The organism is Flavobacterium sp. CG_9.1 (genome assembly GCF_015751645.1).
Classification (GTDB): Bacteria; Bacteroidota; Bacteroidia; order Flavobacteriales; family Flavobacteriaceae; genus Flavobacterium; species Flavobacterium xanthum.
The window spans coordinates 57672-115342 of record NZ_JADOVC010000005.1 but is presented as its reverse complement, the minus strand read 5'-3'; the positions used below and the strand labels follow the sequence as shown (position 1 = coordinate 115342).

The 57671-nt window shown below is 34.1% G+C and carries 50 protein-coding genes (2 of these 50 cut by a window edge); 27 read left to right on the top strand and 23 right to left on the bottom strand.

Annotated elements, in window-relative coordinates; all coding sequences use genetic code 11:
• Positions 1-778 carry the 3' portion of a glycoside hydrolase family 130 protein gene (locus tag IWX83_RS04455; RefSeq protein ID WP_196827931.1) on the top strand. Its footprint begins 689 nt before the window's first position, so 778 of the gene's 1467 nt are visible here — the last part of the coding sequence; the start codon falls outside the window, past its left edge; its stop codon occupies positions 776-778.
• Positions 779-858: 80 nt separating this feature from the next.
• On the opposite strand, the gene IWX83_RS04450 is transcribed toward IWX83_RS04455, so the two are convergent.
• Complete coding sequence (locus IWX83_RS04450) at positions 859-1035, bottom strand: hypothetical protein (protein ID WP_196827929.1); 177 nt, start codon at positions 1033-1035, stop codon at positions 859-861.
• 243 nt (positions 1036-1278) lie between these two features.
• On the opposite strand from IWX83_RS04450, the gene IWX83_RS04445 reads away from it, so the two are divergent.
• Positions 1279-1986: a DUF4197 domain-containing protein gene (locus IWX83_RS04445; RefSeq protein WP_196827927.1), complete on the top strand. Its 708-nt coding sequence runs from the start codon at positions 1279-1281 to the stop codon at positions 1984-1986.
• Positions 1987-2212: 226 nt separating this feature from the next.
• Complete coding sequence (gene purU / locus IWX83_RS04440; RefSeq protein ID WP_073355361.1) at positions 2213-3067, top strand: formyltetrahydrofolate deformylase; 855 nt, start codon at positions 2213-2215, stop codon at positions 3065-3067.
• A 248-nt stretch (positions 3068-3315) separates the two neighbouring features.
• Here purU and IWX83_RS04435 read toward each other — a convergent pair whose 3' ends face one another.
• On the bottom strand, positions 3316-4101 hold the full coding sequence (locus IWX83_RS04435; protein WP_073355339.1) for an alpha/beta fold hydrolase: 786 nt from the start codon (positions 4099-4101) through the stop codon (positions 3316-3318).
• 107 nt (positions 4102-4208) lie between these two features.
• Between IWX83_RS04435 and IWX83_RS04430 the strand changes: the two genes are divergently transcribed.
• Positions 4209-4358 carry a hypothetical protein gene (locus IWX83_RS04430; RefSeq protein ID WP_196827925.1) on the top strand — a complete coding sequence of 50 codons (150 nt, stop codon included), beginning with the start codon at positions 4209-4211 and terminating at the stop codon, positions 4356-4358.
• Here the strand turns inward: IWX83_RS04430 and IWX83_RS04425 are convergent.
• Both IWX83_RS04425 and pyrF read right to left on the bottom strand, forming a co-directional pair.
• Positions 4353-5153, bottom strand: a complete 801-nt coding sequence (locus IWX83_RS04425) for an ABC transporter substrate-binding protein (protein WP_196827923.1) — start codon at positions 5151-5153, stop codon at positions 4353-4355. The two genes, IWX83_RS04430 and IWX83_RS04425, sit on opposite strands and share 6 nt — an antisense overlap.
• Positions 5154-5415: 262 nt before the next feature.
• Entirely contained in the window at positions 5416-6258 is an 843-nt protein-coding gene (pyrF, locus tag IWX83_RS04420; protein WP_196827921.1) for an orotidine-5'-phosphate decarboxylase, read from the bottom strand.
• Positions 6259-6787: 529 nt separating this feature from the next.
• Between pyrF and IWX83_RS04415 the strand changes: the two genes are divergently transcribed.
• From IWX83_RS04415 to IWX83_RS04405, 3 genes are read left to right on the top strand one after another with little or no spacing between them, the layout of a single operon-like run.
• Positions 6788-7351 (top strand): AraC family transcriptional regulator, encoded by a 564-nt coding sequence (locus tag IWX83_RS04415; RefSeq protein WP_073353954.1) that lies wholly within the window; start codon positions 6788-6790, stop codon positions 7349-7351.
• Positions 7352-7363: 12 nt separating this feature from the next.
• A complete protein-coding gene (locus tag IWX83_RS04410; protein WP_196827919.1) occupies positions 7364-7810 on the top strand; it encodes a response regulator in 447 nt (148 codons plus the stop codon).
• Between the two features lies 1 nt (position 7811).
• The gene (locus IWX83_RS04405) at positions 7812-9596 is read left to right on the top strand and encodes a CHASE3 domain-containing protein (RefSeq protein ID WP_196827917.1); all 1785 of its coding nucleotides are present in this window, start codon (positions 7812-7814) and stop codon (positions 9594-9596) included.
• Between the two features lie 19 nt (positions 9597-9615).
• Here the strand turns inward: IWX83_RS04405 and IWX83_RS04400 are convergent, their stop codons facing one another.
• Positions 9616-9771: a hypothetical protein gene (locus tag IWX83_RS04400; RefSeq protein WP_175547746.1), complete on the bottom strand. Its 156-nt coding sequence runs from the start codon at positions 9769-9771 to the stop codon at positions 9616-9618.
• Between the two features lie 441 nt (positions 9772-10212).
• Here IWX83_RS04400 and IWX83_RS04395 point away from each other — a divergent pair, with 441 nt between their 5' ends.
• The 3 genes from IWX83_RS04395 (at position 10213) to IWX83_RS17150 (ending at position 11089) form a co-directional block, all read left to right on the top strand.
• Positions 10213-10356: a lmo0937 family membrane protein gene (locus IWX83_RS04395; RefSeq protein ID WP_196827915.1), complete on the top strand. Its 144-nt coding sequence runs from the start codon at positions 10213-10215 to the stop codon at positions 10354-10356.
• Positions 10357-10385: 29 nt separating this feature from the next.
• Complete coding sequence (locus tag IWX83_RS04390) at positions 10386-10688, top strand: YtxH domain-containing protein (protein WP_196827913.1); 303 nt, start codon at positions 10386-10388, stop codon at positions 10686-10688.
• 125 nt (positions 10689-10813) lie between these two features.
• The gene (locus IWX83_RS17150; RefSeq protein ID WP_231379804.1) at positions 10814-11089 is read left to right on the top strand and encodes a hypothetical protein; all 276 of its coding nucleotides are present in this window, start codon (positions 10814-10816) and stop codon (positions 11087-11089) included.
• Here IWX83_RS17150 and IWX83_RS17370 read toward each other — a convergent pair.
• Positions 11080-11211, bottom strand: coding sequence for a hypothetical protein (locus IWX83_RS17370; protein ID WP_255546178.1), 132 nt, complete (start codon positions 11209-11211; stop codon positions 11080-11082). The two genes, IWX83_RS17150 and IWX83_RS17370, sit on opposite strands and share 10 nt — an antisense overlap.
• A 100-nt stretch (positions 11212-11311) precedes the next feature.
• On the opposite strand from IWX83_RS17370, the gene IWX83_RS04380 reads away from it, so the two are divergent.
• Positions 11312-11647 carry a hypothetical protein gene (locus IWX83_RS04380; protein ID WP_196827911.1) on the top strand — a complete coding sequence of 112 codons (336 nt, stop codon included), beginning with the start codon at positions 11312-11314 and terminating at the stop codon, positions 11645-11647.
• Between the two features lie 94 nt (positions 11648-11741).
• Here IWX83_RS04380 and prfA read toward each other — a convergent pair whose 3' ends face one another.
• Entirely contained in the window at positions 11742-12818 is a 1077-nt protein-coding gene (prfA, locus tag IWX83_RS04375; RefSeq protein ID WP_066082500.1) for a peptide chain release factor 1, read from the bottom strand.
• Positions 12819-13230: 412 nt separating this feature from the next.
• On the opposite strand from prfA, the gene IWX83_RS04370 reads away from it, so the two are divergent.
• The 3 genes from IWX83_RS04370 (at position 13231) to IWX83_RS04360 (ending at position 16647) form a co-directional block, all read left to right on the top strand.
• Entirely contained in the window at positions 13231-13896 is a 666-nt protein-coding gene (locus IWX83_RS04370; protein ID WP_196827909.1) for a hypothetical protein, read from the top strand.
• A 231-nt stretch (positions 13897-14127) separates the two neighbouring features.
• Complete coding sequence (locus IWX83_RS04365; RefSeq protein WP_196827907.1) at positions 14128-15351, top strand: tRNA modification GTPase; 1224 nt, start codon at positions 14128-14130, stop codon at positions 15349-15351.
• Between the two features lie 225 nt (positions 15352-15576).
• Positions 15577-16647 (top strand): type I restriction endonuclease, encoded by a 1071-nt coding sequence (locus tag IWX83_RS04360; protein ID WP_196827904.1) that lies wholly within the window; start codon positions 15577-15579, stop codon positions 16645-16647.
• Between the two features lie 538 nt (positions 16648-17185).
• On the opposite strand, the gene IWX83_RS04355 is transcribed toward IWX83_RS04360, so the two are convergent.
• Together IWX83_RS04355 and IWX83_RS04350 are read right to left on the bottom strand one after the other, a co-directional pair.
• Complete coding sequence (locus IWX83_RS04355; RefSeq protein WP_073353942.1) at positions 17186-17704, bottom strand: SRPBCC family protein; 519 nt, start codon at positions 17702-17704, stop codon at positions 17186-17188.
• A 693-nt stretch (positions 17705-18397) separates the two neighbouring features.
• On the bottom strand, positions 18398-19138 hold the full coding sequence (locus IWX83_RS04350; RefSeq protein ID WP_073353940.1) for a DUF3891 family protein: 741 nt from the start codon (positions 19136-19138) through the stop codon (positions 18398-18400).
• Positions 19139-19597: 459 nt separating this feature from the next.
• Between IWX83_RS04350 and IWX83_RS04345 the strand changes: the two genes are divergently transcribed.
• From IWX83_RS04345 to IWX83_RS04325, 5 genes are all read left to right on the top strand, one after another.
• Positions 19598-19840, top strand: a complete 243-nt coding sequence (locus IWX83_RS04345) for a hypothetical protein (protein WP_196827903.1) — start codon at positions 19598-19600, stop codon at positions 19838-19840.
• Between the two features lie 626 nt (positions 19841-20466).
• A complete protein-coding gene (locus tag IWX83_RS04340; protein WP_196827902.1) occupies positions 20467-21312 on the top strand; it encodes a formate/nitrite transporter family protein in 846 nt (281 codons plus the stop codon).
• 745 nt (positions 21313-22057) lie between these two features.
• Positions 22058-22537 carry a DUF6265 family protein gene (locus IWX83_RS04335; protein ID WP_196827901.1) on the top strand — a complete coding sequence of 160 codons (480 nt, stop codon included), beginning with the start codon at positions 22058-22060 and terminating at the stop codon, positions 22535-22537.
• Between the two features lie 196 nt (positions 22538-22733).
• Complete coding sequence (locus tag IWX83_RS04330) at positions 22734-24941, top strand: TonB-dependent siderophore receptor (RefSeq protein ID WP_196827899.1); 2208 nt, start codon at positions 22734-22736, stop codon at positions 24939-24941.
• A 58-nt stretch (positions 24942-24999) separates the two neighbouring features.
• Positions 25000-25548, top strand: coding sequence for a PepSY-associated TM helix domain-containing protein (locus tag IWX83_RS04325; protein ID WP_196827897.1), 549 nt, complete (start codon positions 25000-25002; stop codon positions 25546-25548).
• Between the two features lie 65 nt (positions 25549-25613).
• On the opposite strand, the gene IWX83_RS04320 is transcribed toward IWX83_RS04325, so the two are convergent.
• Complete coding sequence (locus IWX83_RS04320) at positions 25614-28247, bottom strand: valine--tRNA ligase (RefSeq protein ID WP_196827895.1); 2634 nt, start codon at positions 28245-28247, stop codon at positions 25614-25616.
• A gap of 211 nt (positions 28248-28458) precedes the next feature.
• Between IWX83_RS04320 and IWX83_RS04315 the strand changes: the two genes are divergently transcribed.
• Positions 28459-28845 (top strand): DUF1573 domain-containing protein, encoded by a 387-nt coding sequence (locus IWX83_RS04315; protein WP_073353959.1) that lies wholly within the window; start codon positions 28459-28461, stop codon positions 28843-28845.
• Positions 28846-28899: 54 nt separating this feature from the next.
• On the opposite strand, the gene IWX83_RS04310 is transcribed toward IWX83_RS04315, so the two are convergent.
• A complete protein-coding gene (locus IWX83_RS04310) occupies positions 28900-30228 on the bottom strand; it encodes a PDZ domain-containing protein (RefSeq protein ID WP_196827893.1) in 1329 nt (442 codons plus the stop codon).
• 126 nt (positions 30229-30354) lie between these two features.
• Between IWX83_RS04310 and IWX83_RS04305 the strand changes: the two genes are divergently transcribed.
• From IWX83_RS04305 to lgt, 5 genes are all read left to right on the top strand, one after another.
• On the top strand, positions 30355-31560 hold the full coding sequence (locus IWX83_RS04305; protein WP_073353928.1) for a pyridoxal phosphate-dependent aminotransferase: 1206 nt from the start codon (positions 30355-30357) through the stop codon (positions 31558-31560).
• Positions 31561-31784: 224 nt separating this feature from the next.
• Positions 31785-32456, top strand: coding sequence for a GTP cyclohydrolase I FolE (gene folE / locus IWX83_RS04300; RefSeq protein ID WP_073353927.1), 672 nt, complete (start codon positions 31785-31787; stop codon positions 32454-32456).
• 175 nt (positions 32457-32631) lie between these two features.
• Positions 32632-34110 (top strand): cysteine--tRNA ligase, encoded by a 1479-nt coding sequence (cysS, locus tag IWX83_RS04295; RefSeq protein WP_073353925.1) that lies wholly within the window; start codon positions 32632-32634, stop codon positions 34108-34110.
• Between the two features lie 95 nt (positions 34111-34205).
• Complete coding sequence (gene yidD, locus IWX83_RS04290) at positions 34206-34445, top strand: membrane protein insertion efficiency factor YidD (RefSeq protein WP_073353924.1); 240 nt, start codon at positions 34206-34208, stop codon at positions 34443-34445.
• A gap of 63 nt (positions 34446-34508) precedes the next feature.
• A complete protein-coding gene (gene lgt, locus IWX83_RS04285; RefSeq protein ID WP_196827891.1) occupies positions 34509-35462 on the top strand; it encodes a prolipoprotein diacylglyceryl transferase in 954 nt (317 codons plus the stop codon).
• Between the two features lie 59 nt (positions 35463-35521).
• Here lgt and IWX83_RS04280 read toward each other — a convergent pair whose 3' ends face one another.
• The 11 genes from IWX83_RS04280 to IWX83_RS04230 form a co-directional block, all read right to left on the bottom strand.
• Positions 35522-36136, bottom strand: a complete 615-nt coding sequence (locus IWX83_RS04280; RefSeq protein WP_196827889.1) for an acyloxyacyl hydrolase — start codon at positions 36134-36136, stop codon at positions 35522-35524.
• 136 nt (positions 36137-36272) lie between these two features.
• Positions 36273-39245, bottom strand: coding sequence for a protein translocase subunit SecDF (gene secDF, locus IWX83_RS04275; RefSeq protein WP_196827887.1), 2973 nt, complete (start codon positions 39243-39245; stop codon positions 36273-36275).
• Between the two features lie 226 nt (positions 39246-39471).
• Positions 39472-40407: a malate dehydrogenase gene (mdh, locus tag IWX83_RS04270; protein ID WP_196827884.1), complete on the bottom strand. Its 936-nt coding sequence runs from the start codon at positions 40405-40407 to the stop codon at positions 39472-39474.
• Positions 40408-40493: 86 nt separating this feature from the next.
• Positions 40494-42437 (bottom strand): DNA topoisomerase (ATP-hydrolyzing) subunit B, encoded by a 1944-nt coding sequence (gene gyrB / locus IWX83_RS04265; RefSeq protein ID WP_073353917.1) that lies wholly within the window; start codon positions 42435-42437, stop codon positions 40494-40496.
• A gap of 182 nt (positions 42438-42619) precedes the next feature.
• Positions 42620-44236 carry an asparagine synthase B gene (asnB, locus tag IWX83_RS04260; protein WP_196827883.1) on the bottom strand — a complete coding sequence of 539 codons (1617 nt, stop codon included), beginning with the start codon at positions 44234-44236 and terminating at the stop codon, positions 42620-42622.
• A gap of 442 nt (positions 44237-44678) precedes the next feature.
• The gene (locus tag IWX83_RS04255) at positions 44679-46304 is read right to left on the bottom strand and encodes an amidohydrolase (RefSeq protein WP_196827881.1); all 1626 of its coding nucleotides are present in this window, start codon (positions 46302-46304) and stop codon (positions 44679-44681) included.
• Positions 46305-46477: 173 nt separating this feature from the next.
• Complete coding sequence (gene asnB, locus IWX83_RS04250) at positions 46478-48154, bottom strand: asparagine synthase B (RefSeq protein ID WP_196827879.1); 1677 nt, start codon at positions 48152-48154, stop codon at positions 46478-46480.
• Positions 48155-48375: 221 nt separating this feature from the next.
• Positions 48376-48825 (bottom strand): hypothetical protein, encoded by a 450-nt coding sequence (locus tag IWX83_RS04245; protein WP_196827877.1) that lies wholly within the window; start codon positions 48823-48825, stop codon positions 48376-48378.
• Between the two features lie 162 nt (positions 48826-48987).
• Positions 48988-50724, bottom strand: a complete 1737-nt coding sequence (locus IWX83_RS04240; RefSeq protein ID WP_196827989.1) for a TonB-dependent receptor — start codon at positions 50722-50724, stop codon at positions 48988-48990.
• Positions 50725-50839: 115 nt separating this feature from the next.
• Positions 50840-51703: a PhzF family phenazine biosynthesis protein gene (locus IWX83_RS04235; RefSeq protein ID WP_196827875.1), complete on the bottom strand. Its 864-nt coding sequence runs from the start codon at positions 51701-51703 to the stop codon at positions 50840-50842.
• An 81-nt stretch (positions 51704-51784) separates the two neighbouring features.
• Positions 51785-54799: a tetratricopeptide repeat protein gene (locus tag IWX83_RS04230; protein WP_196827873.1), complete on the bottom strand. Its 3015-nt coding sequence runs from the start codon at positions 54797-54799 to the stop codon at positions 51785-51787.
• A gap of 246 nt (positions 54800-55045) precedes the next feature.
• On the opposite strand from IWX83_RS04230, the gene IWX83_RS04225 reads away from it, so the two are divergent.
• Entirely contained in the window at positions 55046-55732 is a 687-nt protein-coding gene (locus IWX83_RS04225; RefSeq protein WP_073353907.1) for a cell division ATP-binding protein FtsE, read from the top strand.
• Positions 55732-56622, top strand: coding sequence for a glycosyltransferase (locus IWX83_RS04220; RefSeq protein WP_073353906.1), 891 nt, complete (start codon positions 55732-55734; stop codon positions 56620-56622). Before IWX83_RS04225 ends, IWX83_RS04220 begins: the two co-directional genes overlap by 1 nt.
• Here the strand turns inward: IWX83_RS04220 and IWX83_RS04215 are convergent.
• Positions 56619-57671 carry the 3' portion of a glycosyltransferase family 4 protein gene (locus IWX83_RS04215; protein ID WP_196827871.1) on the bottom strand. Its footprint extends 48 nt past the window's final position, so the window shows 1053 of its 1101 coding nt (coding positions 49-1101); its start codon lies off the right edge, out of view; it ends in the stop codon at positions 56619-56621. The two genes, IWX83_RS04220 and IWX83_RS04215, sit on opposite strands and share 4 nt — an antisense overlap.

Below are 57671 nucleotides of genomic sequence, written 5' to 3'. Positions count from 1 at the left end.
CCGAGAAAGAAGAACTGCGCTTGAAGAAGTACTATGGCTGGCGGATTCATTTTACGATTTACAATTCAAACACGATTCTGATATTACAGAACGTGTTATATTTCCAATATCAGATTCTGAAAGTCGAGGTATTGAAGATGCCCGTTTTGTGCGCTTCCTCGATGACGATGGATCAGATAGAATAATTGCCACTTACACCGCTTACAACGGTCATGCAATATTGCCAAAACTTATTTCTACTAAAGACTTTTACAACTTTCGCGTCGTCCCTCTGTATGGAGCCGGTGCTCAAAATAAAAATCTAGCACTGTTTCCAAGAAAAATTAAGGGAAAGTATGCTATGCTTTCCCGGATTGATGGCGTTAATAATTACATCATGTATTCAGATCGCCGGACACAATGGGACAATCCAATTATTCTTCAAGAACCTCGTTTTTCCTGGGAATTTACCCAAATTGGTAATTGCGGATCACCACTTTGGACTAAAGAGGGCTGGTTAGTAATTACGCACGGCGTAGGTGCTATGAGACGGTATTGCTTAGGTGCTTCGCTGCTTGATCTTGATGACCCTTCCAAGGAAATTGGAAGATTAAAAGAGCCCTTATTAGCACCACTCGAAGGGGAACGGGAAGGATATGTACCCAATGTCGTCTATTCTTGTGGTTCGATTATTCACAATAACAGTCTTATACTTCCCTATGCAGTATCCGATTATTCGTCTACTTATGGTGTGGTAGACTTAGAAGAATTATTAGATGCTTTGAAGAAAAGCAAATAATATAAATCCACTTTTTTGAAAATTACTTGTTTTAAAAATTTGGATACCATCTACTTATAATAATGAGTAGTTTGTTTTTACTATTTTTTAAACTCTTTATCAATTAAATCTCCTATTATTCTTGAATAGCAATAAAATGGTTGCTGCAAACAATAGCGCGCAATGCCTTCTGTTTTTGCTCCGATCTTTTGACAGCGTAAAAAAATCACTACTGAAATACTTTTACTTAAAATTGGTTGTAGCGCTGCTATTTCCATCTTGCTTATCCTCATCCAAGCCTTACTTTTATATCTTTATTTAAAAAATAGAGAGTGAAAACGGGATAGCTTTACAATAGAAATCAGAAACTAGTAGGAATTCCTTTTTGTACTCAAAAGGAGGCCCTTTGAGCTCCTTTGAGTCTTTTAAAAAAAGGCCTACTATTTTCTTTCGGAATATTTTTACTACTAAAAGGCATAGTGTTTGCTTATCTTTGAAAAAACGAATTAAATACTAGACTTATGAAAAAAATTGTACTGCTTTTAACTGCCTTTTCCTTATTTGGATGTGCCGAAATGCAACAAGTTTTAAATCAATTTCCACAGACGCCAGGAATTGGTGGAATTGATATTGCTGGCGGACTGAAAGAAGCACTGAATAATGGAATTTCAAAACAAGTAACAAAATTGACCGCTACTGATGGTTTTTATAGAAATGAAGCTGTAAAAATTTTGCTGCCGGAAGAATTGAGAAAAGTAGACGCTGGATTGCGAAGAATTGGACTAAGTTCGTTAGCTGACGAAGGATTGAAAGTATTGAATCGTGCCGCGGAAGACGCAGTTAAAGAAGCGACACCAATATTTGTTGATGCGGTTCGTAACATGACTTTTTACGATGCCAAAACAATTTTGATGGGTAATGAAAGTTCTGCTACTTCTTATTTACAAAACAGTACGTCGACTGCTTTGTACGGAAAATTTAGTCCTGTGATTAAAAATTCGTTTACAAAAGTGGGGGCCGATAAAGTTTGGACAAACATCATTACGAAATACAACAGTATTCCATTAGTGAATAAAGTGAATCCTGACTTAACTGATTACGTTACCAATCAAGCATTGAATGGTGTATTTAAAATGGTTGCCGTGGAAGAAAAAAACATCAGAACGACTTTGAGCGCGAGAACCTCTATCTTATTGCAAAAAGTTTTTGCTTTGCAGGATAAAAACTAGCTAGAAAGCATTTCTATTTTTAGAACATTAAACCGTTAAATTCAATTTTTTTATCAAAAATATAAGGTTATTTTTGATAAATAGTATTGATAAACGCAAGGCCCTAGCTCTGATAGAAGCGATATCCTTTCCTTATCTCGTTTTTTGGAACGAGACAAGGAAAGATTTAGCGTATAGCAGGAAACAGCTCCTGAAATACGTCAGGATAAAAACAAAAAATAGTAAAATGCAAAAAATTACAATTCTAATTCATTGCCAAGATCAAAAAGCAATTATTGCCTCTGTTACCAATTACATTGCTTCGATTGAAGGAAATATTATTTATTTAGACCAACATGTAGATGCAGACGAGAATGTTTTTTTTATGCGTTTAGAATGCGAGTTCAGCGCCCAAAACTGGGATATGGACACCATAAAAAAGGACTTTCAGACTCATTTAGCTGCGCCGTTTAAAATGTCTTGGGAAATTTACACGCAGGAATACAAACCTAAAATGGCTTTATTTGTTTCTAAATACGACCATTGTTTGTATGATATTTTAGGACGCTACAGCGCTGGCGAATTACAACTTGAAATCCCACTTATAATTAGTAATCACGAAGATTTAAGAGCCGTGGCGGAACGTTTTTCGATTCCATTTCATTATGTTCCTTTTAGCAAAGAAATTAAGACGGAAGGCGAACGGAAACAAATGGATTTACTAAAAGAATACAATGTTGATTTTATTGTTTTGGCGCGTTACATGCAAATTATAACTCCCGGACTAATTGCTCTTTATAAAAACAAAATCATCAACATTCATCATTCTTTTCTTCCTGCCTTTCCAGGAGCAAAACCGTATCATTCCGCTTTTAAACGGGGTGTAAAAATAATTGGTGCCACAAGTCATTACGTGACCGAAGGATTAGATGAAGGTCCAATTATCGAACAGGATATTTCGAGAGTTTCGCACAGTCATTCTATAGAAGATTTTATTATAAAAGGAAGAGATCTAGAACGCATGGTTTTGGCTAGAGCAATAAAGTTGCATGCAGAACGAAAAACAATGGTATACAACAATAAAACGGTCGTGTTTTCATAGGCAATAGAAACGCTTTGTGCTGCATTCAGATTTTGCACCACAGTTTTCTCTACAGAAGTTATTTATGCAAGTAATTAAATTCGATCCTGACGATTAAAAGTTAACTTATGTCCAACAAAGTAATAACAAAATCTTAACAGCACAAGGTCAGCTTAAGTGTGATCTTTGCAGAGTAATAAACTGGTTATTTATTATTTTGGTTTTGGTTAGTTAAAGAATTGCCCTCATGTATAATGCGGGCATTTTTTTTATTTGGCTGTTTTTATAAAGGAAAGAACAGCATCATTGAAAGCAATAGGTTGCTCTACATTAACAACATGTCCACAATTTTCTATTACAAAGAGTTTTGAAGATTTATAATGATTCTCCACTACTGTCCTAACGGATGGTAAAAACATATAATCTTCTTCACCCATCACGTACAGCGTAGGGATATTCAATTCAACTTGTCGGAACCACTTTAAGATGGGATTTATTTCAGCGGTTAGTTTAAACCATTTAATAAATTCTTTTTGGTATAATTTCTTAGCCTCATTGATAAAAAGTACGCGAGATTGCTTGTGACTTTTTTTGGGCATAATTACAAAAGCAAAAAACTTATATAAAACCAAATACGGCAAAACGTATTTAAACATATTCCCCAACCGCATTAATACTTGAGAGCGGAAATTCATTTTTAAAATTGCTCCACCTAGAATCATACTTTGAACCCGTTCTGGATACATTTCAGCCAGCTGTCGAATCAGAATTGTTCCTAATGAAATGCCTACAAAATGCGATTTTTTAATTTTTAGAAAGTCCAAAACTTCCAGAATGTCATTGGCCAAAGCCGAAAAAGTATATTTCTGTTTGAATGCTGCTTTTAAAGTAGGTTTTGATTCCCCGTGACCTCGCAAATCCAATAACAATACATTGTATTGTTTTTTAAAATCACGAATTTGTTTGAACCAAATAGAAGAACTTCCACCGGCACCATGAACAAAAGTCACCCATTGATCGCTGTTTTTATTTTCGTAAATGGTATAATTGATCACTTGCTTTTTTTTGTAAAAATAGGGCTTTAATTTTAAATCCCAATCTTAACAAAAAATAATGCTCTATTTATAATTGTATGCCGTAAATTTGCAAAAAATTTGCACCCATGAAAGGAATATTGAAAGAGAAAAGTGAAATAGAAAAGCTTAAAAAAGAATACCAAATGTTCTCTGAGTTGAATTTCAACTCCGAAAAAGACACTGAGCAGTCAAGCATGACAAAAGAAGAATTGATTTTAGAAGAATGCGAATTATAATTTTTCGTGCATTTTTTTAAAATAATCAAACGCTTTTAGCAGCCTACTTCCATACCAAGAAAACATCTCGCCATCAACAAATACTGTTTTGGCGTGATGCGTGTGTCTTCCAATCTCAAAGGCATCTTCTTCTGCAAAAGGATAAGGCTCTGAGGAAAGAAAAACCAAATCTGGATCACCTTCTAAACGCATTTTTTTGAGTTCGATTTCAGGGTACCGTCCTTTGTTTTGGTATATATTTTCAAAATGATTTAGTTTCAATAACTCATTAATAAAATTATCCGAACCAGCTACCATAAAAGGTTTTTTCCAAATGAAATAGGCTACTTTCTTAATTTCTTTGTCTTTGATATAATTTTTAAAATCGCTCCAGGCAAAAGCCAATTTATCATTCCATTTTTGCGCTTCGGTTCTACAATTGAACAACTGACCAAAGTCGGTTATCATCTGAAAATTATCTTCAATAGTTACAATATTTGTCACCCAAACTGGACAAATTTTCCGCAACTGCTCCACCATTTCCAATGTGTTTTCTTCTTTATTACAAATGATAATATCCGGCTGTAGCAATCTGATTTTCTCAAAATGTACTTTCTTGGTTCCACCAACGCTTTTCTTAGTGGATTTAAAATGATACGGATGCACACAGAATTTAGTAATTCCGATGATTTTATCTTCAAGACCTAAATCATATAATAATTCCGTTTGTGAGGGAACAAGTGAAATGATTCGGCTAGGCGAAGTTTCAAAAGTATGTGTTGTTCCGATTTGATCGATAAGTGTTTTTTGTTTCAAGTTGAAAGTTTAAAGTGTTAAAGCGTCAATTGACCGCTTTTTTACCATTAAGAAAAATTGAGTTTTAACAAATAAGAGCATTAGGAAGAATAACTTGTTAAACATATAAGTCATTTAAGTTTTTAACTTACAATGAATTTATCCAGTCAAATAGTTCATTTTAGAAAGCTATAGCTTTATAAAGAACGCTTTTAACTTAAATGACGTTTAAGTTTCATAATTAAAGGCTGTATGTTTTATGTTTTGGTTACGACCTGAAACGTTAAACAATAAACTTCAAATTCATTATTTCTTCCATTTCCTGTTGTATTTTCAACGCTTCGACTCTTGCTTTTTGAGCAAAATCAGTTCCATTTGAAGCATAAATAATTGCTCTGGAGGAATTTACAAGCAAACCTACATTTGCATTCATACCATATTTACAAACTTCAGACAAGCTTCCGCCTTGAGCGCCCACACCGGGAACCAGCAAGAAACTATCTGGAACAATTTTGCGGATTTCACTAAAATATTCCGCTTTGGTAGCGCCCACAACGTACATCAAGTTTTCACTGTTTTTCCAAGATTTAGACGTTTCCAAAACTTGTTTGTACAATTCTTTTCCTCCCGAAATTTCTGGATTCGTGATTAACGTCTGAAAATCAAAAGCACCTTCGTTTGAAGTCAAAGCCAGCATAATGGTATGTTTATTTTCGAATGCTAAAAAGGGTTCCACCGAATCTTTTCCCATATAAGGCGCAACGGTAACGCTATCAAAATTCAAATCTTCAAAAAAAGCTTTGGCGTACATCGAAGATGTATTTCCTATATCCCCTCTTTTTGCATCAGCAATCGTGAAAATTTCAGGATAATTTTCGTTAAGGTATTGAATTGTTTTTTGTAATGACATCCAGCCTTTTATACCATAAGCTTCATAAAAAGCAGTGTTTGGCTTATAAGCCACTGCGAAGTCATGAGTCGCATCAATTATGGCTTTGTTGAATTCAAAAATAGGATCTTCAAATGCTAATAAATGGTGTGGGATTTTTTCTAAATCAACATCTAGCCCTATAGTTAGAAATGATTTCTTGATTTTGATTTGGTCAATTAATTGTTGTGTTGTCATTTTTATGTAGTTGTGCGGCAAAATTACAAACATACAATTGATAACAGTTATGATATTGCAATAAAATTTGAATATTTATAGCATGAAATCGAACTGTAAATATCCAGTATTATATTTCTGTAAAGAAACAGCAGTATTCTTCCGGCTACTAATATACCCCGCCAAGAAAAAGCTAAACTGAAAAATTAAAATTTGGTTCTATCTCAAATGAACAGCGCCTTCGAAATTTTCGCATCCTATTGGGCTCCAAAGAAGAAGTTAAAAACCGCTGTGGTGTTAAAATAAATATAAAATTAACGATTGTAGAACGTGTAAAACAGGTGCTAATCAACTAAATTTTAAAAATATGAATGTTAAAAAAAACTCTTATAAACTTAAAAATCAGAAGATATCATGCTGGAACGACTTGAAAACAAAATAAAAGTTCTTAGCTTTACTTCGTAAATCAATAAAAATATTTTTTCGTAAAACTAATTGCAGTGCATTTAAAAGTTACATTTTTATATCTTTACTATTAAACAAAAGGCTTATGAAGGTGTATTTAAAGTTTGATTATACTCAACTGACAAAAAAAATTGTCGAGGAAAAGCTATCCGAATTAGGATATAAATATAGTAGTATCGGGTTTGGTGAATTCAATTTTTTAGAAAAAGTACCTTCTGGAAAAATAAATGAACTAACTGGTATTTTTAGAGAATACGGCATTGAAATAGTTGAAAATCAGAAAAGTGTTTTAGTTCAGAAAATAAAAGATGCTATTGTTGAAATGGTCAATAACGATGCTCCTTTAAACATAAAAAGTTCTGTTTTTATTGCCGAAAAATTGAACTTGAGTTATGCGTATTTGTCTAATGTTTTCTCAGAAGTGACTTACACGTCTATAGAAAATTTCATTATTATTCAAAAAATTGAATTAGCCAAACAATTGATGATCAACACGCCTCTCAATTTAACCGAAATTTCTATTCAATTGAATTATTCGAGCGTCGCACATTTAAGCACACAATTCAAACATACAACAGGAATGACACCTTCCTCATTCCAAAAAATAATACAAAAGAGAAGAGCGTTATCTAATAAAAACAAACCTTAAAACCATACTAATATGACTGCTGATTATATAAACATTTGCCTTGCAGACGATGACGAAGACGACAGGTTGTTTTTTACAGATGCCTTTGATGAATTAAAAATAAACACGAGAGTGAGTACTTTTAACGATGGCGTTGAACTAATGGATTATTTAAATCATTCGGATTCCGTTTTGCCTAACGTTTTATTTTTAGATTTAAATATGCCAAAAAAGAATGGCGTTGAATGTTTATTAGAAATAAAAAAAAATGAAAGACTCAACGATATAGCAATTGCCATTTACTCAACCTCATCGTCCGAGGAACATATTGAAGAGACCTTCATAAACGGCGCCAATATCTATATTAAAAAACCTAGCGATTTTGAGAATTTAAAAAAAATACTTTCGGAAATAGTAACCATAAATTGGCAATACCACACTTCCGGTTTAAACAAAGATAATTTTTTAATGAGATTGTAAAATGAAATACATTCCACTTCATAAATCGCCGTTATTTTTAAAAATAATTTTTATAGTTTCAGTAGCAATTATATTTTTTATTGGCGGTATTACTTTCAAGCACATTACGGTTTTAAAAAAATCGTCAGCTTGGGTAAGTAACAGTTATGAGGTAAATATTGAACTTGAATGCCTGATTTCATATATAAAAGATGCCGAAACGGGACAAAGAGGTTATTTACTAAGTAAAGATGAAAGTTTTCTTACGCCATACAATAATTCAAAGAAGTTGGTAAAACAATCCTTTAAAAGAGTTTCTATACTAACGGCAAATAGCAGAACACAACAAAGCAATTTAAAAAAGCTGCTGTATTTTATCAATAAAAAACAAAACTATCTTTCTAAAACACTGTATCTTCATGAACTGGGGATGTATGACGAAAAAACATTTAAAAATAATTTAATTATTGAAAAAAAAACAATGGACTCTATTCGACTTAAAATAGAAGACATGATTAGTACGCAGAAAACGTTATTACAAAACAGACAACAGGATTATGAAGCAACGATGAATTATACGCCTTTGCTCATCTACTTAACACTTATAGTTACCTTAATTTTAATTACGATTGCTTTTATTAAAATGAATCGGGATTTAGTACTCCTGAGAAAAACAATTAATACGCTCTCTGTCGCAAATGAAGCCAATAATCTTGCTGAAATAGTTGGTGGTTTTGGAAGTTGGCACTTAAATTTAGAAACAAACCAATATACATTCTCTGATAACGAATACCGATTAATAGGTTGTGATCCTCAATCTTTTGAGGCTACTAGAGCGACCTTTTTGAAATTTGTACATCCTGATGATTTAGAATTTGTAAAACAAAACACCAGTAACATACTAAATGACAATGACCTTCCTCCTTTTACGTATCGAATTATCAGAAAAGACAATGAGATTCGCTATTTTAGAAGTTTAGGACGCATTGTTAATATTGCTTCAGGAAACAAGACCTTTATAGGGACTACAAGTGATGTAACCGAAGAAGTTTATGCTAAAAACCTTGTCGAAGAGCGGAACCGAGAATTAGAAAGCAGCAATAAAGAACTAACGGCTTTCAATTACATTGCGAGTCATGACTTACAAGAACCTTTGCGTAAAATTGAAATTTTCATGTCGAGATTAGTGAGTAAAGATTACGCCAATTTATCCCCAGCGGGGCAACAATACGTTGCGAGTATTCAATCCTCTGCAAACCGAATGCGGGTTCTTATTAAAGATTTACTGCATTTTTCAAGAATAAATAAAGCAGAAAAGATTTTTGAAGAAGCCGATTTAAATTATCTGCTTGAGACTGCAAAACACGAACTAGCGCCTACCATTGAAGAAAAGAAAGCACTTATTGAAAGCAATGAATTACCAACTTTAAACGTAATTCCATTCCAAATTCAGCAATTATTCATCAATTTAATTAGTAACTCATTAAAATACAGTAAAGAAAATAGCAGTCCAACTATTAAAATTAACTGCGAAATGATTGATGCTCATGAAGCAGAAATACTGCCTGACAACAATATCAAATACTACAAGATTACGTTTAAAGACAATGGAATTGGTTTTGAGCAAGAATATGCCGCCAAGATTTTTATACTCTTTAATAGACTCCACAACAAAAATGAGTACCAAGGAACTGGAATTGGCTTGGCTATTTGCCAAAAAATCGTAGAAAATCACAAGGGATTCATCGTCGCAAAAGGAGAGCTTAATGTAGGTTCAACATTTACCGTTTACCTCCCGGCTGAATAAAAATACCCGTATTTTAAGATCAAATTTCTGATCCGCTACTTCCTTCTATTTTAAACACCGAATCTTCAGATGCGGTTTTACCGCAGGCATTATACAACAATGAAAGGATTTCCTTTTGTTTCCAGTCACACCGTAATTGCAAATTACCATCGACACTCCAAAAAATGATGCCCATCTTTAAATTCTGTAATATAATTCGAAATTGATGTAACAGAAAACCACTACGAGCTTTGCACCTTTGTCAAATAAGAAAAAAGAGTACAACATTGTAAAAATGAAACGCAAAAGATATAGTAGTACCATTCCGTTTTAAAGTTCGCCATCAAAAATTTACAGCACAAAATGCTTTTTGGAATTCTACTCCTCTATATTTTCAGAATTACAAGCATGTAAACGTCCAACAAACGATAGGGAATCTAATTTCACGAAAAATAATTCGGAACACCGCTATTACAGAAAAAGACCAATTACAATATGGTTTGATTCCAATGCCAGCGCAACTGAAACGTGTACTTTGCTCTTCATTTTGGATGGAGTACGTTTCACTAACGAACTAAGAAATTATATATAAAACTCAAAATTATTTTTTCAAATTTAAAGAAAACACAAATAAATCATGCACAATTTACTGTACATAATGGCTGCGGTCTTAGTACTACTCTGGACAATAGGCTATTTTTATTATAACGTGGGCAGCAGCATTCATTTTTTATTGGTGCTAGCCGTACTGGTCATTTTAGTGTCAGTAATAAAAGAATAAAACAGTAAATAAACTAAAAAAAAACAACAATGAAAGAGAGCAATTTGGCAATAACAATACTGGGTAGCATAGCAATAGGAGCAATTTTAGGAGTACTTTTCGCGCCAGCAAAAGGTTGTGAAACGAGAAGAGTAATCGGTGATAAAAGCACTATTATTAAAAATACTCTTCTGAATTCATCCAAAAAAATAGCGAATGTCATTTCTCCAATTATAAGCGACCTCAAAAATGAATCCCGAAAAATTATTGGAAATAGCAAAGGGATCAACAAGGATGCGAAAACAAATTTAAATAATTTAAGAGACATTAATAAAGCTACGATTTTTGAATAAAACCGCTTTAAAAATTTCCCTTTTAATACGATACAATACCTCAATTTATTCTAAGCATCAATCCAACCAAAAATGATATAAAAAATACTTTCAACATCAAAGCAATACGTACAATAGCAGCCGTAGTGTTAGGGATTACAACGACCAGCGCACAAGAAGTGAAAAATTATGATCAAGGATTTCGTCTTGGATTTGGTATAAACGGAGGACTTCCGCTTGACAATCCTTATGACTACAATTTACATACTGATGCCAGAATCCAATATGATTCATCCAAAAAATATTCCGTAACACGTACCAGAGTATTCAGTACTATGTTTGTGTCTGGTAAAGACAATAATCTCGGTTACATCCCTGTAAAAGTTGGTTTCAAAGCTTTTGTTCTAAAAGACTACTTGTAATAATTGGGAGAAGCTGGCGCGGCTTTTGATATGACAAACGGATAGAACAAAACCTCCTTATTATTGAGTCCGCCATTGGGTATGCCGCTAATGAAATTGACATTAGCTTGAAATGCGAACATTTCAATGACTTTTCAGTACTAAAAAACGAAGTAATATAAGACGGGGTTGGCCAAATAGCCTTGCGACTGGCGTACAGGTTAAAATTATAATGCAACCAATATGAAAAACTTCATACACTTAGTAGGAATTCTTATTATCGCCAATGCGCTTCACTCTTGTGAAAGCAATGAAGAAAAAAAAGCCGAAATAGTAACAAATAACTACATTCGTTTTATTGATTCCGTAACAACCAGCGGCACAAATGATGCGCTGACTAATTGGAATACCATTCAGAAATGTTATGAGAAAAAATCAAATGACCTCAATCTCCAAATTGACTTGCTAGAAGACAATACAATCTTTGATGAAAAAATTAATGCTGCCACCTCAAAATATGAGACTTTCAGAAACCTAATTGTGGAAAAAAAATTAAAACAAGAGGCAGGAAGTTTTTAACCACAAAAGAGATTGCTTCTTAGAATTATAAAAAAAACCAGCGGAAAATTATTTTCGCTGGTTTTTTTATATTTATTAAATTCTAAATTACTTTTTAGAATACTTCACTTGCTTCTTTCAATTTCTCCATATTGTTTACTAACGCAAGTTCATCAACAATTTTCTGAATGTCACCATTCATAATATTTCCTAGATCATACAATGTCAATCCCACACGGTGATCCGTAACACGACCTTGTGCATAATTGTAGGTCCGAATTTTAGCGGAACGGTCACCAGAACTCACTTGAGACGTACGCTTGGTAGCGTCTTCAGCTTGTTTTTTAGCTAATTCCTGCTCGTATAAACGGGAGCGCAACACACCAAAAGCCTTATCTTTATTCTTGTGCTGTGATTTCTGATCCTGACATTGAGCCACCAATCCTGTAGGAATGTGCGTCAAACGAACCGCAGATTTAGTCGTATTTACGGATTGTCCTCCAGGTCCTGACGAACAAAAGAAATCCACACGCACATCATTCATATCAATCTGCACATCGAATTCCTCTGCTTCTGGAAGCACCATTACTGTTGCTGCTGATGTATGGACACGGCCTTGTGTTTCTGTTTGAGGTACCCGTTGTACCCGGTGTACACCTGCTTCAAACTTCAAGGTTCCGTAAACATCCTCACCCGTAACTTCAAAAATCACCTCTTTGAAACCACCTGATGTTCCTTCATTCATATCCACCACAGACGTTCTCCAACCTCTGTTTTCACAATATTTGGTGTACATACGGAACAAATCCCCTGCAAAAATACTCGCTTCATCCCCACCCGTTCCGGCACGAATTTCCACCATAACATTCTTAGCATCTTCGGGATCTTTAGGAATCAACATAAATTTGATTTCGTCCTCTAATTCTGGCAATCTTTCCTTGGCTTCATCCAGTTGCATCTTGGCCATTTCGGTCATATCAGCATCACTGTTATCGGATATAATTTCGTTTGCTTCTTCGATATTCGCCATCAAAATTACGTATTCATCGCGTTTTTCAGCCAACGCTTTTAAACTTTTGTACTCTTGATTCAATTGCACATAACGCTTTTGATCCGAGATTACATCGGGCTGAATGATCAAATCCGAAATCTCATCAAAACGCTGTTTTACTATTTGCAGTCTATCTAACATATTCTAATCCTTTATTTGGAGTGCAAAATTACGAAATTTTTGTTTACCGTAGTATGTTTCAAGTTGAGATTGTAGTTGTGAGTTTTTAGGAGCTGTTTCCTGCTATTCGTTGCAATCTTTTTAATAATTTAGGCTGGAAGCCTTCGAAAGGCTTCCAGCCTAAATTATTAAAAAGGATTTTCACTGCTATCAGGGCTAGGAAATTTGTACTAAAAAAAGAACATTTACGGTTTACCGTAAGTTTGTTACAATAAAAGGAATTAGTTTTGTTTGATAATTTTTTATCAGTATTTTCGGAATTAAATTATATATTTGTGAAGCACTGCTAACCTTTATATTTCTTAAACTAAAGGTGATACTTTAAATGGTGTGATAAAAACTATAAGACTTTTACTAAAATACAGACTAATTTATGAAACTATTGACTTATCTATTTTGTCTTTTCGCATTCCATACCATGTATTCCCAACACGTGTATCAATTTGATTGTGAAGTTCGATACCAATTTCAATCTAAATTGAAAAACGTAAGTGATACAAGAAGTTATCTAATCAATTCTAAAGACAATAGCTATTATGCTTTAAAAATCCCAATACGCAAAAATAAATATAAACTGATACTTATGGATTATGACGGTTTAATAGCACGACAAATTTTCAAAATAGAAGAATTGGAAAAATCAGGTGTAACCATAGCACTTTTTAATGCAAACTCTTACAGTAATCCCTACAAATACCAGATCAATACCTATGATTTTGAAAAACATAATGACACTTTAATTGATGGAAAACGATTAAACACTATCTCCTTAGTGAGTACAAATGACCAATTAAAGAAAAATAAAAACATAGGTCATAATAAATATTTAGTTGACCCAAGTTTCGATTTTTTACCTATGCTAGAGTTTGCAACTGCCTATGAAATTTGGAAAGCACGCAAAAATTATCCGAATGGACTCCTTGCACAATTTTACATGTTTAATGCAAAAAATGAGATTGAATCTTCACTACTATTTAAAGAAATAATATATCGAGACTTCAAAATTTCATATTACAATTATGTACCCAAAAAAATATAAAAAACAATTTAAAACGTCGGCTAATTAGGCTGATTGGTTTTTCCAAAAAATTGAGAAAGACCAGCAATAAAATAAACTATATCCCAATCGCGCAGTTATACAAAAATGCATTTTTTAAAAAATTTTGACTCCAGCTTAAATTGTATATATTTACTCATCACATAACACGCTCCTATAATTAGCTTAATAAGGTTATTAGGCATTTTATGCTAACAAAAATTAGAATTGATTATGAAAAAAAAATTACTATTACTTTTAATTATAATCTTAAGTTTTAATGCGTCGGCACAAATTTCCTTTGAAAAAGGATACTTTATTACAAATGCTGGAGAAAAAATTGATTGTCTCATCAAAAATATCGATTGGAGAAACAACCCCATGGATTTTGAATATCAGCTTGTACAAAACGGTACATTGATGAATGAAAATATCAAATCCGTAAAAGAATTTGGAATTTACAATAACTCAAAATACATTAGAAGTACCGTTAGAATAGATAAATCTGGAAATAATATTAACAATTTTAGCGATGAAAAAAATCCAATATTTGTTGAAGAACAACTTTTTTTAAAAGTATTAATTGAAGGTAAATCTAATTTATACCAATATGAAAAAGGAAACTTACAACGATTCTTCTACAATAAAGATAATGGGAATATTGAACAGCTAGTTTTTAAAAATTTTAAAAATTATGAAAACAAAACAGGGGAGAACAATCAATTTAGACAGCAATTATGGAACGATTTAAAATGTCCTAGCTTTACACTTAATAAAATGACAAATTTAAAGTACCAAAAAAATAGTCTCATCGCTTATTTTACGGAGTACAATAAATGCAACAATTCAGAATTCATAAACTATGAAAGCAAAGTTAAAAAAGATTTATTTAATTTATCCATTAGACCGCGTTTGAACAACTCCTCTTTCTTTGTAGAGGATCTTGTTTCTAACTCTCCTGATATAGATTTTGGAAATAAATTAGGATTTAGCTTTGGTGTTGAAGCGGAATTTATATTACCCTTCAATAGGAATAAATGGGCTTTAACCATTGAACCAATTTATCAGAATTACAAATCCGAAAAAGCAGTTAATGGAAGCTTCTTTTCTGGTCGAGAACAAATTGCAACTGCTAATTACAATTACATTGAGATTCCAATAAGTGTAAGACATTACTTTTTTCTCGATAACAATGGTAAAGTTTTTATCAATGCTTCATACATAATCGCTATCAGTTCAAATTCATCACTTGAATTTACAAGTCCTCCCAATATCTTTTCCAAATCTGTAGAACTTGTAACTCGACGCAATTTTGGTTTCGGTGTAGGATATAAATTTAAGAACAAATACAGCTTGGAGATGCGTTTACAAACTAGCACAAACATTGTGGCAGATTATGGTTATTGGGATTCAAATTATAAAACATCATCGTTAATATTTGGATATACGCTATTTTAAAAATTACCAGATCGCTCACATAGACATAATCGTGAGGCAGTTTTGCAAACGGTGCCTAGAACAATGAGCAAATAAACAACAGCTTCTCCAGCTATTGCGAGCATAGCAAAACACGAACGCTAGTGCGAGCGATTCACTCTAGCAGGGGACGATATACAAGTTAGCTGTAACCATACCCAAAAATTGCAGAAAATAACTACATTCACAAAATAAAACATCATATACATGGAAGATTTAAAATTAAAATTGCAACAATTACATCAAAGAGTTGACTCTTTAAAAGACCAAATAAATACAGAGGAAGCTACAAAAAATGCTTTTGTTATGCCTTTTATTCAAATTCTTGGGTACGATATTTTTAATCCAACAGAAGTAATTCCTGAATTTGTTTGTGATATAGGAACTAAAAAAGGAGAGAAAATAGATTACGTTATTAAACGAGATGGTGAACCAATTTTAATTATTGAATGTAAAAATTGGAAAGAAAATGTTGATGTTCATAATTCTCAACTTCATAGATATTACCATGTCTCAAAATCACGTTTTGGTGTTTTAACAAACGGACATATTTATAACTTTTATGCAGATTTGGAGAAACCGAATATAATGGATGAAAAACCATTTTTTACTTTAGATATATCAGACTTAAAAGATACAAGTTTAAAGATTTTAGAGAATTTTTCTAAAAACGGTTATAATCTTGAAGAAATTTTAGATTCAGCAGAAGGATTAAAATATATAAAAGCAATTAGAAACGAATTTGAAAAAGAAATTCAAGAACCTTCTGATGAAATTGTTCGTCTATTAGTTAACCGATTTTTTAATAAACCTTTAACAGCTCCAAGATTAGCTGCATTCAAAGAATATACTAAAAAAGCTTTTTCTAATTCTATAAATGAATCTATAAATTTCCGCTTAAAAAATGCTTTAAATATTTCTGAAGCCGTTCCTTCAAAAGCAACTGAACAAATCAGAACAATCGATGAAAATGTAGAAATTCCAAAATTTATTACAACAGAGGAAGAAATCGAAGGTTCACAAATCGTTAAAGCAATTTTAAGAGAAGTGCTTCCAGCTTCAAGAATTGCGTTTAGAGATACACAATCCTACTTTGGTGTTTTATTGGACGATAATAATAGAAAACCTATTTGCCGTTTGCATTTTAATTCTACTAATAAATACATTGAGCTTTTCAACAACGGAAAAGATAACGGAGAAAAAAAACTAATAACTTCATTAGATGAAATTTACAATTACAAAACTGAATTATTAGCAACAATAAAAAACTTCGTGTAGTATTCTGTATACCTTCTAGCTCGGATTTGCAATCCGTGACCTCAACAATGAACAAATAACTAAACCCAAAAATTGTCATCCCGACGAGCGAGGAATTTTCGCTACTTGCTCACTTGCTGAGATTCCTCCTTCGTCGGAAAGACAAAATAAACTCGAAAATCACCACCTATTTCTTTACCTTACTGATATTGCGTGTAAGCTGGGGATTTAATCAACATCAGTTAAGTAAAAGCAATTTGATGTTTTTGTTATTTTAGTTGTATCGCGCCATAAGACACTTATATTTCTTGTACTTGATTATTCTGAAAAAAAAATTTATGAAAACCACACGAACTTTACAGCTCTTATGACCCCGTCCCGAAGCTCCGGGCTCGCAACAGAGGAGGAATTTGATTATTAATAAACATTAATAGTCAAAAGCATTTCTTAGCAGGCTGTTGAAGGATAATTAGTCAACTGGCTTTGACAGTTTTAGTTTTTGATAAAAATAAAAAAAATAAAATTATTCCGTTTAGCTTAAGTACTTCTTGTAAAAAAATTATCGTTCCAGATTCTCTTTCAACGTTACTAAACTAGTAGCAATGTCGGTACCTATTAATTTTTCGAGATTTAAAAAATAAATGATAACATTCAGTGGGAAATTATAATGACTACTAAAAGTCCAAGTAACTTTTGTCTCGTTTTCATTAATTGCTGTTAGTGCGATCGAAGCAAAGGACTTTAGAGGTACAGGTTTTGTAAATTGGATATTACAGCAAATTTCATCGCCTTCTATTATTTTTGAAATGGTTTGCGTTCCCGTACCAATACTATTTATTTTGCTACTCCATGAATAGGTAAAACCAACTTCGCCATCAGTTCCAGAATAAGACTTTACAGTATTTGGGTCTTTTCTATTGTAATAACTATACTCGTTTTGATTTCTAAGTAATTTGATATAACTAAAAATTTGTTGTTTTGGCCTTTCGACATTTATTTCTCTAACAATTAAATAATCATTCTTTAAATAAGATCCTAAAACAATTATTGCTACGGCTATTAATACTATTACAATCATACTTTTTTTATAAATTTAATCAATTGATTTTAATTTTGAATCAATATCTTGAATATAAAACTTACGCAATAATTCACTTAGGCTTAAAATAATTATAAAAGCGTACCCTAAAATATACTAAAATTAGTTTTTACACTACCCACTATTGCGGATTTGCAATCCGTGCCCACACCAATGAGCAAATAACTAAACTTCACCGTTGTCATTAAACCCAGCGAGGAAATTTTGTTACTTGCTCACTTGCTGAGATTCCTCCTTATCGGAGTGTCAAAATAAACTCGACAATTCTTAACTATTACCTTGCCTTCATGACATTGCACGCGAGCTTGAGATTAAATCGAGATTAGTCAAGTAAAGGCAATTTGAGGTTTTTGTTATTTCAGTAGTATAGTGCCAATAGACACATATTTTAATTGTACTAGATTATTCTGCAAAAGTTCTTATAAAAACCATACGAAGTGTGTAGCCCTGATGGTAGCGGCATCCTCGCAGCGCAGCGGAGAGATACAGCGCACAGCAGGAGTATTCGTCCTTTAAAAAAATCATATCGACTGCTCCTAAAAAACAGTAAACACATGCCGTTCGTAAGTCGCTCTCCGAAGTGTTTCTTGCGTAAAGTTGCAATTGCTCTGTAGTTTATCAAGACCTTTTTTTGCTTTCGAGCAGACCTAGTCGAACGCTGTAACCTTTACATTATTTTGTAAACAGAAATTCTTCTCTCTGTACGGGAGTCCTTTCACAGATTTCATTAAAATCTTGGATGGAATTAAAGTGTAATTGCTCGATTATTTTATATTCATAGAACACCTTAAATGAATCCTTCTTAAACACCCATGGTGTTACCGTAATTTCATTTTTGGCTTTATAAAAAGTTTGGCTCATAACACCATCGGGGCTTTTGGCTATTTCCATCTTTCTGCCTTCGAGTTGTATTTTATCCATGCATATCAGAAGCGAAAAAGCATCGCACCACTGCACAAAGCGATACAAACGCTCTGCATATTTTTTATCGATGTCTAAATGTTTTAGAATATCTTTACGGTTTTTTTCTTGCCCTTTTAAAAAGGCGTCTAATTTTTTGTCCTCACTATCGCTTGTATCACCAAAAATAAAATTGATATGCAAAGAAGTGAGCAAGGCATTCAACTGACACTTTGAAGTGGCCATTTCCATCACATTTAGGTATTGCTTTAAATCTGTTTTTTTAGAATCATCATGTACCCTAAAATGTCGAGGTGCACCTGCTTCCGTAAGATTTTTAATTGCTAATGTTTCGGCAACACCATCATCATGCTCGGCAATGGTAATGAGGGTAGGTACCATTATCTCATTAGGCAAATCAATATCATATTGGTAAGCCAACATAGCTGCTAGCAGGCCGTGGGATCGCTGGTTGATAATTTTCCAACCTTTTTGATGGGATTCAACAATCATAATTTAAAATGTGTTGGTCATAATTATTTTCATAAACTAGACCGGATTCCAATCTATAAATCAGGGTCCAAATCAAATATAGTGAAAATTCTTTAAAATCCTCGGTAGTGGTGCGTTCTTTAAATCGTAAATTTAAGCTGGATCTGATGTTGGTTGGAAATATAAAATAATTGATTTCTAATTGATTGCAGTAGGCTTAGCTACTGAAAATATTTTTGAGGATAGTGAAAATACTTTTATTAAATGGTTATCTTTCCATCAAATTTATGATTCATAGTGCAACTGCTACAAGTTTGAGGATTTACTAGCATTAGCTCTCTGAACTATTCCTTCTTTTTAAGTAACGATGGTTCTAAAAAGTCTCCCGACTCAGTCTATGAAAGTTCTTTCCACTTAAAATTCGCGCTTGTTGTATGACTTAATCCAACTTTTAAAAAACATTACGCTAAAAATAATTTTATGAAGTCAATCTACACCATTCTAATTTTAATGTTCACTTCAACAGCATCTTCTCAATCGGATACTGTGGTTGGTGCTTATGCGCTTACACTTGCGACTAAGGAAATTGATGTATTTGAATATAAATTGACTTTATCCCAAGATGGCACCTTTTACTTTCACTATTATTCCAATATTAAAAGAGGCATTCCACCGGAAAACACACATACGGAAAAGGGACTTGGAGCGAGCAAAACAATGTGATTTCTTTTCGTACCGATAAGAAATCTGATTTGGATGAAAAACACACCTTCGATTTTACAAACTCTAAGGCTAGATTTATAATTAAATCCCCAAGAAACAAAACGGATAGCGTAATTAAAACAAGACTTACATTCGTAGAATCTGATATTTTTTGGATGAAAAATATTGCTATGATTAAACTAGATTAAAACGTTTTATAGATTAACCAATCTAATTATCAGGCACTACTTTTTAAAAGTTACTATCGCTGCATGAGCCGTCCCACTTTTATGTTCTCTCATAAAAACTACGAGTACTACGAACAATTGATTGCTTTGGTCCCCAATCTAAAATGAAACAACAAAAGGAACTTTTAACTTTTGATAAAAAATACTATCTTTATTCTACTAAAGTGTCTCACATAGATTTAAATAAGACAAAAGAGATCTAAAAATTAAAGCCTATTTTATATTTTTCACGTGACTAAATAGCAAAAAAAAGGGAAGAAAAGATATAGAATTAGGCAAAAAGGGACGATACAGCAGCACTAATTTCGACCCTGTTGTCTGTACAAAATCTTGGCTTATTTTATTTATTCGCAACTTTCTTTACACATCGAATTGTGAAATGGCCAAACAAAAAACACTATGAAAACTGAAACTAAGAAGCAAGAAAAATTCCAAAAGGATTTAGAAAAAAAATCAAAGGAAATTGACGGTGTCAGTGAATATCGTGATATCCTAAGTCGCGTAATTCATGAGGGTGAAGATATCTTCAAGATCAATAGCAAAGCTTTGACTCTAAGTGCTGTTATTGCAGGACTTGAAATAGGATTTAGCTATTTTCTTCTTTGCACTTTGTACTATTTGTTATCAGGAAAAGTAGAAGAGACAACTATTTTTAAATTACTTAGTGTGGTCTATCCAGTAGGATTTATAATGGTTATTCTCGGAAAGTCGGCTCTTTTTACGGAACAAACTTCCGTTTTGACCTTACCGGTATTAAATGGTCAAAGAACGATCTGGGAATTACTTCGGATTTGGGGATTCGTTGTTTTAGGGAATGTCGTTGGAGGAATTATATTCACCTTGTTTATTGGCTTTCTTGCCCCACATTTAAGTTTATTTACGCATGAAACCATGGTAAGCATAGGAAGTCACGTAATTCACTATGATGCCTGGGTCCTCTTTTTAAGTGCCATTGTTGCTGGCTGGTTAATGGGTTTATTGAACTGGTTATTGAACAGTACCTTAAATTCACTCACACGCATTTTCCTTATTTTTATGATCACCGGTGTCATCGGTTTTGGAGGCTTTCACCATAGTATTGTAGGTAACATTGAAGTGTTTGGAGCCTTTTTACATTCAGAAACGATTACGTTTTTAGACTACTTATGGTTTTTAGTTCTCGCTTTATTAGGCAATGCGATTGGCGGTGCTATTGTTGTGGGACTTTTCAAATACAGAATTTTCGAATCAAACTATGCCAGCTGAAAATAACACAGGATGCGCTAAAGTAGGTCTAATTTAAAGTGGCAATTCTATTGCGTTAAATCATTATGTCTGTAAAATTCAACTATCTCCCACTGCGTTAGGCACCGCTGAAATATGCTACCTCTTTTTTAAAAAGCTAATTGCAGCATTTACAGCACGGATCATTAAAACGAAATAACTTATCAGGACTTGCTATTTAGGAAAATTAACGATACAAAAATAGAATTACATCCCTTCCGAAGTACTACCTCGTATAAATAGCGATTGCTGTGCGAAATCCTAATTCAAAAAAGCATTTTATCTTGGAAATTGCACTTGGAGAGGGTATTTTACCAACTTAGTACCTCATTAAAGAAACTGTAAATCAGGATCAATAATACTCAATAAAACAGCCTTTCAGGAAACAAAAAGCAACACAAAGCCCCTGAAAAATACAGAATCAAAATTTAATTTGACTAAACTATAAAAGCAAATAGTAACAGTTACCGCGTTAAAAGATATCGCTATACTTCTTGTACATACTATTTTACTTTCGAAAAAGAGAAAACAAAAAAGAAGGATTATGATTTTTTAAGCCATCCTACTAAGCATCGAAGGCTGCTACTTACTCTGATTTTTGTAGTTGAATTTAATTGCCTATTTAAAACCACATTCCCCATAAAAGGTTACCGATAATATATTCATTACTTTCGATCTTTTTTATAAATTTGTGCTGTTGTCCCGACGCACTTTAAAAGAAACTATTATGAAAAATATATTGAGCTTAAGCTGTTTAATTTTGGTACTAGCTTCCTGCAAAGAAGATAAATCACGAACATACGAAAAGATCAATGCCGCAAATTGGCTCCTGGGTAATTGGGAAAATAAGTCTGTTGAAGGAAACCTAACCGAATCTTGGAAAAAAGCAAACGACAGCACTTTTCAAGCAACTTCCTACTTCATAAAAGAAAAAGACACGTTACATTTTGAAACAATTATTTTGGAACAAAAAGGCGAAAATGCAACATATTATGCTGCTGTGCAGGGACAAAATGACGGCAAACCGATTGCCTTTAAATTAAAGGCAGCATCCGAGAAAGAATTACTATTCGAAAATCTACAACACGATTACCCGCAAAAAATCAATTATACTCCAATTACTGCAGACAGTTTAGTTGTGAAAATTTCTGGAATGCAACAGGGAAAACCTAGCTCAGAACAGTTTTCGATGAAAAGAATCAAGTAAAAAAACTAATTTTTCGACTTCAAATACAGCCTTACTCCAGAAAAGTAAGGTTTTTTTATGCTCTTAAAATACTGTTTTTCAAAATACTAAATAAAAACTTCAAAGTACTATTCATAATTAATCTAAATAAGTTTTGTTTAATCAAAATCAGAATCTATATTTGCATCGTTATTTTTATTCAATCTAAATAAACAAAATGAAATACAGTTTAGCAGTCCCATTTGCATTATTACTTTGTCTTTCTGGGCAAGCCCAAGAATCAGCGAACGCCTCAGAAGACCCAACTACTTTAGAAACATTTGATTCTGTTTCCGATACCGTTAGAAATAAAAAAGGAGGTATTCTTAAAGAAGTTATAATCACACCAAATCAACACAAAAAACCAGTCTCTGCGATTCGATCCGGCTTGAAACCAATGGACGTTCCACAAAGCATTCAAATCATAGGAAGCGAGATAATTGAACAACAACAAGCCATTCGCTTAAGTGAGGTTGTAAAAAACATTAATGGTGTTTATGTAGGATCTGCTCGCGGTGGTGCTCAGGAATCCTTTTTTTCACGAGGCTACGATATGTCAGCCAACAATATGTTTAAAAATGGATTTCGTTTTAGCGGTGGTTCGATTCCCGAAGTCTCTTCCTTAGAAAAAGTTGAAGTGCTCAAAGGAAGTACCGCTCTACTCTACGGAAATGTTGCTCCCGGAGGAATATTAAACATGGTTACGAAAACTCCTTCGTTCAAAAAAGGCGGCGAAATAGCCATGCAAATGGGTGGCTATTCTTTTTACAAACCATCTATTGATATTTATGGTCCATTGAATGCTATTATCGCTTACCGCTTCACGGGTTCCTATGAAAATTCTAAAAGTTTTAGAGATAATGTATCCAAAGAACGATATTATATAAACCCTTCTTTTCTTTTTAAAGTAAGTAATAAAACTGAAATTATACTGCAAGGAGATTACCTAAAGGACGATTGGACACCCGATTTTGGATCAGGAATCATCGGAAAAGAAATCCTGGCGCTACCTAGAAGCACGTATTTAGGGGCTACTTGGTCTACTGGAGAAACCAAACAAGCTACTGTTTCAGGATTAGTAAACCATAATTTCAATAAAGACTGGACATTAAACTTTAATACTTCTTTTCAAAATTTTGATCGAACATCAAAAGGAACAGAACGAATTCAACCCGCAAACAATGGAGATTGGAAAAGACCATTGGGACAAAATAAAAACCAAGAACAAATTATTGCTGAGCAGTTAAGTATTCAAGGAACGTTCAAAACAGGGCAAGTAAAACATCAATTATTTACAGGTGTTGATTTGGAAAACTCCTTTACAGAAGCCAATACTTTTACCTTTAGCCCTACAACATACGGTAGTGGAAACGTTTTTGATTTCGAGAATTTCGATCAAGGTGGCGCTATACCAAACGCAACAAATACCCGAATTGTAAAAACAGATACGAATCGTTTTGGTATTTATGCCCAAGATTTAATTTCGCTTACCGAAAAATTTAAAGTTTTGACAGGAATTCGTTGGTCATGGCAAGAAGCTCTGGTAGAAACAACGGACTTAGTTAAAAATACAATTACAGAAGGTCAGAAACGTAAAGACCAAGCTTTCACTCCAAAATTGGGACTCGTCTATCAACCGACAAAAGACATGTCCTTGTTTGCCAGCTACGCTAACTCGTTTACACCAAACACCGGAACAACGTTGGATTTAAAGGCGATTAAACCTTCCATTATAGACCAGTACGAAGTGGGAATAAAAAAAGATTTTTGGAGAGGAATACTAAGTACAAATGTTACGGTATACCAAATTACCAATAGCAACTTAGCACAAACAGCCGAATTTAAAGCAGATGGATCAAGCAATACAGATACTTCTCTAAAAGTTCTAAGCGGAGAAACCACTAGTAAAGGCGTAGAATTTGACATTGTTGCAAAACCTATAGAAGGTTTAAATATTATTGCTGGATACAGCTACAATGATATGCGCTACACAAAAACTTCTGGTTTAAAAGGAAGCTTTATAGAAGGAGATCGTTTGGCAAGAACTCCAGCAAACACTGCTAATTTAAGCTTTTTCTACACCTTGCCATCCGGGGTGTTAAAAGGAGTTTCCGTAGGAGCTTTAGGAAATTACATCGGTAAAAGAGTAGGTGGATGGAACAATCAAATAGATGCCTCACTACCTAACGGAATATATGACCGAGAAATTCCTTTGGAAGGTTACACTACAATAGATTTGTCAGCAGGTTACAATTGGAAACAATTCTCCATTTTATGCAGAGTTTCAAATATTGCAAACGTTTTAAATTATACTGTACATGAAAACTACAGTGTAAACCCAATTGCACCGCGTCAAGTAATGACAAGTTTAAAATACAAATTCTAATTAAACCTTTTACCAAATAAATCATCTGATTTATAATTCATTTCACAAAATTCCAACCATGAAAAAAATCAAAGCAAGAAACTTACACCGCGATTTAGGGTACTTTTATATTGGGCTAATCGTTTCTTTTGCCATTTCTGGGCTGATGATGAACCATAGAGATTTTTGGCATCCTGAAAAATACACTACGGAGACAAAAAATATTAAGGTACAATTGCCTTCTGCTAGTGAAATAAACGAAAAATTTGCTGAAGATTTTGGAAAGAAATTAGGGATCGACGACAAGTTCAGACGCCATAATGTGAAAAAAGACGTTTTTAAAATATCTTTCGAAAAACACGATGTTGAAATTGACATGAAAACTGGAAAAGGCGAAATTGTTACCTTCTCTAAAACACCAATCATTAGCCAAACAATGAAATTGCATAAAAGCACATCGAATTTCTGGATTTACTATTCTGATATTTTTGCGATAAGTTTAATCCTCATTGCTCTAACGGGAACCATGATGATCAAAGCTAGAAAATTCAGCTGGAAAAACAGAGGCTGGAAATTGGCTTTAGCCGGAGTTCTATTTCCCTTAATCTTCCTTTTTCTATTGGCTTAAAAAAAATAAGACATAAAAAAATCCCGAATATTTCGGGATTTTCTATTTTCTAAACAAATTTGATTTTATTTCAAACCCGCCAAACTGTGCTCGATAGTTTCAATTTTTGCCAAAGCATCGGCTTCCTTTTGTCTTTCGTTTGCCAATACTTTCTCTGGTGCGCCAGCCACAAATTTCTCATTTGCCAGTTTGTTTTGAACAGACTTTAAGAAACCTTGCGTGTAAATTAGCTCCGCAGTCAATTTAGCAATCTCTGCTTCCACGTCAATATTTCCAGTAATTGGAATAAAATATTCATTCGATTTTACACGGAACGACAGTGCTCCATCTACTTTATCCGAAACATATTCTAACGTAGTGATATTCCCTAATTTGGTTATAACCGAATCAAAATAAGTAGAAGCTTTATCATTGTTTACCACTTTCAACTCGATGGCATCTTTGAACGGAATATTCTTATTTTTACGAATCGTTCTAATTCCAGAAATCACTTCAATTGTATTTTCAAAATCTGTAATTAATCCCGCATTATAAGGTTTTATTTCTGGCCAAGTCGAAACAATTAAGGCTTCCTCTGTTGTTCTTTCTGCCAAAATCTGCCAAATTTCCTCTGTTAAAAAAGGCATGAATGGATGCAATAATTTCATGTTATTTTCGAGCATTTCTATAGCTTTCGCCAAAGTAACGCTGTCAATTGGCTGCTGATAAGCCGGTTTTATCATTTCGAGAAACCAGGAACAGAAATCGTCCCAAACCAATTTGTAGATTGCCATTAAGGCATCAGAAATTCTATATTTTTCGAAATTGTCTTCGATTTCTAGAAGTGTTTGTTGCAATTTGGCTTCGTACCATTCAATCGCCACTTTTGATGCTTCCGGTTGTGAAATAGCATCTGAAACTTCCCAACCTTTTATTAGTTTAAACGCATTCCATATTTTATTAGTAAACGCTTTTCCTTGGTTGCACAACTCTTCATCAAACATAATATCGTTCCCTGCAGAAGCGCTCAAAAGCAATCCCACACGAACTCCATCGGCACCAAATTTTTCAATTAAATCTAAAGGATCCGGAGAATTTCCTAATGATTTAGACATTTTACGTCTTTGTTTATCCCGAACCAATCCAGTCAAATACACATTTGTAAATGGTTTTTTTCCGGTGTATTCATATCCTGCAATTATCATTCTGGCTACCCAAAAGAATAAAATATCTGGACCGGTAACTAAATCATTCGTAGGATAATAGTATTTAAAATCTTCACTCTCTGGATCCATAATTCCCCCAAAAACAGACATTGGCCACAGCCAAGAAGAAAACCAAGTATCTAAGGCATCAACATCCTGTCTAAGGTCTGAAGCGAGAAGTGAAAAGTTAGACGTTTTTTCCTTGGCTAAAGCCAAAGCTTCTTCAATATTTTCAGCAACCACAAAGTCTTCTTTTCCATCTCCGTAGAAATACGCAGGAATTTGTTGTCCCCACCACAATTGGCGGGAAATATTCCAGTCGCGAATGTTATTCAACCAGTGGGCATAGGTATTATTAAAACGAGCAGGATGCAATTTGATTTCACCATCTTCTAATACCGATTTAATTGCCGGTTTTACCAAATCTTCCATTTTCAAGAACCATTGGTCAGACAAACGTGGCTCGATAACCGCTTTGGTTCTTTCCGAAGTTCCCACTTTGTTCAGGTGAATTTCTGTTTTTGCTAAAGCTCCAATCGTTTCTAATTCTTTGGCAATTGCCTCCCGAACTACAAAACGATCTTTTCCTTGATAATGCAATCCAAAACTATTTAAAGTAGCGTCCTCATTAAAAATATCAATAATCTCCAAATTGTGCTTTTCTCCCAATGCTTTGTCATTGATATCGTGCGCCGGAGTTACTTTCAAACATCCTGTTCCAAATTCAATATCAACATATTCATCTTCGATAATTGGAATTACTCTTCCGCAAATAGGCACAATCGCTTTTTTCCCTTTCAAATGTGTAAAACGTTCGTCATTTGGATTAATACAAATCGCAGTATCACCAAAAATAGTTTCCGGACGCGTTGTTGCAATCGTGAGGAAGTCTTCACTTCCTTCTATTTTATATTTTAAGAAATATAATTTCCCTTGTTGTTCTTCATAAATTACTTCTTCGTCTGACAAAGTTGTTTTCGCTTCAGGATCCCAATTTACCATACGGTATCCGCGATAAATCAACCCTTTATTGTATAAATTTACAAAAGATTTAATTACAGATGCCGACATATCTGGATCCATTGTAAATTTGGTTCTTTCCCAATCGCAAGAGGCGCCTAGTTTTTTTAATTGGTCCAGAATTACACCACCATATTTGTCTGTCCATTCCCATGCATGGGCTAAGAACTCTTCGCGGGTCAAATCATTTTTATTTATTCCTTCGGCTTTTAATTTGGCTACCACCTTAGCTTCGGTGGCAATCGAAGCATGATCGGTTCCCGGAACCCAACAAGCGTTGAATCCTTTAAGACGCGCTCTTCTTATTAAAACATCCTGAATAGTGTTATTTAACATGTGTCCCATGTGCAAAACCCCAGTCACATTTGGAGGTGGAATCACAATGGTGTAGGGTGTTCTATGATCTGGTTTTGAATGAAAATAATTATTTTTCATCCAGTAGTCATACCACTTATTTTCAATAGTTTGAGCGTCAAATTGTGCAGGAATTGTCATTTTATTTTGGATTTGAAGATAGGCTAACTAAGTTCATCGATTCAATACGGAATCGACTCTACAGCTTGCTGTAAATCTTTGGTCTGATATTTGCAATTGATATTGAGAACAAAAGTAAATAATTAAGTACACTATAAAAAGAGAAATAAATATTTGTGCGTTAATTAAAACGAAGTATATTTACTTTAATGATTAAAAAATAAAAATGAAAATGAAAAAAACTATAATTCTATTCGCATTCGCATTGATCAGTAGTACCGGTTTTGCTCAAAACGGACCTAAAATCGTATTTTCTGCTAAGGACAATACCATAGATTATGGACGGGTTACTAAGAATGAAGATGGCAGTCGCGATTTCACCTTTACCAATACCGGTAATGCGCCACTAATAATCACTAATGTACTATCAACGTGTGGTTGCACCGTTCCTACAAAACCAAATGAACCAATCATGCCAGGGAAAACAGGCAAAATTACAGTGAAATACAACATGGCTCCAGGACCTATCCGAAAAACAATAACTGTGGAATCGAATGCAGTAAATTATGAAGGCGGAAGAGTCGCTCTGAAAATTAAAGGAGAAGTAATTTCCAATTAATACATTATTTATCAAACTAAAGTGCTTCTGAACTATTTTTCAGAAGCATTTTTTTTACAAAATATCATCTAGTTGAAAACTGAACTTCAAAATTTGTTTTTGACGTTCTACTTCTAAAGTAATCCACTTCTGGTCTATCGATTTAAAGAGGGAATTAATTTCTTGCAACGTATACTTATAAGGAACGATAGTATTAATGCTAATAATTAAATCCCCTTTTTGTAACCCTGCTATAGCGGCTGGAGAATTTTTCCTAACATTCGCAATTTCAAAAATAGGCTTTAGTTTAAATTTATATTTAAAATCCGTCTTTGGAGTTGTGCCTCCAGACTCGCCATATTTACTAGCTAACGGAACCGTTTCCATTGGCACAGTTTCCTGAACCCATTGCAAACCATTGTGTTGAATCTCTATCCCACTTTTATTATAACTAAAAGGAGTTGAAAATTCACTGTTCTTTTTCAAATGCAATCTTTGGTTTTGATAATCAAAAACCACATCAAATCTTTTCATGATTTCGCCACCTACAGATCCCATTCGATCAGGCACCATCGTAACATTTCTAATCGAAACAGAGTCTGGAAAAGCCGCAACTGGTGCACTAAATTCAAAATCAGCCATCTTAAATTTTTGAAGTCGCCCTCTTTTACCTTCAACGTCCCCGCTAAATCCCCTTCCTAAAAAATCATCAAAATTTTTCACGGGAACTTTTATAAAAGCAGAACGATCTTGAAACAACCAAACAGCATCACTGTTACCAATATCAATCAACAACTTTACCGCAACTTCATGATTATCTAGCGTAACGGTGCTATTTACATAAGGCTTGAATTTTTCGATAGTGATGGGAATCGTGCTGAATTTCTTTTCAAATTTGGTGCGGTTTCTTTCATTGTTTTGGTGAACAACAATCCTTTTTTTGCGGTAATTCACTTCGACTAAATTATTTCGGAAAAACTGATAACCAATAATCCCGTTCACAGGAATCCCAATATGAGAAGATAAATTAAACTCAGGATCCAAGACAATATAAAGCATGTGATTCTTAATCATTAAATCACTAAATTCTAACGTATTATTCGTAGACTTTAATCCTTCAACAGCGGCTTGATTTCCTAGACCTTTTAGTAATACCTTTTCAGCATTAAAAAAACGGACTTCTTTTTTTTCTTCTAAACTAAACAATATAGTCTCAGCCACTCCTGTATCTAACAAAAAATTTAGTTCTATTCCATTGACTTTTATAGGCACAAAAACTAAATTATTAATCAACTTAAACGGTACGCTGGTTTTATTTACCCCTTTTTCGAACTGAAATCCTTCTTGTGCAAAAACAGACACAACGTACAGATAGGTAAATAGTAAAAATAGTACTTTTTTCATTTGAATAATTTACATAAAAATACTAAATTATTTCGATCAAAAATGCAGATTTAACACTATATACGTCTATTGATTGTAATAAATTCGAAAAAAAAATCGCAAATTTGCAATTCAACAATTAAGACTATGCCAAAAATATCAAACAAAGGCAAACAAATGCCTGAATCACCAATACGAAAATTGGTTCCATACTCTGAAATAGCTAAGAAAAAAGGACATAAAGTATATCATTTGAACATTGGTCAACCCGATATAAAAACACCGGAAGTTGCTATGAATGCGGTTAAAAATATTGACTTAACCATTCTGGAATACAGCCATTCTGCAGGAAACGAAAGTTACAGAAAAAAACTAGCCAACTACTACACAAATCAAGGTATTTCTGTAAATATTGAAGACATCATTATCACAACAGGCGGATCTGAAGCGTTAATGTTTGCCATGGGAAGCACGATGGATCAAGGTGATGAAATTATTATTCCAGAACCCTTTTATGCGAATTATAACGGATTTTCAACGGCGTCTGGCGTGAACGTTATTCCTGTTATCTCAACTATCGAAACGGGTTTTGCACTCCCAGCTGTGGCCGATTTTGAAAAACTGATTACTCCAAAAACAAAAGCTATTCTTATTTGTAATCCAGGAAATCCTACTGGATATTTATATTCCAAAGAAGAAATCATGCAGCTAGCAGCTCTAGTTAAAAAACATGATTTATTCTTGATATCTGATGAAGTGTATCGCGAATTCACTTATGATGGTGACATACATTATTCTGTTATGAGCGTTCCTGGACTTGAAGAACACGCCATTATGATTGATTCGGTTTCAAAAAGATACAGCATGTGTGGTGCGAGAATAGGGTGTATTGTTTCTAAAAATAAGGAAGTGATGACTACCGCGATGAAATTTGCACAAGCAAGATTGAGTCCTCCTACTATTGAACAAATTGCAAGTGAAGCAGCACTGGACACGCCGCAAAGTTATTTTGACGAAGTAATTTCAGAATATAGAGAACGAAGAGATACTTTAATTGAAGAATTAAACAAAATAGATGGTGTAATTGTAAGCAAACCTAAAGGTGCTTTTTATTGCATTGCGCAATTGCCAGTGAACAACGCCGACGCTTTCGCTCAATGGCTTTTAGAAAGTTATGACTTAGATGGCGAAACCGTAATGGTTGCACCAGCAGCAGGTTTTTACTCTACACCAGGAATGGGATTGAATCAGGTTCGAATTGCATACGTTTTAAAGAAAGATGACCTGATCAGTGCAGTTCGCATTTTAAAAGCAGCAATTCCAGTTTACAATGCAACACAAACTCAAGCATAAGTAACTAAATTCTTCAGATTTAAAACTGGACTCAACCGGATTTACTATAAAAAAGGCAATAGCGAACTCGTTATTGCCTTTCTTTTTAGGCCTAAAAAAGAAACAAAAACACCTTGAAGAAGCGATAAAGTGCGTTTAAATAGTAGGAGCGATAGAAATTCTTTAATTTTTATTATTTATCTTTACCCCTTAAATAATTACACCCACTATAATAGTTGCTTTTAATGATAAATAAAGAAGAATTTCAAGACGAAATAGGAGACAATCATATTAGTTTATCCGCAAAGAATCCAATAAGAGATGATGCCTTCACCATTTCTGATGATGATAAAATCGAAAAAATAAAAAAAGACGTTGAGAACATCCTACTTACACTAGGCATGGACTTGACCGATGATAGTTTAAAAGGCACACCCAATCGTGTGGCTAAAATGTTTGTAAAAGAAATTTTTGGAGGTTTGAATCCTGCAAAAAAACCAAAAGCATCCACTTTTGACAACAATTACAAATATGGTGAAATGTTAGTCGAGAAAAACATCATAGTCTATTCTACTTGTGAACACCATTTATTACCCATTATAGGAAGAGCTCACGTAGGTTATATTTCTAACGGAAGAGTTATTGGTTTATCTAAAATGAACCGCATCGTAGAATATTATGCCAAAAGGCCTCAGGTGCAAGAACGCTTAACGATGCAAATTGTTCAAGAATTACAAATTGCTTTAGGTACAGAAGATGTTGCTTGTGTGATAGATGCTAAACACCTTTGTGTTAATTCAAGAGGAATAAGTGATATCGAAAGTAGCACGGTAACATCCGAGTTTGGCGGAAAATTTAAAGATAGCGTTACTCGCAGAGAATTCTTAGATTATATCAAACTAGAAACAAAGTTCTAAATCTTATTCACCCGCAGTGCGGCACGAAATAAGAAGGATATTGAACAATAAAATTACATTTTTTTAATGCAGAAATGCCCTAGCCCTGATTGAAGTGAAAATCCTTTTTATTCGCCCTTGCGAATAAAAAGATTGAAGCGGAAAGCAGGAAGCAGCTCCAAAAAAAACAATTGAAATGCCTTTATACAAGAGTCAGACTTTAAAAATATACAATTCACTTTCGGGAGAGAAAGAAACATTTACACCTATTCATGAAGGAAATGTGGGAATGTATGTTTGCGGACCAACTGTTTACAGCAATGTGCATCTTGGAAATGTGAGAACATTCATGTCTTTTGACGTAATTTTTAGGTATTTTTTGCATTTGGATTACAAGGTTCGCTACGTTCGTAATATTACTGATGTAGGACATATTGTGGATGATGTAGATGAAGGGGAGGATAAAATTGCAAAAAAAGCACGCTTGGAACAACTAGAACCCATGGAAGTGGTGCAACGATATACCGTAGATTTTCACGATATTTTGAATGCTTTCAACTTTTTACCGCCTAGTATTGAACCAACGGCAACGGGTCATATTATTGAACAGATTGAAATTATCAAGACCATTATTGATAAAGGAATAGGTTACGAAGCCAATGGATCAGTTTATTTTGATGTAGTTAAATTCAATAAAACAAATCATTACGGGCGATTAAGTGGGCGGAATATCGAGGATATGCTTACCAATACTCGAGATTTAGACGGTCAAACAGATAAAAGAAATCCACAGGATTTTGCGCTTTGGAAAAAAGCAGAAATACAGCACATTATGCGCTGGCCTTCGCCATGGAGTGATGGATTTCCGGGTTGGCACTTAGAATGTACCGCTATGAGTACTAAATACCTGGGCAATCATTTTGATATTCACGGTGGTGGAATGGACTTAAAATTCCCGCATCATGAATGTGAAATTGCTCAAAATGAGGCTTGCACCGGTCAAACTCCTGTTAATTATTGGTTACATGCCAATATGTTAACTTTGAACGGTAAAAAAATGGCTAAATCTACCGGGAATAATATTTTACCACGAGAAATATTAACAGGAGAAAATACTATTTTAAGTAAAGCTTTCTCAGCATCTGTAGCCCGATTTTTTATGCTGCAAGCGCATTACCGCAGTATTCTTGACTTTTCAGATGACGCGATTGTTGCTTCTGAAAAAGGATATAAGCGATTGATGGAAGCAATGAATTCGTTAAAAGAGATCACTGTCGCTGCAAAAAGCACTCTTAATATTCCAGCATGGAAGCAATTGTGTTATGATGCAATGAATGATGATTTTAATACACCTATCCTAATAGCACAGCTCTTTGAAGGCGTTCGCTTTATCAATTTGCTAAAAGAGGAGAAAGAGAGTTTGAATGCAGCTGACTTAGATTGTTTTGCAAAAACAATGAATGCATTTGTTTTTGATGTGCTAGGACTAGAAGACGAAAAAATTTCTGATAGCACTAACGATAAATTACAAGGAACAGTAAACATGTTAATCGAAATGAGAAAACAGGCTAGAGAAAACAAGAATTTTGCTTTGTCTGATCAAATTAGAGACCAATTGATCACATTAGGAATCCAACTTAAAGATGGCAAAGAAGGTACTACTTTCTCGATTTAATGTCACTCTAGTTCTGATGTTGTGTAACTCTATTAAGCAACGAGCGTAAAAAAGGATAAACGTTATGATACCTTTGATAATTCCCAAGTGAAACTATGAAAATAACTGCACCATTTATCATTTTAGTTCGGTTTTATCAAGTAGCGATTTCACCGTTCACACCTTCAGCTTGTCGATTTGAGCCCACTTGCTCCTCTTACATGATTGAAGCGCTGCAAACTCATGGGTTATTTTATGGAGGATATCTGGGAACAAAACGAATTTTAAGTTGTCATCCTTGGGGAAAAACAGGATATGATCCCGTGCCTAAAAAATCTTGCCTTCATAAACATTAGTTTTTATAGTACAAATTTTACTTTTAATCTTTATTTTTACCTAAAATAACAAAATTACAATACATGACACATGCTTTAAACATTGTTTGGAACCCATCAGAAGGAATCGATTTAGGCTTTTTTATAATAAGGTATTACAGTTTAATGTTTGTCATTGCTTTTGGATTAGGCTGGTATATCATGAAAAATATTTTCGATCGCGAAGGCGAATCGATAGAAAAATTAGACTCTTTATTTATCTGGACTGTATTGGCGACTTTGATTGGTGCTCGTTTAGGACATGTTTTCTTTTACGATTGGGAGTATTACCGCAATCACCTACTGGAGATATTCTTACCCATAAGAGAAAATCCAAACGAAGCTCTATTTAGCATTATTAAAGGTTGGGAATTTACTGGTTTTCAAGGATTAGCAAGTCACGGAGCTGCAATTTCTATCATTATTGCTATGTACTTCTACAGTAAAAATATATTAAAAAAACCGCAGTTATGGATTTTAGATCGCGTGGTTATTCCTGTTGCAAGTGGTGCTATTTTCGTCAGATTGGGTAACTTTTTCAATTCGGAAATCATAGGTCATGAAACAACTTCGCCATTTGGAATAAAATTCATAAAAGATCACTTTAGTCCGATGGATGCTGCCAATGCAACTCAAATTCCTAATCCTAAAGAAGCTTACACCGCCATTGCAACAGACCCTAAATTTGCTGTTTTGTTAGAACAAGTGCCGGTTAGACATCCTACGCAATTGTACGAAGCATTTTGTTATATTTTTGTATTTGCAGTCTTATTTTTCTTGTATTGGAAAACTGAAAAAAGAAAATATACAGGATTTATTTTCGGAATGTTTCTAGTGTTGTTGTTTACGGTTCGTTTTATCGTAGAATCCGTTAAGGAAAGCCAAGGCGGTTTTGAAAGTGCTCTCGGTTTGTTTTCAACAGGACAATGGCTAAGTATTCCTTTTGTACTTATAGGATTGTATTTTATATTTACTGCTGAAAGAGAAATTACGAATTAAAAAAAATAATTTGAATGCAAAGAAAAGCGTTATCTGGATCAAAACAGGTAACGCTTTTTTTATAATGCAAACAATAATCCAAAGTCAATATTTTTAGTAGTGTAACCCGAATTCTTTTTTTGTAGCCCGGCGTTAGATACGTGCCGGATACTTGGCCTTAGATCAATGGTTATTCGATACATTTTAAAAGTAACTCCTAAAGCAATAACGTCAGCAAAGGCAAAACCTTTAGATAATCGCTCCGTTTCTTTATCGGTAATCATTGGTCCCACACTACCCAAAGCATAGAGACTGGCTTGATTAGAAAGTGGTTTCCTGACTAGAAATCCTAAATTCAAGACATACTCTTTGATATCCTTTAACTTTGTGTATCGTTCTCGTTTTTCTATGTAATCCGGTTCGTCCGGTTCAATAAAATACAAATTTAAGAGTTGGTGCGTTGCAAAATTAAGTTCTGGCTGGATAAGTATTTGATAGCTGACTTTTTTTGTTTCTTTTACTTCAAAATAAAATTGCAATTTATAATAGTGATTTGTATAAGAGTAATTCTTGTTTTCAAATTCAGTACCTAATCCATAAGAAAAACCCACTTGGACGTCCCTATTTTTGACTTGAGCAAAAGACAGCATCGAAAGACAACAAATAAACAAAATAAAAAAAACACTTCTTAACATAACTATTAATTTAAAAACAGACTATTACTTTTGAAACTCTTTGTTAAATTACTAAAAAAAAATATTGGAATTCAGGTAAAAAAAAAGAGATTCAACTTTCGCTGAATCTCTTTTTGTAAAATTATATAAAAGCATTTTAGCTTTCTTGATGCGCTTTTTCTACTTTTCTTTTATCTTCTTTTGAAATTGTATCAACCAATACTGGTGTAGCAATAAACAGTGAAGAATAGGTTCCTACTATAATACCAACCAACATTGCAAAGATAAATCCTCTAATAGAATCTCCACCAAAAACGAACATAATTAATAAAACAACAATCATCGTTAATGATGTATTGATTGTCCTAGACATCGTTGTATTAATAGATTGATTTACAATTTCAGCAAAAGTACCTTTAGTTTTTCCAGCTAAATATTCACGAACTCTATCAAATACAATAACTGTATCATTCATAGAATATCCAATAACCGTTAAGATTGCAGCGATAAAATGCTGATCGATCTCCATACCAAAAGGCATGAATTTATAACACAAAGAGTAGATTCCTAGTACAAAAATAACATCGTGTGCAACTGCAGCAATCGCACCTAAACTATATTGCCATTTTCTGTAACTGATCATCAAGTATAAGAAAACAATTGCCATAGCTCCAAGTACTGCCCAGTAAGCATTAGTTTTAATATCTTCCGCTACTGTTGGCCCTACTTTAGAAGCTTGTAGAATCCCCACTTTTTTACCTTCATACGCATTTACAAATTTATCATATGTAATATCTGCTGAATAATGCTTTTTCAAGGTGCTAAACAACAATTTATTCACCTCTTCATCAGCTTTAATTCCTGGCTCTTGCACTTTATATTTCGTTGTAATTTTCAATTGGTTAGTATTACCAAATACTTTCACTTCAGCACTTCCTTCAAAAACTTGTGCTAATTCTGCTTTAACAGTTTCAGTCTCAATTGGTTTTTCGAAACGTACTTGGAAAGTTCTTCCTCCTACAAAATCAACTCCTTGATCTAGACCATTTGTTGCTAAAGAAACAACGCTGATGATAACCACAATACTAGAGAACAAATACGTCCATTTTTTCATCCCTAAGAAATCAAAATGAAAGTTGTTAAACATATTCTTAGAGAAGTTAGTAACAAACGTCAAATTATTCTTTTTGCTAATGTTCCAATCTATAAAGATTCGCGCAATAAAAATAGAAGTAAATAATGAAGTAATAATACCAATTAACAATGTAGTGGCAAATCCCTTAATTGGTCCTGAACCAAAAATAAATAAAACGGCACCAGTTAAAATGTGCGTGACATTCGCATCTGTAATTGATGACATAGCACCTCTCCAACTATACGATGTCTTAACAGCTTCTTCTAGCGTTTTACCTGCTCTTAATTCCTCTTTTGCTCTTTCATAGATAATAATATTCGCATCTACCGCCGTACCCATTGTCAAAACGATACCGGCAATACCAGGCAAAGTAAGAACAGCTCCAAGACTTGCTAAAATTCCAAATAAGAATAGTAAATTTATGGCTAGTGCAATATTAGCATACCAACCCGCTTTACCATAATAGATCATCATCCAAAGGGATACAATAAGTAAACCAATAATTGCTGAATTAGTACCATTATCAATTGCTTCTTGGCCTAAGGATGGCCCTACAACTTCTGACTGAACGATATCGGCAGTAGCTGGTAATTTACCTGCTCTTAAAACATTAGCTAAATCTTTAGTTTGTGTTACATCAAAAGCTCCTGAAATTTCAGACCTACCACCTGAAATTGAACCACTTGAAACACCTGGTGCAGAATAAACCACATCATCAAGAACAATAGCGATATTGCTTTTTTGAGTATACGCTCTACCTGTTAATTCTTCCCAAGATTTTGCCCCTTGACCATTCATTTGCATTGAAACTGCTGGCTTACCTGATTGATCAAAAGTATCTTTTGCATCAGTAATAACGCCACCAGCCATCGCAGGTACATTATCTCTATTTCCTTTTAAAGCATATAATTCTAAAACTTCAACATCTTTAGCTTTAGCATCTTTAATAGTAGTTGGTATACCCCAAACAAATTTGGCATAACGTTGCTCAGCTGGTAAAAGAATTCGGATATCAGCTCTTTTCAAGTAACCATTAATTGTTGCCGTATCTTTTGGAGAGAAAAGCCCTAAAACTGGACCTCCACCTTGACCAACAATTTTATCGAATAAAGGATTTTCGCCTTTTTTTGCAGCTATACTATCTTTCGAATCTGTAAGTAAAGCACTTAAAGAATCCTTTACCACTGGTTTAACCTCAGTAGTTTTGATTTCTGTTTTCTTCAATGACTCATTAGCCGCCATTAAGAAATTACCAATTTCTTCGATTTTGTATGTTTCCCAAAACTGCAATTGAGCAGTGCTTGATAATAATTTCTTAGCACGATCTACATCTTTTGCACCCGGAAGTTCAACAAGAATTTGACCTGAATTTCCTAATTTTTGAATATTAGGCTGTGTTACACCAAATTGATCGATACGTTTTCTTAAAACGCCAAAAGCACTTTCTACCGATTCATCAACTTTTCTTTTGATAATTTTTTGAACCTCTGAGTCGGTCATTTGAAAATCAACACCACCTTCACCTTGCAAACTTCTATTTGCAAAAATATCTGGAGATGCTAATTTTACAGTTCCTTTTGAATTAGCTTCAAAAGCATCAAAAAACTTGTCTAGATATGGTTTATTCCCTTGCAAATCAGCAGTTGCATCAGCCAAAGACTTATTAAAAACTGGATTTTTAGAATTATTCGATAATCCTTTTAGAATGTCCTTTACAGAAATTTGAAGGATAACATTAATCCCTCCTTCTAAATCTAGCCCTTTATTGATTTGTTTATCACTTACTTCATTGAAAGTAAAATTGGTAAACCCAAGGTTAAATACTTTTTCTTTACCGATAGAATCTAAATATTTTACTTCTTTGTCAGCATTCCCATTAGCAAAAGATTTTGCATCGTTTTTTACTTTGCTTGCAACAAAAGTGAAAGAAAGTTGGTAAATACTTACCAATGCAAATAGAATTGCGAAAAATTTAATAAGTCCTTTATTCTGCATTATTACTAAAAATTAATTATTTTTTATTTATTTATTTTTGCTTTAAACCTTATAGAATAACACTTTACATTCATTTTTAACATTAAAAAAGAATATTTCGGGCTACCTCATTTTTTTTAAACCGAGCAAATATATAATTAACGTTAAGATTAACCAATTTATTTATAGATTAATCTCAAGAAAAAGACTGCAATGATGCAGTCTTCTCTTTTTTATATGTAAATTTTTATACCAAAATCGATTTTAAAGCGTCATTCATTTGTCTGACAGCATCTGCACTTTTAGCAAATAAGGCTTTTTCAGCATCATTCAGTTTAATATCAAGAATTTCTTCCACTCCATTTTTACCAATAATACATGGAACACCAATACAGATATCATTTTGGCCATATTCTCCTTCAACGAAAACAGAACATGCAATCATTTTCTTTTGGTCATTCAAAATACTATCTACTAAGAAAGCAACGGAAGCTCCAGGAGCATACCAAGCCGATGTTCCAAGAAGTCCTGTAAGTGTAGCTCCACCAACCATAGTATCTGCAGCTACTTTTTGCAATTCTTCTTCCGATAAAAATTGAGAAACTGGGATTCCGTTATAAGAAGCCAGTCTTGTCAAAGGAATCATAGTTGTATCACCATGTCCACCAATAACCATAGCTGAAATATCATTAGCCGGTTTGTCTAAAGCCAAAGACAAATACGTTCTAAAACGAGAACTGTCTAACGCTCCACCCATACCAATAATTCTGTTTTTTGGCAATCCCGTAGATTTCAATGCCAAGTAGGTCATCGTGTCCATTGGATTAGAAACTACTACTATAATAGTATCCGGTGAATGTTTTAAAACATTCTCAGCAACCGTTTTCACGATTCCTGCATTGATTCCTATTAATTCTTCACGAGTCATTCCTGGTTTTCTTGGAATTCCTGATGTAATCACCACTACATCACTTCCTGCTGTTTTAGAATAATCATTAGTAACGCCTGATACTTTGGTATTAAAACTTGTATTAGTAGCGCATTGCATGATATCTAATGCTTTACCTTCAGCAAAACCTTCTCTAATATCCAATAATACTACTTCACTGGCAATTCCTCTATAAGAAATCACATCCGCACATGTCGCTCCTACATTTCCTGCTCCTACAATGGTAACTTTCATATTTTAAAGTTTATTCGGTTAATTGTTAATTTGGTTACTTATTATTGTGTTAATTTATTCGAATGAAAACGAATGATTACATTAAGTTACGCATCAATATTTGCGTAAACTGCATTTTTCTCAATAAATTCTCTTCTTGGTGGCACCTCATCACCCATTAACATAGAGAAAACTCTATCGGCTTCCGCCAAACTGTCAATAGTTACCTGACGCAACGTTCTGAAACCCGGATCCATTGTAGTTTCCCATAATTGCTCCGCGTTCATCTCTCCAAGACCTTTATAACGTTGAATTCCTGCGCTACCGCCCATTCTTTCATTCGCCTGATCGCGTTGTAAATCATTCCAAGCGTACTCTTTCTTATTTCCTTTTTTAACTAAATACAAAGGTGGTGCTGCAATATAAACATGACCTTCTTCGATTAATTCTTTCATAAAACGGAAGAAGAATGTCAAAATCAAAGTAGAAATATGACTACCATCGACATCGGCATCACACATAATAATTACTTTATGGTAGCGCAATTTTGAAATATTCAATGCTTTACTATCCTCTTCTGTACCAATGGTTACACCAAGTGCCGTAAATATATTTCGAATCTCTTCATTTTCAAAAACTTTGTGATGCATCGCTTTTTCAACGTTCAAAATTTTACCACGCAAAGGTAAAATAGCTTGAAAATTACGGTCACGACCTTGCTTTGCCGTTCCACCTGCCGAATCTCCCTCGACAAGATATACTTCACATTTTGCAGGATCTTGTTCCGAACAGTCTGATAATTTTCCTGGTAATCCACCGCCACCCATTACGGTTTTGCGTTGTACCATTTCACGTGCTTTTTTAGCTGCGTGACGCGCTTGCGCTGCAAGAATTACTTTTTGAACGATGATACGGGCATCATTTGGATTTTCTTCCAAATAATTTTCAATCATTTCACTCACCGCTTGACTTACCGGAGAAACAACTTCTCTGTTACCAAGTTTCGTTTTCGTTTGTCCTTCAAACTGTGGTTCTTGAACTTTTACCGAAATAATAGCAGTTAATCCTTCACGGAAATCGTCTCCTGAAATATCAAATTTCAGCTTATCCAACATTCCAGAAGCATCCGCATATTTCTTTAACGATCTAGTTAGACCAGTTCTAAAACCTTGCAAGTGCGTTCCTCCTTCGTGTGTATTAATATTATTTACGTAAGAAAAAATATTTTCCGTGTAACTTGTGTTGTAAATTAACGCAACCTCAACCGGAATTTCTCCTTTTTCATGATCCATAGAAATAACGTGTGCAATAATTGGCTCACGGTTTCCATCTAAATACCGGATGTATTCTTTTAAACCTTCATCAGAATGAAATACTTCTGATACAAAATTTCCATCTTTATCTTTTTCTCTTTTATCTGTAAAAGTAATAGTAATTCCTTTGTTCAGATAAGAAAGTTCGCGCATACGAGCAGATAAAGTATCATAAGAATACTCTATTGTTTGTGTAAATATGCTTGGATCCGGATAAAAAGTAACGATTGTCCCTCTTTTTGTCGTTTCACCAATTTGTTTAACTGGATATAATGCTTTTCCTTTTTCGTATTCTTGTTCGTATATTTTACCATCACTACTGTGAACGGTAGCTCTCAAATGATTCGATAAAGCGTTTACCACAGAAACCCCAACACCGTGAAGTCCTCCAGAAACTTTATAGGAATCTTTATCAAATTTTCCACCGGCACCAATTTTGGTCATTACAACCTCTAATGCCGAAACACCTTCTTTTTTATGAATACCTACCGGAATACCACGTCCATTATCTTCAACAGAAACAGATCCGTCTTCATTAATATCTACTATTATGGTATCACAATGACCTCCCATTGCCTCATCGATAGAGTTATCTACAACCTCATACACTAAATGATGCAGTCCTCGAACACCCACATCTCCAATATACATCGAAGGACGCATTCTTACGTGCTCCATTCCTTCTAATGCCTGAATACTATCTGCTGAATAACTGTCCTTCTTGATTTCTTCGCTCATATATATTTTATTGTAAAAAATGTAATTTTTGTATAACACGCAAATATATAAAAACGCAAATTATATAACCGTTAAAATCCCTTTTTAAGCCCTTAAGTTATTAACATTTGTTCATATAAATACAAAAAAACGCTCCCAAAATTGAGAGCGTTCTTCATTTATAAAAAATTCAAATTTTTGCATCAAACTACAACTCCTGTTTTAGCAATTGCAGTATCGGCTTTAACGTGAGCTGCATTAGCTCTTCCGCTTGGATCAAGGTTTTCTTGCCATTTCGGAATCCATTTCCTAACCGTTTGTGCCGCACTTATTTGTGGATAATATTTATTAAATATCGATCGGTAAAAATAAGCTTCTTTAGTGGTTGGTGCGTTATAAGGAAATTCCTTTGCAGCTCCGGCTAATTGCTCATCCGTAACTTGTGTCGCACAATAATCAATCAATTCATCAATCCACCTGTATCCTACTCCATCTGAAAATTGTTCTTTTTGCCTCCACAAAACTTCTTCTGGGAGATAAGGGTTTTCAGGTGTATCAAATGCTTTTCTTAGAATGTATTTTTCTTTTCCATCGTACGTTTTAGGCATTTTTTCTTCTGCTTTGATACGAACCGCCAAATCTAAGAACGCTTTGTCTAAAAATGGAACTCTAGTCTCTAAACCGTGGGCCATGGTTGATTTATCGGCTCTTAATAAATCGGCAGTGAATAATTTCTGTACTCTTTCAATGGTTTCCTTTTGAAAATCTTCCGCTGACGGTGCATTTCTAAAATACAAATACCCGCCAAAAATCTCATCGGCTCCCTCGCCTGAAAGCACCACTTTTATACCTAAATCAGTAATTGCTTTTGATAAAAAATACATGGGTGTACTGGCTCTTATTGAAGTCACATCATATGTTTCCAGATGCCAAATTAATTTATCTAAGATTTGAATTCCTTCTTCAACAGTAAAATGAATTTCGTGATGTTCTGTTCCTAAATACTCCGCTACTTTTCTGGCGGCGGCCGCATCCGGTGCATCCGCATCTAAGCCGATAGAAAATGAATGTAATTTTTTACCGCTTTCCGCCAATAATCTAGAGGCAATTGCTGAAGTCAAGGAAGAATCCAACCCTCCCGAAAGCAATACTCCAATAGGCACATCACTCATTAAACGCTTGCGAGTTGCTTCGGTCAAAGTTTGCCTGATTAATTCCAAATCTAATGCTTGGTCGGCTTTTAAATAATCTTCGTATTCCGGTTTGTAATATTTTACAAAACCTGTTTTTGCAGTGTAATAATGTCCCGGTGGAAAAGTAGAAAATGTTTTACATTGATCCGTAATAGGTTTCATTTCAGAGGAGAAATAGATTCTTCCTCTTTCGTCCAAACCATAATACAACGGTTTCACTCCCATTGGGTCTCTGCCGGCAATAAAATCATCGCCATCGACTACAACAAATGCCCAATCACCGTCTAGCATGTTACAGAAATCATAACCATACTCTTCGTATAAATGTACAATAACCTCTGAGTCTGATTTGGTTCTAAAAGTATGTCCTTTCAAAACTCCATCTCTTAATTCTTGGTGATTGTATATTTCGCCATTATGAACCATATAAGCCGTTTTCGTGCCTTTTATAGGTTGTTTTCCGGAATGCAAATCGATTATCGACAACCTTTCATGACTCAAAATATGCCCTTTTTCAGTAACATGCAGATCACTTTCATCTGGACCTCGATGCGTCATTCTTTTTGAAAGTTCCCCAAACAACTGTTCCTCTTTTCCTCTTCCGATAATGGCTAATATTCCGCACATAACACTATATTTTTATTTTTTACCAATTCTAAGTCGACAAATATGCAATAGCAGTTACAAACACAAAACATAATTAGTGCATTTAGTTAATATTTAAAACCAAAAAGTGAATTTTATCTTAAAAATGTAATTTAAATACCAATAAATTAAAATATTCTATTTCAACTGTAAACTATCGCTATATTCTAAAATAAACAGCATCAATTTTAAACATATAAGTCATGTAAGTTTAAAAAAATCAGTTTCTCAAATCGTGATTAAAAGGGAATATAAGTTAAAAACGTTCTTTGCAAGGCAATGTGACTTTACTTAAATGAACTTTTAGATTTATTTGATTTTATTCAAATTAAAACTTATGTGACTCCTATGTTTTAACAATTCATTCTACAAAATGCTGTTATCTGCAGAATTAAGCGTAAGTTATTAAAGGCTAACAATTCAATTACTTCACTTTCTTCCCTTTTAAATAGGTGTTTCTAGGTTTCATTTTCACTATTTTATTTTCTTCCACTTTCATTAAATCCTGATCAAACATGACAAAATCAGCCCATTTTCCCACTTCCAAACTTCCTTTTTCTTTTTCTTCGAAATTAGAATAAGCTGCCCAAAGGGTCATTCCTCTTAAAGTTTCGGCTCTAGTCAACGCGTTTTCCATTTGAAAACCACCTTTTGGATATTCCTTACTGTCTTTTCTGGCAACTGCAGCATGAAAAGTCAACATCGGATTTACTTCTTCCACAGGGAAATCAGTTCCTAAAGCTACCATTCCAGCTTTTTGAAGTAATTTTTTATACGCATACGCATTTTTAAGACGTTCTTTCCCCAATCGATCCTCCGCCCAATACATATCAGATGTGGCGTGCGTAGGTTGAACCGAAGGAATAATTCCAAATTTGAAATAATCAAAATCGGCTTCACGCAAAACTTGAGCGTGCTCAATTTTCCATCTTCGGTCTTTTGTACCAGCTAAAACATCTCCATAAATTTTCAAAATCACTGTATTGGCAGAATCTCCAATAGCATGCGTATTCAACTGAAACTTTGAAGCTGCAAGTTGTTTTGCAACATGTTTTAATCCCGAAATAGGAGCCAACAAAGCACCGTATTGGCCTGGTTTATCAGAATACGGCTTGTGCATGCAAGCGCCACGAGAACCTAAAGCACCATCGCCATACATTTTAAAAGAACGAACATTCAAATTATCCGTTTTATAAATTCCTTTTTTTAGATACAAATCAATATTTTTTTGATTTGCTGTAACCATAGCATATACGTTAAGCGTCATCAATTTTGCTTTTTGCAAACTGTCTATCAAATGAATCACATCAGGATCTAAACCCGCATCATTTACGGTTGTCAATCCATAATCAAACATCACTTTTTCAGCATCCAATAAAGCGGCAATTTGTATTTTACGTGTTGGTTTTGGAATAATTTTAAACACTAATTCCATCGGATTGTCTACTAGAATTCCTGTTGGCTCTCCATTTGCAATTTCAATTTGACCACCATCTGCTTTAGTATCTTTGGTGATTCCTGCTAATTTCAATGCTTTACTATTCACGATTATTGCATGCCCATCTACTCTATTTAAAACGACTGGAATATCAGGAAATGCGCTATCTAAATCAGCTTTTGATGGATACTTTTTTACTTGCCAATCGTTTTGATCCCAACCGTTACCCACTATAAACGTCGGGTTTTTATCTTTTTGGAAAGCCTTTAATCGGCTAACGATTTCAGCCATACTTTTGGTACCACGTAAATCAGCTTCTTGTAAACTCAATCCATAGCTATAAAAATGGCAGTGTGCATCAAACAAGCCGGGATAGATGTATTTCCCTTCAGCATCAACTGTATTCTTCGATTCATATTGTTTCGTAATTTCACTATTTGTCCCTATGGCTACTATTTTTCCTTCTTCGATCGCCATAGCCGAAGCTATTCCAAAAGCGTTATCTACGGAATAAATCGTTGCATCTGTAATAATCGTATCAACGGAAATTTTAGTTTTTTGACTACAGGAAATCAATAAAAATAAAGCAAGAAAAAGTGAAATGAATCTCATAATTAACAATTTAGTTAGGCTAATATAAAAAAACTCTTCCTAATTACTTCAGACAATGCATAATTATAACGTTTTTTCAAATTCTATACTTTTCCATAAAAATATTTACATAAAAAAACGCTCTCGAAATGGAGAGCGTTTTATCAAGATTTTAAAATCTTCTTTTTTACTGTTTATGCTTTCACATACGCATCATCATGCACACTCGCTACTGCTCTTCCAGATGGATCATTCATGTTTTTAAAAGCTTCATCCCATTCCAATGCAATTTTTGTACTGCACGCTACACTTGCTTCTTGCGGAACACACAAAGCTGCGGCATCACTTGGAAAATGCTCATGAAAAATAGAACGGTAATAATATTCCTCTTTTGAAGTTGGTGTTTGTAAAGGGAACTTGTATTTAGCATTTGCTAATTGTTCATCCGAAATCTCTACAGCAACTGTCGCTTTTAAGGTATCAATCCAACCGTAGCCAACACCATCACTAAATTGTTCTTTTTGTCTCCAAGCTACACTTGGCGGCAACATTTCTTCAAAAGCTTTACGAACAACCCATTTTTCCATTGGGTGTTCTTTATTGATCATTTTATCCTGTGGATTAACGCGCATCGCCACATCCATAAATTCTTTATCTAAAAACGGCACACGTCCTTCAATTCCCCAAGCAGCTAAACTTTTGTTCGCACGCAAACAATCGTACATGTGTAATTTTCCTAATTTACGAACGTTTTCTTCATGAAACTCTCTGGCGTTTGGCGCTTTATGGAAATACAAGTATCCTCCAAAAAGTTCATCCGCTCCTTCACCTGATAATACCATTTTTATACCCATCGATTTAATAACTCTCGCCATCAACCACATAGGTGTTGATGCTCTAATCGTAGTCACATCATAGGTCTCTAGGTTATAGATCACATCTTTAACAGCATCTAAACCTTCTTGAATTGTGAATTTAATTTCGTGATGAATGGTTCCAATATGATCCGCAACAATTTGCGCTGCTGCTAAATCTGGAGAACCTTCTAATCCAACGGAGAAAGAATGCAATTGTGGATACCAAGCATCGGCAACATCACCGGATTCGATACGTTTTTGCGCATATTTTTTGGCCACAGCCGAAGTAATAGAAGAATCTAGTCCTCCCGAAAGCAATACACCATAAGGCACATCGCTCATTAATTGTCTGTGAACCGCAGCTTCTAAGGCCACTTTAATTTCATCAATACAAGTTACGTTGTCTTTTACGGCATCATAATCGGTCCATTCTCTTTTGTACCATTGTACAAATTCGCCATCTTTACTTGACATATAATGTCCTGGAGGAAACAATTGGATTTTGGTACAATATCCTTCTAGCGCTTTCAATTCTGAAGCTACATAAAAAGTTCCGTGCTCATCCCAACCAATGTATAATGGAATAATTCCCATGTGATCACGAGCAACAAAATACTCATCTTTTTCAACATCATAAATAGCAAATCCAAAAATCCCGTTCATTTCATCTATAAAATGAGGTCCTTTTTCTTTGTAAAGTGCTAAAATTACTTCACAGTCACTTTCAGTTTGAAAGTTGTATTTGCCTTCAAATTGTTTACGCAATGCTCTGTGGTTATAAATTTCACCATTTGCCGCTAAAACCAATTGTTTATCTTCACTGAACAACGGTTGTTTCCCTGAAGCTGGATCCACAATTGCCAAACGCTCGTGAGACAAAATGGCTTTTTCATTACTGAAAATTCCGCTCCAGTCCGGTCCACGGTGACGGATAATTTTAGACATTTCCAACACTTGAGGTCTTAAAACCTCCGCTTTTTGTTTTAGATCAAAGGCACATACTATTCCGCACATAACTATATATTTTAAATGTTTTTGTTTATTTTGATAAGGCAAAGATGGTATTATAGTTCTAATTGAAAAACACAAATCCTGTTTTTAGTTTATATTGACAACCAAAAATAGCGATTTGTGTTTAAAATGTAATTAAAAAAGAATGAAAATAGAATTGAAGTTGAAGACTGTAAAGTTGTGGTCTAGATAAGACAATGTCACAATAAAATTATACTCTATTTTTATCTAATTTCCTCAACCAAATACTTCGTACCATTAATCTCAAAAGTAAAACCTTCTTGGTTTCCCATCAATTTATTTCCCAGCGACGATTGCGGAGATAAGGCAATAATATTGATTCCTTCGATATTAATTTTAGGGAGCGCCACACTCAGATACAAATAGATTCCGTTGGCTTTTACCAAGCTCCCCACAATTATAGTATTAGCAATTGCAGCAGGATCAATTTTATCCAAAACTGTTTTTTGATCCAATACTTCTCTCAATTTCCGATTGAGTTTTTCCTGCTCAATGTGCATCATGGATAGCGCCGTTTCGTGTTTGTCTCCAGCAGAACCTTTGGCATCGTTCTTCGAATCTTCGGTAAGCGCTACAATCATGTCTTTGAATACATCGATTCGATCCTGAACTAATTGTAAATAATGGGTATGTATTTTTTGTTTGAAAGTCATTTGAAGAGTTTAACCGCAAAGTAAGCAAAGTTTTCCGCAAGGTTCGCAAAGTAATTTTGTAAAATCGATTGTAGCTAAAACATTCTAATTGTATAAAACTTCCAAAAAATAAAATCTTCCCATTCTTTGCGATAACCTTTGCGCACTTTGCGGTAAAGAAAACTAAAAATCAAATTTATAATTTACTCCTAAAATCACCTGAAATCCTTGAACTGGGTAATTCAACCATTTTTGGTATCCATTATTAGTGATATTATTCGCTCTTGCAAAAGCAGTCAATCGGTCGCTGTATTTGAATCCTACATTGGCATTGACATCAAAATAAGATTTTAAAGTTACTGGAATAGCATTAGTTACAATAGCAGTATTCATTTGGAAATCTTTTCGCTCGCCTACGTAAAACACATTGGCACCAGCAAACCATTTTTCTGTAATATTAAAATCCAAACTGGAGTTTATTTTTATTGCTGGCAAATTCCACGCTTCTTGCTGAAAATTATTTGTAAAACTACTAAAACTTCCATTCACTCCGAAAGTGATATTTTCAGAGAAATCTGCTTTTAATTCTCCATAAAAGTTTAAGGTTCTCATATCATCGTATACGACTTGAAAAGAATTTCCAAAGGCGTAATCGGCATTCCCAGCATTCTCATCATAACTATTGCTTTTAAACAATGCTTTATTTCTCTCATTTAGGTAAGAACCTCTCAAGTTGTAACTCACTGAATTGGTCAATTTCCCTTTCAGTCCAGCAAAAACATCATACTGTTGATCCGTAGGTGCAATAGCTAATGTTGGGGATAAAAATGGATTACTATCTACTAAATCCTGATATGAATTTTGTCTTAAATCACCTTCGGCACCCGCATAGAAAATCATCAAATCACCAACCACCTTATAAGAGGCATTGAATTTTGGATAGACATAAAAGGTATTGCTGCTATTTTGATTGTCCCTACTATAAAAAATTGCAGCACCAATATTCAGTGTCCAATCCTCTTCTTGCATTACAAAACTCGGTGAAATTCCAAAATTTGTAAAACTATATTTCAAAGGTTCCGTATTGGTATTTGTATAATTATTTTTGAAATTTCCAGCGACATAATCAACAGTTAAATCTGTTTTCACCGCACTTTCCATTACATCAAAGGATATGGTTGGTTTAGCGTAAAACCTATTTTCAGAAGAATCAAAACCATCGGAAAAATGATTGAATTTCAAACTTGTTTTATTCAATATACTTTCGTTAAAAGCCACATTTCCTCCCAGAGATATGGTGTTGTAGGACTGTTTTGGATTAATACTATTGATCAAAATAGATCGATCTTGAGACGATAAAGTGGCACCAAAACTCTCTGGTAATCCATACCAATTGTAAATTTGATTTTGAAATCCTAAATCTAAATTCCAAGACACATTCTTTTGATTTGAACCATACATTAAATCAAGTGAAGTGTCAAAAAAACGGTCATCAAGATTAACGCTTTCTATACCGCCTTGAGAAGAATGATGACGGAACATACCGCCAACATAGTCAGTAGCATTTAAGTCTTGGTTTACGAATAATTCTCCTATAAAAGTTCCGTAATTACCAACACCAAAAGTTGCGTAATTTTTAAATAAAGGAGCTTGAATTTCTTTTTCAACTCCTTCGGCTTTTCCTTTTGAGGGTGTAAAAGTAGAGGCTACAAGAAAGGAAAAAATAGAATATTTTATGCTTTCTTTTTTAGCATTTCCCTCCTCATCCAGTTCCGGAATTTCTTTGACTTTAAAAGCATCTGAAATTTTTGGGGTATACGGTTTTACAACATTCACCGTTTCATTTCCTATTTGCTCTTTCTTTTGCGCAAATGAAAATTGGAAGACGAAGAAGAACAAAATCCCCAACCCAAAACGCATCGAAGTAAAGGGTTCCGAAAAAGTTGATACTTTATTTGTTCTTATTTTTATTTCTAAATCTTTAAATGTCATGTCTAATTTTTTTATTTTGTACCTATTATTCTTTTGTTATAATCTAAACTTCCCATTCCCCTTTTGCAATAAATTGCGTTTTCCCACCTATTTTGATATCAAAATTGTTCTCCTCTAATTTTCCATTAAAATAAATCTGAGAGGGTCTCTTGATAAAATCTCCTTGATAATTGATCATTTGGATTTCAGGAGAATGATATTTCAAAAGAAAAGCCTGCAAACAACAACTCGCACTTCCAGTGGCAGCATCTTCTATAAGTTGGTTATTCTCTAAACAAAGCATCCTACTTGTAAGCTTTGTTCCTTCTAAACAATAAAAATAAAAGGCTCTATGGTTTGTTTTACAATGAGCGCGCAACCAAGCATTCATTTTAATCTGATTCAGCATTAAATTTTGCAATACTGTTGCATTTTTAACAGGAACAATTACAAAAGCGCTTCCCGTGGTCACTTCCTGAATGGGAAATTTTACATCAAAATCATCAAGACTTAAATTGCTGAAGGATGAAAAATCCTCTGCCAAAAAAGTGTCTAAAAATTGTGGTTGCGCAGCTTGTAGCCATACCAAATCGTCTGATTGATAAACTACAATATCACCTATTGGAACTGACAAATTGATCTTTTCAGTGCGCTTCTCAAAAATTTTGTGCATCAAAACCCATGAAGTTCCTATTATGGGATGCCCCGCAAATTGCATTTCGTGTTCTGGAGTAAAAATTCGTATTGTTGCTGCATTATTTTCCTGATCGAGCTTCGTGATAAAAGTACTTTCCGCAAAGTTTGTTTCTCGTGCAATGGTCTGCATCTCATTAGTGCTTAACTTTTGTGCATCCAAAAACACAGCCAGTTGATTGCCCGCATATTTATGTTCCGCAAAAACATCTACTATATAAAAAGGGATTGTCATTCTTTGATTTTTTTGGCTTTCGATTATGCTGAAAATTTCACACTCACTTTAGTTGTTTTCTAACGTTCTTGCCGTGTTTCTTTATTTCGTAATTGATGAATTTGTTTTAGACTCTTCGGCTTTTATAGTATTCAATTCTCTTTGCGCATCTGACACTACATCTGGAAAATCAGTAAAATTTTGTATCACATTTTCTAAAATATAGGTTGCCTGATAACTGTCTTTCAATCCGTAGAAGTTTTTTGCCATTACAACTAAACCTTTGGCTCCAAAATATTTATAACTAGCGTAATTTTTTGCTAATTTTTGAACAGCAACATTTGACTGTTCAAAATTTCCGTCTTTGTTTTTAAAATAAGCATCATAATACAATGCTTCAGCAGCTAGTTCTCCTTTTGCAATTGCCATTAATTTGGTGTAGGCAACTCTTGCTTTTGCTTCATCTCCCGTTTCAATTGCCGCACGCGCTATAATAATTTGAGCATCACTTTTTACATTATCATCAGCTTTTGGATTCATCAAAACTTTCTCCGCATATGTGCCTGAACTACCATAATCTTTCTTGTCATAATACAATTTCATCAAATTGGATTGTGCAAAAGTCGTGTTTTGAGAAATATCAGATTCGTTTTCTAAACGGGATAAAACTACAATTGCCTTGTCGTGCTGTTTATTTTTAAGAAAAATTTGAGCCAATCTTGACAAAGACTGCTCTGTAAACTCGCTCCTAGATTGTGCAATTACATACTCAAAATTAGGAATTGATTTGGTTTCAGATCCTTCTGAATAATACGATTGACCAAGGTAGTAATTAGCTTTTAAGGCATGGATGCCTCGAGGAAATTGACTTACATAGCCACTAAATCCCTGGATAGCTTGCTTAGTATTGTTTTGTTGAAATTGTTTTTCAGCAGCTTCGTAGGTGTCATTATCCAATTCTGCATCCGTTACAGCAACAAAATCTAACGTACGAACCCAACTAGCATATTCATCCACTCGACCACCATCGACATAAATTAATCGGGCTGTTGCAACGGCTTCTAAAGCTTCCGGCGTTCTAGGAAAATCGGCAGCCACTTTTTTAAATTTCAACAATGCCTGATCGTCATTATCGGTGTTATAATACACTAAACCCTGACGCAAAATAGATTTAGAAGTGAAGGAGCCTTTTTTAAACTCCGTATTTAAACGCTCGTATGTTTTTATGGCAAGATCATTTTTGTTAGCGGCAACGTAGGTATTACCCAATTCAAAAAGCGCATCGTCTTTGTATTCAGACTTTGGATACAATTGGACAAAAGAGTTTAATTCGGTCATTTTAGTGTCATTTTTACCCATAAATCCATAGGAAATTGCTTTTTGAAAATAAGCATAATCCGCATCTATACTTTTAGATTCAATCACTTTATTATACGCATCCATTGCTGGGCCGTATTTTGAAGTTACAAAACGACAATCTGCTAAACGCAAATACGAATCATTCAATCGCACTTTATCAGCTGGTGCTTTCTCTATTTGGTTTTGAAAATAATTCCCTGCCTGATCGTATTCTTTTAATTTAAAATAGGAATAGGCAATATTATAATTGTGGTTTTTGTATTCTGGGGTTTTTGAAGCTTGGCTTGAACCTGCAAATTGTTTAAAACTTAACAATGCCTCCTTGAAATCATTCGTTACATATTCAGCTTCCCCTTTCCAAAAAATGGCTCTGCTAGTAAAAACTGGATCTTTTTGTTCGGTTGTAGCTTTCGTAAACATCTTTAAAGCATCTTCATACTTTCCATCCGTGTACAATTCCAGTCCTCTATAAAACAGTACTTTTTGATAGGTTAATTTATTTTCCGGCGATTTATTTTTTTCTAATAAAACCAACGCTTCTTTGTAGTTTTTAGAGGAAATATAGGAATCAATTAGCAATTTCTCTACTTCAGAACGGTTGGCGTTATTTGGATATTTGTTTAAAAAAGATTGAAGAACCGCTGGTACACTTTGATACGAATTTCCTAATTCATAACTCAATTTAGCATAATTCAAACTGGCATCTTCTTGTATCGCCAAGTCAAAATCCATTTCCGAAGCATTTTTAAAAGCATTCAACGCTTGCTGTTTTTTATCGGTATTGAGGTAACTTTCTCCTAAATGGTAGTATGCATTTTGAGCTACAAAATCCTTTCCACCAATGATTTTATTGAATTGGGAAATGGCATTTTCATAGTCTTTTTGTTTGTAGTACGCATATCCCAATTGGTAAAAATCGGTATTGTTCCACTTTCCTCTTTTCCCTTTGTAAGCGACTAAAAATGGAATGGCTGTATCGTATTTTTTTAAATTAAAATAGCTTTCGCCAATGATTTTATTTAATTCTGATTTTTCCAAAGGATTTGATTTGGCCATTGCTTTCTGACCCAAATCAATTGCTTTTTGGAAATTTCCCAACTTAAAATTCATATCTGCTTGATAATAAGAAAGCTTTTCTTTGTATTTCTCTTCACCTGAAACCTCGTCAAAATACTTTGTCGCTTGTTTATAGTCATCTCCTTCATAGGCCATAAAACCAAGATAATATTTGGCCTGAGACCCGTATTCAGCAGAATTTACTACTTTATTCAAGTAGGAAGTAGCTTCTTTTTTCTTTTTAGCATTAAAAAAACTATAGCCTTTTTGGAAATTAAATTTATCTTGATCCTTTCTACTCAAACTACTTTCATCCACTTTGTCAAACCATTGTAAAGCTTGTGCATAATCGCCTTGCGTAAAATGATAATGTGCTACTTCAATATAAGCTTGATTTTGCTTTACGCTTGTTGGGTAATCTGTTACAAATTGCTCCATCAACGCATCCGCATTTGCTTGATTGGTTCGAATGGCACAATTCGCAGCGTAATACGCACAGTCTGATTTCAATTCTTCCGTGGTGGCCGTTTCCTTTACTTTGTTGAAAATTAGTTGTGCCGATGCATATTGCGCGTCCTTAAATAGAGAAACCGCTTTATTAAAATCTTTTGAATCGTGCGTGTAAATAGCCGATTTTTGTGCTGAAAGCACCGCCGTTATTATAAAGAAAGAAAAGAAGTAGATCCAGGAAAATTTACGCATTGTGATTTTATTTTAATAATTCAAATGTATTATATTCTGAACTCTATAACGAATCACAATTGGTTTTTATTATGAATATTTATTCTACAAGGTATAATTTGACGTTCTTTTGATACTATTAGTAAAATCTCACATTTTAAAAATACACCAATATTCCTATTTTCTTTAATTCTGTTTAATACAACAGAATTTATTTTGAATAGAAGCGTTATCTTATTACTTTTACCCCATAAACAAATGCAAACTATGTCACAATCCGTACTGTCTTTAAAAAATGTAACTATTTATCAAGAAGGAAAATCTATTTTAACAGAGGTGAACTTGGAGGTAAATCATGGAGAATTCCTTTACATCATTGGAAAAACAGGGTCAGGAAAAAGCAGCTTAATGAAAACTTTGTATGCTGATTTGCCATTAACCGAAGGAGAGGGAAACATTGTCGACTTTGATTTAGCTTCTTTAAAAGAAGATGACATTCCGTTTTTGAGAAGAAAGATTGGAATCGTTTTTCAAGATTTCAAACTGCTTCCAGACCGCACTGTGAATGACAACATGCTTTTTGTACTTAAAGCAACGGGCTGGATCAATAACGTAGACATGCAGCATAAAATTGAAGAAGTTTTGAATAAAGTAGGGATGAAAGATTTTGGTAAAAAAATGCCTCATCAGCTTTCTGGAGGGGAACAACAGCGAGTGGCCATTGCTCGAGCTCTACTAAATGATCCCGAATTAATTCTTGCAGATGAACCTACAGGAAACTTGGATCCACAAACGAGTGCAGAAGTATTAGAGGTATTGAAAAAAATCAATGCCAATGGAAAAACCATCATTATGGCAACGCATGATTATGCCTTGTTAATGAAATTCCCTTCCAAAACATTGAAATGTGAAGACGCCAAAATTTTTGAAGTGATTCAGCAGAGAACAGTATAATGCTTTCGATACTAATTCCGGTTTATAATTACAATGTTTATCCGCTGGTTTTGGAGTTGCAAAAGCAATGTATCAATTGCGGAATAGTGTTTGAAATCTTTTGCCAAGACGACGCTTCACAATCAAGTTTGAATGCATTTAATGAGAATATAAATGCATTATCAGATTGTAGTTTTGTATCGTTAAAAAAAAATCTGGCACATCGTGAAAACAGAAATTCCTTAGCTGAACAAGCGAAATTTGAATATTTACTTTTTGTCGACGGGGACTCCATTATTATTAGAGACGATTATATCAATAAATTCATTTCTAATTTATATGATTTTGATGTGGTTTATGGAGGACGACAACATCCTGAAAAATGCCCTTCCGACAATCAAAAACTACGTTGGAAATACGGGAAATTTATTGAAGATAAATCTGCAACGAACCGAGAGAAGAAGCCCTTCCAATCATTACTTTTTAACAATACCGTTATAAAAAAAGAGTGTTTCAATCAAGTAAAATTTGATGCTCATCTAAAAAAATATGGTCATGACGACACGCAAGTTTCGTATCAATTAAGTCTATTAAACGCAACAGTAAATCATATTGAAAATGTTGTTGAACACGGAGATATTGATATAAATTCGGTCTATTTAAAAAAAACTAAAGAGTCATTAGAAAATTTGATTGCGCTTTATGAAGAAGAAAAAATTGATGTTGCTTTTGTAAAGTTGATTCAATTGTATCATTTTTTAAAAGGTACAAAAATTACTTTTATTATTTCCAAAATACATTCCGTTTTTCAGCATTTATTAATGAAGAATTTGACAGGAAATCATCCTAATTTATTTCTTTTTAATTGGTATCGAGTTGGATATTTATGCGCTATCGATGATAAAAATTAATTCTTTTTTATTCTAATAAATAATTCATCCCAAGTTTGCATAATCACATCGATGTTGTATTTTTCGATGGATAATTTCGCCTTTTCACCCATCTGTTGTCTTAGTGTCGCATTTTCGATTAGAGCTACTACGGCTTGCACGTAATCTGATTCCTTACCATTTTCGATCAAAAATCCATTTTCATTTGGAGTCAAAATTTCTCTGGGGCCACTGGGGCAATCATAAGCAACGCATGGCAATCCAGCCGCCATCGCTTCAATTAATACCATGCCAAAAGCTTCAAAACGAGACGTCATTAGGTAAAAAGAAGCTTCCAAATATTTCTCTTCAATATGTTGAACTGGCTCATGAAAGGTAACATTATTATAAATATTTAGATTTTTAGCGATGGAGCGTAAATCTAGATTTTCAGTTGATTTCCCGTAAATATCCAACGTCCAATCTGGATGGTTTATTACTACTTTTTTCCAAATTGCCAACATCCTGTCAAATCCCTTTTCATAAGTATGTCTCCCAACGGCGATTACTTTTTTGCTTTGTAAAGCATTGTGCTTTCTTATCGTAAACCATAATGGATTTGGAATCACTAGCGTATTTTTGACATCCCATTCTTTTCCACTTTCGCTAGTTAATACTACAAATTGATCGTATTTTTTGACACCTCTGTTTTTCAAGACAGTCTTAAAACTCGAAGTAATTTTTGTCAAAATGTTTTTTTTAACTTCTTTTTCCTCGATAAATCTGGAACTGTGCATTTCTAGAATTAGCGGAATTTTATTTTTTAAAATAAAAGGAATTAAGTAGGCTTTTAAACCGTTATCACATACAATAATGACATCTGGCTGAATGACTTTCACTTTCGCTTTTAATGCATTTTGGTACAAATTAAAAAGACTAATTGCAGTGCCTGTTAACAGCATATCGTGAAAAACAATATGCTGATTGAAGGGATAGAATAAAGCAGAAAAACCATTGTTTTGAGTAAGAATATGAACTTCGTATCCAAAGTGTTCAATAAGATAATTAGTTTTTATCGAAAGTACTCGGGC

What these genes read in the sequence shown, in the direction of transcription:
- IWX83_RS04450 (WP_196827929.1), bottom strand. Translation starts at nt 1,035, where the DNA reads ATGGAAATAGCAGCGCTACAACCAATTTTAAGTAAAAGTATTTCAGTA.
- IWX83_RS04445 (WP_196827927.1), top strand. Translation starts at nt 1,279, where the DNA reads ATGAAAAAAATTGTACTGCTTTTAACTGCCTTTTCCTTATTTGGATGT.
- purU (WP_073355361.1), top strand. Translation starts at nt 2,213, where the DNA reads ATGCAAAAAATTACAATTCTAATTCATTGCCAAGATCAAAAAGCAATT.
- IWX83_RS04430 (WP_196827925.1), top strand. Translation starts at nt 4,209, where the DNA reads ATGAAAGGAATATTGAAAGAGAAAAGTGAAATAGAAAAGCTTAAAAAA.
- pyrF (WP_196827921.1), bottom strand. Translation starts at nt 6,258, where the DNA reads ATGACAACACAACAATTAATTGACCAAATCAAAATCAAGAAATCATTT.
- IWX83_RS04415 (WP_073353954.1), top strand. Translation starts at nt 6,788, where the DNA reads ATGAAGGTGTATTTAAAGTTTGATTATACTCAACTGACAAAAAAAATT.
- IWX83_RS04410 (WP_196827919.1), top strand. Translation starts at nt 7,364, where the DNA reads ATGACTGCTGATTATATAAACATTTGCCTTGCAGACGATGACGAAGAC.
- IWX83_RS04405 (WP_196827917.1), top strand. Translation starts at nt 7,812, where the DNA reads ATGAAATACATTCCACTTCATAAATCGCCGTTATTTTTAAAAATAATT.
- IWX83_RS04400 (WP_175547746.1), bottom strand. Translation starts at nt 9,771, where the DNA reads ATGGGCATCATTTTTTGGAGTGTCGATGGTAATTTGCAATTACGGTGT.
- IWX83_RS04395 (WP_196827915.1), top strand. Translation starts at nt 10,213, where the DNA reads ATGCACAATTTACTGTACATAATGGCTGCGGTCTTAGTACTACTCTGG.
- IWX83_RS04390 (WP_196827913.1), top strand. Translation starts at nt 10,386, where the DNA reads ATGAAAGAGAGCAATTTGGCAATAACAATACTGGGTAGCATAGCAATA.
- IWX83_RS17370 (WP_255546178.1), bottom strand. Translation starts at nt 11,211, where the DNA reads ATGTTCGCATTTCAAGCTAATGTCAATTTCATTAGCGGCATACCCAAT.
- IWX83_RS04380 (WP_196827911.1), top strand. Translation starts at nt 11,312, where the DNA reads ATGAAAAACTTCATACACTTAGTAGGAATTCTTATTATCGCCAATGCG.
- prfA (WP_066082500.1), bottom strand. Translation starts at nt 12,818, where the DNA reads ATGTTAGATAGACTGCAAATAGTAAAACAGCGTTTTGATGAGATTTCG.
- IWX83_RS04370 (WP_196827909.1), top strand. Translation starts at nt 13,231, where the DNA reads ATGAAACTATTGACTTATCTATTTTGTCTTTTCGCATTCCATACCATG.
- IWX83_RS04365 (WP_196827907.1), top strand. Translation starts at nt 14,128, where the DNA reads ATGAAAAAAAAATTACTATTACTTTTAATTATAATCTTAAGTTTTAAT.
- IWX83_RS04360 (WP_196827904.1), top strand. Translation starts at nt 15,577, where the DNA reads ATGGAAGATTTAAAATTAAAATTGCAACAATTACATCAAAGAGTTGAC.
- IWX83_RS04355 (WP_073353942.1), bottom strand. Translation starts at nt 17,704, where the DNA reads ATGATTGTAATAGTATTAATAGCCGTAGCAATAATTGTTTTAGGATCT.
- IWX83_RS04350 (WP_073353940.1), bottom strand. Translation starts at nt 19,138, where the DNA reads ATGATTGTTGAATCCCATCAAAAAGGTTGGAAAATTATCAACCAGCGA.
- IWX83_RS04345 (WP_196827903.1), top strand. Translation starts at nt 19,598, where the DNA reads ATGAAGTCAATCTACACCATTCTAATTTTAATGTTCACTTCAACAGCA.
- IWX83_RS04340 (WP_196827902.1), top strand. Translation starts at nt 20,467, where the DNA reads ATGAAAACTGAAACTAAGAAGCAAGAAAAATTCCAAAAGGATTTAGAA.
- IWX83_RS04335 (WP_196827901.1), top strand. Translation starts at nt 22,058, where the DNA reads ATGAAAAATATATTGAGCTTAAGCTGTTTAATTTTGGTACTAGCTTCC.
- IWX83_RS04330 (WP_196827899.1), top strand. Translation starts at nt 22,734, where the DNA reads ATGAAATACAGTTTAGCAGTCCCATTTGCATTATTACTTTGTCTTTCT.
- IWX83_RS04325 (WP_196827897.1), top strand. Translation starts at nt 25,000, where the DNA reads ATGAAAAAAATCAAAGCAAGAAACTTACACCGCGATTTAGGGTACTTT.
- IWX83_RS04320 (WP_196827895.1), bottom strand. Translation starts at nt 28,247, where the DNA reads ATGACAATTCCTGCACAATTTGACGCTCAAACTATTGAAAATAAGTGG.
- IWX83_RS04315 (WP_073353959.1), top strand. Translation starts at nt 28,459, where the DNA reads ATGAAAAAAACTATAATTCTATTCGCATTCGCATTGATCAGTAGTACC.
- IWX83_RS04310 (WP_196827893.1), bottom strand. Translation starts at nt 30,228, where the DNA reads ATGAAAAAAGTACTATTTTTACTATTTACCTATCTGTACGTTGTGTCT.
- IWX83_RS04305 (WP_073353928.1), top strand. Translation starts at nt 30,355, where the DNA reads ATGCCAAAAATATCAAACAAAGGCAAACAAATGCCTGAATCACCAATA.
- folE (WP_073353927.1), top strand. Translation starts at nt 31,785, where the DNA reads ATGATAAATAAAGAAGAATTTCAAGACGAAATAGGAGACAATCATATT.
- cysS (WP_073353925.1), top strand. Translation starts at nt 32,632, where the DNA reads ATGCCTTTATACAAGAGTCAGACTTTAAAAATATACAATTCACTTTCG.
- yidD (WP_073353924.1), top strand. Translation starts at nt 34,206, where the DNA reads ATGAAAATAACTGCACCATTTATCATTTTAGTTCGGTTTTATCAAGTA.
- lgt (WP_196827891.1), top strand. Translation starts at nt 34,509, where the DNA reads ATGACACATGCTTTAAACATTGTTTGGAACCCATCAGAAGGAATCGAT.
- IWX83_RS04280 (WP_196827889.1), bottom strand. Translation starts at nt 36,136, where the DNA reads ATGTTAAGAAGTGTTTTTTTTATTTTGTTTATTTGTTGTCTTTCGATG.
- secDF (WP_196827887.1), bottom strand. Translation starts at nt 39,245, where the DNA reads ATGCAGAATAAAGGACTTATTAAATTTTTCGCAATTCTATTTGCATTG.
- mdh (WP_196827884.1), bottom strand. Translation starts at nt 40,407, where the DNA reads ATGAAAGTTACCATTGTAGGAGCAGGAAATGTAGGAGCGACATGTGCG.
- gyrB (WP_073353917.1), bottom strand. Translation starts at nt 42,437, where the DNA reads ATGAGCGAAGAAATCAAGAAGGACAGTTATTCAGCAGATAGTATTCAG.
- asnB (WP_196827883.1), bottom strand. Translation starts at nt 44,236, where the DNA reads ATGTGCGGAATATTAGCCATTATCGGAAGAGGAAAAGAGGAACAGTTG.
- IWX83_RS04255 (WP_196827881.1), bottom strand. Translation starts at nt 46,304, where the DNA reads ATGAGATTCATTTCACTTTTTCTTGCTTTATTTTTATTGATTTCCTGT.
- asnB (WP_196827879.1), bottom strand. Translation starts at nt 48,154, where the DNA reads ATGTGCGGAATAGTATGTGCCTTTGATCTAAAACAAAAAGCGGAGGTT.
- IWX83_RS04245 (WP_196827877.1), bottom strand. Translation starts at nt 48,825, where the DNA reads ATGACTTTCAAACAAAAAATACATACCCATTATTTACAATTAGTTCAG.
- IWX83_RS04240 (WP_196827989.1), bottom strand. Translation starts at nt 50,724, where the DNA reads ATGCGTTTTGGGTTGGGGATTTTGTTCTTCTTCGTCTTCCAATTTTCA.
- IWX83_RS04235 (WP_196827875.1), bottom strand. Translation starts at nt 51,703, where the DNA reads ATGACAATCCCTTTTTATATAGTAGATGTTTTTGCGGAACATAAATAT.
- IWX83_RS04230 (WP_196827873.1), bottom strand. Translation starts at nt 54,799, where the DNA reads ATGCGTAAATTTTCCTGGATCTACTTCTTTTCTTTCTTTATAATAACG.
- IWX83_RS04225 (WP_073353907.1), top strand. Translation starts at nt 55,046, where the DNA reads ATGTCACAATCCGTACTGTCTTTAAAAAATGTAACTATTTATCAAGAA.
- IWX83_RS04220 (WP_073353906.1), top strand. Translation starts at nt 55,732, where the DNA reads ATGCTTTCGATACTAATTCCGGTTTATAATTACAATGTTTATCCGCTG.